Origin of the sequence: Enterobacter cloacae complex sp. 397G4 (genome assembly GCF_050031515.1) — a bacterium.
GTDB lineage: Bacteria > Pseudomonadota > Gammaproteobacteria > Enterobacterales > Enterobacteriaceae > Enterobacter > Enterobacter hormaechei_C.
The window spans coordinates 3,595,809-3,650,544 of the sequence record NZ_JBLGWE010000001.1 but is presented as its reverse complement, the minus strand read 5'-3'; the positions used below and the strand labels follow the sequence as shown (position 1 = coordinate 3,650,544).

The following is a 54,736-nucleotide window of genomic DNA, read 5'->3' as shown; positions in this document are numbered from 1 at the left end:
TTGAATGTTGGTAGCCCGGCGAGCGGGTTAGGCGCTGACCAGTGGCCCAGCTTTTTCAGGGTGCCAAAAACGGATGATAAGTTACGCTGTTCCAGGTTTACCGTGCGGGGCTTTACTGGCGACATCAGCGCGCCGTCTTCGTTACGTACTTCACCTTTTAATCGTGCTTCGCGATACTTTGTAAAGTCACCGGCGGTTAACTCAGAGGCGACGGGATCGCCCAGGCCATTGCAGATAATATTCAGTTTCGCCATTAGGCGCTTGGGGTCTGCGAGCGTCTGGCCGTAAAGAGAGTGCCACTGCTCAATCAATTCTGACAAACGCCGCCGATCTTCCTTTTCACCCAGCCACGGCTTTTTATTCACTTCATCCATGGTGAAGTTTTCGAATGCTACAGCCTCGCCCTTTGTCGCAAATTGCTTGCGCACACGCTTGCCGTCACGCCCGTTCGGGTAACACTCACACAACCATTTTCCGTTCGGCTGCTTTCTGATTGTCATAGTTAGATGCTCTTAATGACTTTTACGGCGCGGCCAACTACCTCTACATCATCTACGGCGCACTCAAAGGATGCTTCATCCTGATGAACCACAATTTTATTGCCAGGGATGCGGGCAATCTTTACGAAGCTTTTAACGCCGTCGATGTCTACCAGCCAATAACCATTGCTGATTTGTTTCACAGACGTATCCACAACAAAGCTATCACTAGCTGTTTTTACAAAAAGAGAGTTGGACGATTCACCATCTAGCAGTCTGCTATCGAGAAGGATTTCATCACTCTGATGCAGTTCGCCGTTCTTCAGCTCAGCATGTTTGATACTGGGAGCTACGATTTTAGAAAGTGGTCTTACCGTGACGGAGGTTTCGTTTTTGAGATTCTTTTCTTCGTTCTCACTCGCATACATATCTCCCTGACCGGTAGCCAGCCATAGAAGGGAAATTCCTGTTTCAAGGGCGCATTGAATTACCCATTCAGCGGGAAAGCTATCTCTTAAGTATCTGTTAGCCATCGTGCTTTTCGATACGTCCAGATGTTCGCAGAGTTGCTGACGTGAACTGAAATTGTAGGCCTTAATAAGCCTGTTGATTGCATCACGCCCACCACTATCATTCCCTGCCTTGATTAAACTCATAATCAAACCCCTTGACGCATATAAAAAGTGATCCTAATATCCGCTCATGGTTTGAAAAGCAAAACCAAACCACATAAAACGAGATGAAACGAAAACAAACTAAGAGATACTGCACTATGAGCACAGATATTTCAATTCGTGTACCAAAAGAGATGGCTACGCCTGCAGAGTTCGCGGAATGGGAAGGCATTTCACGCGGCTCTGTTTATCAAAAAATCCACCATGGTCAGCTTGCTAAATACATGGTTAAGAAAGAAAAAAATAAGGGTCGTGTAAGCCTGCGTTACTTGATGTACAAAACCGATCAGGTTCGTGAGTCTCTTGGTCATTCCAACTTCCGTGTCGTTGTTGGTCAGTAAGTTCAATTATGAGAACTTTCTAAGGGGCTCGCATGTTTGATTATAAGATTTCCAAACATCCACACTTTGAAGAGGCCTGCCGGGCTTTCGCACTGCGTCACAACATGGCGAAGCTGGCAGAACGCGCGGGAATGAATGTCCAGACGCTGCGCAACAAGCTGAACCCGGACCAGCCGCATCAGCTCACACCGCCTGAAATCTGGCTGCTTACCGATCTCACTGAGGACTCCACCCTGGTTGACGGCTTCCTGGCACAGATTCACTGCCTGCCATGTGTGCCGATGAACGAAGTGGCAAAAGAGAAGTTGCCGCACTACGTCATGAGCGCTACTGCTGAAATCGGGCGCGTTGCTGCCGGTGCCGTTACTGGCGATGTGAAAACCACTGCCGGGCGCCGTGATGTGATCAGCAGCATTAACTCAGTAACTCGCCTGATGGCACTGGCTGCCGTTTCCATGCAGGCCCGCCTGCAGGCCAATCCCGCTATGGCAAGTGCGGTGGACACCGTAACGGGCCTTGGCGCTTCGTTCGGCATCATCTGAGGTGATTATGCTGACTAATGAACCGTCATTCGCATCGCTTTTAGTTAAACAAAGCCAGGGCATGCACTGCGGCCATGGCTGGATTATCGGGAAAGATGGCAAGCGCTGGCACCCGTCCCGCTCTCAGGATGAACTGCTGGCAGGGCTGACCACTACCAAACGGGGGAAACCATGGCTATTGAAGGCGCTGCGGCGACTGTTCCATTAAGCCCGGGTCAACGTATGGAAGGGCTGAACCGAATAGCGGAATTAAGGGCGAATGTGTTTGGTCTGAATATTGAGCCAGAGCTTGAAAGGTTTATTAAAGATATGCGCGACCGCCGCGATATAAACCATAAACAAAATGAGCGGGCACTGGCAGCCATATTCTTTATGGCAAAAATTCCGGCAGAACGTCACGGCGTCAATATTAGTGATCTGACTACTGACGAAAAGCGGGAACTGGTTAAAGCAATGAATCATTTTCGTGCAGTGGTGAGCTTATTTCCCAAACGGCTAACCATGCCGAATTAACCCAAAACAGAAATTAATGGCGTAAACCCGCCGGGCATTCTTTTGCCCAAATTCAGAAGAAAGAACAATGCAGAACGAATTACCAAAAATGTTTGTACCAGAAACCGACCAGCTTATGGCGGTTATTGATATTGCCAAACGTGAGGAGCGAAAAGGACGCGCGCTCGCCGTTTCAATCCGTCTTGAGGCGCTGGCAACACATATCACCAACAAAGGGTTAAACGGTATTGAAGCGGCTGAACTGCTGCGCCGCGAAGCCACCCGCTACGAAAACGAATCTCAGGAGCTGCACTAATGGCTGACTCTATGGACCTCGTACAGCAGCGTGTTGAAGAACAGCTGCAGCGCCACATCTACAATGCCCGCAGCCGAAAGGTTGGGGCTTCTTCACTGGAGTGTGAAAGCTGCGGAATTGTCATTCCAGAAGAACGCCGGGCCGCCGTACCGGGCTGTGATCTCTGCGTTACCTGTCAGGAAATCGCAGAGCTTAAAGGCAAACACTACAACGGAGGTGCTGTATGAGCACCATCCTGAAATGGGCGGGCAATAAAACTGATGTCATGCCCGAATTGATTAAGCACCTTCCTGCTGGCCCGCGACTGGTTGAACCTTTCGCGGGTTCCTGCGCTGTGATGATGGCAACAGACTATCCCAATTATCTTGTCGCGGATATTAACGCTGACCTTATTAATTTGTATAAGAAAGCGGCCCATCATTCTGAGGAATTAATACAGGTTGCGTGGGTGTTTTTTAGCGAAGGTAACAGTGCTGAAAAATATTATGAAAATCGTCTGCGTTTTAACGAAGATACATCCCTGACCGCGCTGGAGCGCGCCGCATTATTCCTGTATCTAAATCGCCATTGTTATCGTGGGTTGTGTCGTTATAACCAAAGCGGGAAATTTAATGTTCCCTACGGTAATTATAAAAACCCATATTTTCCTCATGCAGAAATCCTCACCTTTGCAGAAAAGGCAGTGCGTGCCACGTTCATCTGCGCCAGTTATGACGAAACGCTGGCAATGCTGCAGGCGGGTGATGTTGTCTACTGCGATCCGCCTTATGACGGTACTTTTAGCGGTTATCACACTGCCGGGTTCTCTGATGATGACCAGTATGATTTGGCATCTATTCTGGTGCACCGGTCATCAGAAGGCCATCCGATCATTGTGTCCAACAGCGACACCCGCCTGATTCGTTCATTTTATCGAAAATTCACCCTTCACCGCATCAGTGCAAAACGCAGCATTGGCGTTGCTGCGGGCGAAGGGAAAAGGGCAGACGAACTGATTGCTGTACTGAAACCGAAAGTATGGGCTGGCTTTGATCCAGCTTCCAGCACTGATGTTACGGCGATTCATGAGGTCCGGGCATGAGCGCGTGGGCTTATTACAACGAAATTGATCCATTCGCAGCTCAGTGGCTGCGCAACCTGATCGCCGGCGGTCACATTGCACCCGGTGAAGTTGATGAAAGGAGTATTGAAGATGTCACACCTGATGACCTGCGAGGATTTACCCAGTGCCACTTTTTCGCCGGGATCGGTGTCTGGTCCCATTCCCTGCGCCTCGCAGGATGGCCTGACGATAAGCCAGTGTGGACAGGATCCTGCCCGTGCCAGCCTTTCAGCGCGGCAGGCAAAGGCGATGGGTTTGCTGACGAGCGGCACCTTTGGCCCGCATTCTTCCACCTCATCAGTGAGCGCAGACCTCAGCATATCTTTGGCGAACAGGTTGCAGCAGGTAACGCAAACGCATGGTTCGACCTTGTTCAATCAGACCTGGAAGGAATGGACTACGCCTTCGGGCTTACGCCGTTTACGTCAGCGAGCATCGGTGCGCCGCATATCCGAGAACGCGCGTACTGGGTGGCCGAGTCCACTGGCGAGCAACATCAAAAATTGTTACCAGGATTGGGTAAAAGTAATGGCCAGGAAAGAGGCCGGGAGGCAGCCGAATCTACAGGATTTTGCAGTATTGGCGCACTGGCCCACGCCAACATGCAACACCAATCCCCAGCCGGAGACACCCCGGGGACTTCAAAATCTGGCCGGTGCGGTGAGACTGGCCGGTTGGACGACTCCCTGTCATTCGGATGGCGTGCGAGGCGGCACGGGAATAACTACGAACATGACAGGCAGCAGCTTAACCCAACAGGTGAAATTCAGCGGCCCCTTGAGGTTAACGGTTTTTGGCGAGATGCAGACTGGATCTTTTGTAGAGATGGCAAATGGCGTCCAGTTGAACCCGGCACATTCCCGCTGGTTGCAAGGTTTGCCAAAAGCCTGGGACACGGTAAGTCCTCATTACGAGCAATGGCAGGACGCAACCGCACAGGGAGACTTAAGGGTTACGGCAATGCCATAAACGCGGAGGCGGCTACCGCCTTTATCCAGGCTTATATGATGGGGGCGGGCCTGTGAAATTCACCGCCCCTGAAATTCAGGCCGTCGCTGATCCGAATGACAAAGCGATGGCCTATAAGTGGAACGCACCTAAAAAAGCGGTTAATCCCTATCTGTACCCAGCTGAAGTTGCGCCGGGTTCTGCGCTTTCAAACCTGATTTCTCTCTATGCTGCGGATAACGAGCAGGAGCAGCTGCGCCGCGAGGCCCTGAGTAATGAGGTCTGGGAACGCTATTTCTACAATGAATCCCGGGATCCTGTTCAGCGAGAAATGGAGCAGGACCAGCTGATAAGCCGCGCCAAAATGGCCCGCGAGCAGCAGCAATTCAATCCCGATCTGGTCATCGTTGCTGACGTGAGCGCCCAACCGGCGCATATCAGTAAGCCGCTGCTTGAACGGATTAAATATTTCGAGGGCCTGGGCAAGCCGAAGGCATATTCCCGCTATCTGCGTGAAACCATCAGGCCGTGCCTTGAACGCCTGGAGCGCGTGCGTACCAGCCAGGTTTCTGCGTCATTCCGTTTTATGGCGAGCCACGACGGGCTGGAGGGCCTGCTGGTTCTGCCGGAAATGAACCAGGAACAGGTTAAGCGGTTATCTACCCTGGTGGCGGCTCACATGAGCATGTGTCTGGATGCTGCCTGCGGTGAGCTGTTTACGGATGAAGACGTTACGCCGGAAGAGATCCGCCGGTCATGGGAAAGGGTGGCCGCTGAGGCAATGCGCCTTGATGTTATCCCGCCTGCTTTCGAGCAGCTGCGCCGCAAAAAGCACCGCCGCAACCCGGTCCCATACGAACTTATTCCGAGCTCGCTTGCCCGTTTGCTTTGCGCGGACTGGTGGTATCGCAAGCTGTGGCAGATGCGGTGTGAATGGCGGGAAGAACAGCTGCGCGCTGTCTGCCTGGTTAACAAAAAGGCGTCCCCGTATGTCAGTTATGAGGCAGTGATCCACAAACGCGAACAGCGCCGCAAATCACTGGAGTTTTTCCGCTCGCATGAGCTGGTTAACGCCGAAGGTGACACGCTGGATTTGGAAGAAGTGGTAAACGCCAGCAGCAGCAATCCGGCGCACCGGCGCAACGAAATGATGGCCTGCGTTAAGGGGCTGGAGCTGATCGCAGAAATGCGTGGCGAATGCGCCGTGTTCTATACCATCACCTGCCCGTCACGCTTTCACGCGACGCTTAATAACGGCAGGCCAAACCCGAAATGGACCAGTGCTACGGTCCGCCAGAGCAGCGATTACCTGGTGAATATGTTCGCCGCCTTCCGTAAGGCGATGCACAAAGCCGGGCTGCGCTGGTATGGCGTCCGCGTTGCTGAACCGCACCATGACGGCACCGTGCACTGGCACCTGCTTTGCTTCATGCGCAAAAAAGACCGCAAATCCATCACCGCGCTGCTGCGTAAATTCGCCATTCGTGAGGACCGGGAGGAGTTGGGCACCAATACCGGGCCGCGCTTCAAGTCTGAGCTTATCAACCCGCGCAAGGGTACACCGACCAGCTATATCGCCAAATACATCAGCAAGAATATCGACGGGCGCGGGCTGGCGCAGGAAATCAGTAAAGAAACGGGCAGATCACTGCGAGATAACGCTGAGAACGTAAACGCCTGGGCTTCGCTGCACCGTGTCCAGCAATTCCGCTTCTTTGGTATCCCTGGCCGCCAGGCTTACCGTGAGCTGCGTCTGCTGGCCGGTCAGGCTGCCAGATTGCAGGGGGACAAGAAGGCAGGCGCGCCGGTACTGGAAAACCCGCGCCTGGATGCTGTTCTGGCCGCAGCTGATGCTGGCTGTTTTGCCACCTACATCATGAAGCAGGGCGGCGTCCTGGTTCCCCGTAAACATCACCTTGTCAGAACTGCCTATGAACTGAACGACGAGCCGAGCGCCTACGGCGATCACGGTGTCCGTATTTATGGCATCTGGTCCCCGATTATTGAGGGCCGGATCTGCACTCACGCAGTGAAGTGGAAAATGGTTCGTAAAGCCGTTGACCTTCAGGAGGCGACAGCCGACCAGGGCGCTTGCGCCCCTTGGACTCGTGGCAATAACTGTCCCCCTGTTGAAAATTTGAACCAGACAGGGGGCGAAGTACCGGCTATTACGTCCATGGATGAAAAGGCGCTGCAGGACTATCTGCACGGCATGGGCAAAAAGGAACGGCGGGAGCTGGTCGCCCGGCTCAGGCTGGTAAAACCGAAACGGAAAAAGGCGTACAGGCAGGATATTTCTGAGCAGCAGCGCCTACAGCTGGAGTATGAGCTGCGGTCCAGAGGGTTCGATAGCAGTGAGTACGAGGTGAATTTACTTTTACGCGGCGGCAGCCTTCCGTCAGGGGGAGGGCTGCGGATATTTTACCAGAACGGGCGGCTGCGTGAGGATGACAAATGGCGCCGGTATTACTGACACATCGGATATTTTTTCTGTTTTTGACTCATATCAGGTCTTTCTTATTGAAGGACAAAAAAGCATTTTACATTTAGAAATTGGTACTATACTGTATATATAAACAGTGGATATACATACAGTTATATTGCGTAAGTGGCCGTAAAAGGAGGGAAAATGCAGGATTATCTTTTGGAGTCATTGAAACTTCAGCGCATTGATTTTTTCTTAAAGCTGGTAGCGGCAAGCGATTGCAGCGACGAAGAAAAGCGGCTGGCAATCCAGTGGGTTTCTGAGCTGACTGACGAGCTGATGGCAAAAATACGTAACCATGAGTACAGCCGCACAATGGACGCTACCAGTTAGGGGGAATCTATGCGCATAGAAATAATGATCGATAAAGAGCAGAAGATAAGCCGGGCAACACTGGAACCCCTTAAATCAGAGCTTTACCGAAATTTGCGTCCTCTCTATCCAAAAACGGCAATCCGCATACGCAAGGGAAGCGCTAACGGCCTGGAGCTGATCGGCTTAAAACTGGACGAAGATAAAAAGCGGGTGATGGAAATCATGCAGCATGTTTGGGAAGATGAAAGCTGATTTAAATATTCGTTTGGGAGAAGCGGCAAAAATGGAGGCGGCCACTGCACAGATCGGTGCTAATGGCTGGCTATATATTCCCGTTTCTGGAGGCAAAAAAATGCTGTTGCAGTGGGGGCTTTTAACCGGTGCGAGTAATTATTCTTTTAAATTCCCAATCGCATTTCCCGTAGGTGGTTTATGCCTGGTCACTATGGCCCACACAACTGATTCCGCTGATGTGAGCATGGTAACTATGACTAATGGATTTATCAGGGATAAAACCAGTGCGTTTGCCTTGTGCGCCAGAACAGTGAACGGCGTCCAGCAACCTTTTGAGCGTAGCGTTTACTGGTTCGCTGTCGGCTACTGACCTCAAAGTATTGTGTTATTACTCACACAAAGTAGCTAGATAATTATTTTACGAAACCGCACTTACGATCTGAGACTCAAACTAAGGAGTGCGTTATGAACTATTGGTTTAGCCCTGCAAATAATGCTTTTTACCCCGTAGCTTTAAAGGAGTCTTATGTAAATGCAGGTAGTCTTCCTAATGATTTAATCGAAGTGGAGGATAGTGTTTTTAGCGAATTTTCCGCGACGCCACCAGAAGGGAAATTGCGTGGCATTGGATCTGATGGTTTTCCGATCTGGATTGATATTCCCATTGTGGAAGAAAGCCCGGAACAAATCCAGGCACGCGCCCGTGCTTTGCGCGATGAATTCATCGTCAGTACAGATCGAATGCTTGTTTCTGATTACACTATCAACAATGTTTTATTAACCTCTGAGCAGCAAGCGGAACTTTTGGATGTAAGGCAAAAGTTTAAAGTTTGGCCTGAGAGTGAGGGATGGCCTGACATAGCGTTGCCTGCAATACCTCAATGGATTCTCATTGAGGCAGTAAACAACGGTTACGTAGTAAAAAATTGGCCTGAGTGAAATAAAGCCCGTAAGGGCTTTATTTTTATACAGTCGGGTTAGATACAGGATTAAATTAAAACCCTATTGCAAACCACGTAAACATACGGGAATTACCAGGCAGAGTATCGTCAAGGAAGAACTGAGCGTGAACACCCGTTTTCGTTGGGTAGCCGATTGAAACAGCTTGCCTTAAAGTTCTATAAATTGGCACATAATCATAATCGGATGCCCTCACGCCTGCGCTTGAATATACGCCGAAGCAGGCCGTAGGAAACGCCACGGGAAAAGTTATATCACACTTATACGTAGTGCTTGTTACACCTCCCTCCCATCGTCCCCACTGCACCATTAACGTAATGCCGCCGATTAATGGGAATTTCGCCCAGCCGCTATTAGACAAAACGCCGCTCGCAGCGGCGAGTTTTGCCGCTTCTCCCAAACGAACGTTATTTACCGATGGCTATAATCATAGTCCCGTACTTTCCTGCCTTTGATGTTTTAATTTTTGCGAGCGTTCGATCACCACCGATGATTTTGTACGTCGGTGCTTCTGTCTGCGTTGGGTCTACCCATATGGCGGATATAGCCAGTAACGAATAAGGGAATGCTATCGGATAAACCGCTGGCGTTCCCTCTACGTCCGTGCTGTAAACATCAACCGAAAACACCTGCACAATATGGCCGCCAGGTAATTTGAACCATCGCAGATCAGATGTGAATGCAGTCATATCCGGTATCTGATTTGCACCGATTCCAACAGCCCTTTTCGCCGCTTCCCCCAAACGAACGTTTAAAAGCCTATGGCAATATAGCTTGATGATTGAAGCCTAACCGGAATATGTGGGTATGGCGCATTAGAAACATCACGGAACACTGCGGCAAACTCCGTTAAAGACCTTGTAGCAAACGATACTGAGAAGCCGCCATTGCTGGTATCGAATGGGCCGAAAGCTCCTCCTAAAAAGTATTTTGGAAAAGCTATAGGTAATTGCGCATTTCCGGCTGTACCACTTCCACCATTTGTCACAATCCCCCATTGAATTATTAAATCCCGTCCTCCGCTTAACGGCAGTGTGATCCATCCAGGGGTGGCAAGCGTACCTGTTGCGGCGGGCAGTTTTGCACCCTCTCCCAAACGAAGGTTTTTTATCCACCACGGTCATGATTGTCCGTGTTGGCCATTCTCTGCAGTACAGTCAGAAATGACCATGCTCGATAAAATGGTGGCATCATTCACCACTTTTTTATGGGCGAAAAATCATGCAAATCGGTTACGTGAGGGTGTCAACAAATGACCAAAACACAGTTTTACAACGAAATGCGCTTGAGTGCGCAGGATGTGAGCTGATATTTGAGGACAAAATGAGCGGAAAAACCTCAGATCGGCCAGGGCTAAAAAAGGTCCTGCGCACACTCTCAGAAGGAGACACGCTGGTAGTCTGGAAGCTGGATAGATTAGGCAGGAGCATGCGACATCTTGTTACGCTAATCGAAGACCTGCGCGGGAGAGGGATAAATTTCCGCAGCCTGACCGATAGCATTGACACATCAACTCCTATGGGGCGTTTCTTTTTCCATGTTATGGGAGCCCTTGCTGAAATGGAACGTGAGCTAATCGTTGAGCGCACCCGAGCCGGATTAGCAGCAGCCAGGCAGCAAGGGCGTATCGGCGGCAGGCGACCAAAACTCACAGCGGAACAATGGGCGCAGGCGGGGAGACTGCTGGAAGCAGGAGAGTCGCGGCAACGTGTCGCATTAATTTTTGATGTGGGTATGTCTACACTCTACCGGAAATTCCCTGCGGCATTGTATGGATAACAGAACAATGCAGTGAAGCTGTCTACAAAGTTGATTCACTTCACCATAGGGCGAAACCTAAACACCGGAGGGTTCGCCGTATGGCTCAGGATTATCACCACGGTGTGCGTGTCGTTGAGGTCAACGATGGCACCCGCCCTATTTCAACAGTAAGCACGGCAATTGTCGGTATGGTCTGTACCGGCGATGATGCAGATGCGTCCGTGTTCCCCCTCAATAAACCGGTCCTGCTCACCGACGTGCTGACCGCCAGCGGTAAAGCAGGCGAGTCCGGCACGCTGGCCCGCTCGCTGGATGCAATTGCCGACCAGGCTAAACCCGTGACCGTCGTTGTGCGCGTTGCACAGGGTGAAACCGAAGCGGAGACAACCTCCAACATTATCGGCGGCGTGACAGCCGACGGTAAAAAAACGGGGATGAAAGCGCTGTTATCTGCGCAGTCCCAGCTCGGCGTTAAGCCGCGCATTCTTGGCGTGCCGGGGCACGATACGCAGGCAGTTGCCACTGAGCTGCTGAGCGTGGCGCAGAGTCTGCGCGGGTTCGCCTATCTGTCAGCCTACGGCTGTAAAACGGTAGAGGAGGCCATTGCTTACCGCGCTAATTTCAGCCAGCGCGAGGGGATGCTGATCTGGCCTGATTTCATCAGTTTTGACACCGTGCTGAATGCTGACGCAACGGCTTATGCCTCAGCCCGTGCGCTTGGCCTGCGTGCCAAAATTGACGAACAGACCGGCTGGCACAAATCCCTGTCCAACGTGGGCGTGAATGGCGTCACCGGCATTTCTGCTGATGTGTTCTGGGATTTGCAGGACCCGGCAACCGATGCGGGGCTGCTGAACCAGAACGATGTCACCACGCTGATCCGCAAAGACGGCTTCCGCTTCTGGGGTTCCCGTTGCCTCAGTGACGATCCACTGTTTGCCTTTGAAAACTACACCCGCACCGCGCAGGTACTGGCTGACACCATCGCCGAAGCGCACATGTGGGCGGTGGATGGCGTGCTTAACCCGTCACTGGCCCGCGACATTATCGAAGGTATTCGCGCCAAACTGCGTAACCTGAAAACGCAGGGCTACATCATCGGTGCCGACTGCTGGCTGGATGAGTCCGTAAACGATAAAGATTCCCTGAAAGCCGGGAAGCTCACTATCGATTACGACTATACGCCGGTACCGCCTCTGGAAAACCTGATGCTGCGCCAGCGCATCACCGATCAGTATCTGCTGGATTTCTCCAGCCAGGTCAGCGCGTAAGGGGACAATATGGCTTTACCACGCAAGTTAAAACACCTGAACCTGTTTAACGACGGGAATAACTATCAGGGGATTGTTGAGTCTCTGACCCTGCCTAAATTCGGCCGCAAGTTTGAAAAGTATCGCGGCGGCGGTATGCCCGGTTCGGCTGATGTTGATCTGGGGCTGGATGATGGCGCGCTGGACACGGAATTTTCAATCGGTGGCACCGAACTGCTGTTATTCAAACAGATGGGTAAAGCCACCGTTGACGGTATCCAGCTGCGTTTCACCGGCTCCATTCAGCGTGACGATACCGGCGAAGTGCAGGCCGTTGAGCTGGTTGTGCGCGGGCGACATAAAGAAGTCGATTCCGGCGAATGGAAAACCGGGGAGAGCAACACCACAAAAGTCAGCAGCACCAACAGCTACGCGAAGCTGACCATTAACGGCGAGGTGCTCTATGAGGTTGATGTGATCAACATGATTGAAATCGTTGATGGCGTGGACCTGATGGAAGAACACCGCAACGCCCTGGGCCTCTGATCTACTTTAAAGGCGCGGGCAGCCGCGCCAGTACCTTATTAACAGGAAATGACAATGAGCGAACAACTGACTGAAAAAACCGTACAGCTGGACACCCCAATCAAACGCGGTAAAACCGAAATTGCCGAAATTGTGCTGCGCAAGCCGCAGTCCGGCGCGCTGCGTGGCACCCGTCTGCAGGCGATCATGGATATGGACGTCGGCGCGATGATGACGATTATTCCCCGCATCTCCACGCCCGCGCTGACCGCCCAGGAAATGGCTGAAATGGACCCCGCCGATCTCACCGCGCTGTCGGTTGAGGTGGTCACTTTTTTGTTGAAGAAATCGGTGCTTGCCGGTTTGCCGACAGCCTGACGGTAGAAGACCTGGTGGCTGATATCGCCACCATTTTTCACTGGCCGCCGTCCGTCACTGACGTTATGCCGCTGACCGAAGTGCTGGAGTGGCGGCATAAAGCGATTCAGAGAAGCGGGGCCAGCGATGAGTGACACTAACCTGCGTTTGCAGGTAATTCTAAAGGCGGTTGATAAGCTCACCCGCCCATTCCGATCAGCGCAGGTCAGCTCTAAAGAGCTGGCTACCGCCATTCAGCAAAGCCGCGCAAGATTAAAAGAACTGGACGCCCAGGCGGGCCGTATTGACGGTTTCCGCAAGGCAAGCGCGCAGCTCGCCGTCACCGGCAACAGTCTTAAAGCCGCACGCGAAGAAGCGGCGAAGCTTGCCACGCAGTTCTCGGCAACTAACCGCCCGACGGCGGCGCAGGCTCGTCTGCTTGAGCAGGCAAAAAACCGCGTTAACGAGCTGCAGAGCAAATATAACGGCCTGCGTCAGTCGGTGCAGCGTCAGCGTCTTGCGCTCAATGAGGCCGGGCTGGACACCAAAAAGCTGAGCAGTGCCCAGCGTGAGCTGCGGCAGAATGCCGACGAAACCCGGCAGGCGCTGGACCGACAGCAGAAATCCCTTAAACGCCTGGGCGAGCAGCAGGCCCGTATGAACGCCGTCCGCGATCAGTATTCGCGGCGTCTTGAGGTGCGGGATCGTATCGCGGGCGCGGGAGCAACGACTACTGCCGCCGGGCTGGCGATGGGCGCGCCGGTGATGGCAGCCGTTAAAAGCTATGCCAGCATGGAAGATGCGATGAAAGGCGTGGCAAAGCAGGTTAACGGGCTGCGGGACGACAACGGCAAACGCACAAAACAGTTTTACGACATGCAGGATGCCATTAAGGCCGCCAGTGAACAGCTGCCGATGGAGAATGGCGCCATTGACTATGCCGCGCTGGTTGAAGGTGGCGCCCGCATGGGCGTGACAAACCAGAACGATTCTTACGAAGACCAGAAGCGTGACCTGCTGGCCTTTGCATCCACTGCAGCAAAGGCCGCAACGGCATTCGAGCTGCCCGCTGATGAGCTGGCGGAGGGGCTGGGGAAAATCGCGCAGCTGTATAAAGTGCCGACCCGAAATATTGAACAGCTTGGCGATGCCCTGAACTACCTGGACGATAACGCCATGTCTAAGGGCGGCGATATCATCAATGTGCTGCAGCGCATGGGTGGCGTGGCTGACCGGCTTGATTTCCGAAAGGCGGCCGCGCTGGGTTCCACCTTCCTTTCTCTGGGGGCCGCGCCTGAAATTGCCGCCAGCGCATCAAATGCGATGGTGCGCGAACTGTCGATTGCAACCATGCAGAGCAAGCGGTTCATGGAAGGTATGGATCTGCTGAAACTCCATCCTGAAGAGATTGAAAAGCAGATGACAAAGGACGCAATGGGAACCATTCAGCGCGTGCTGGAGAAGGTCAACAAGCTGCCGCAGGATAAGCGCCTGTCCGCCATGACGATGATATTTGGCAAGGAGTTTGGCGACGATGCGGCGAAGCTTGCAAACAACCTGCCGGAGCTGCAGCGACAGCTGAAACTCACCTCAGGCACTGAGGCTAACGGCTCCATGCAGAAAGAATCCGATATCAATAAGGATTCACTTTCCGCGCAGTGGTTGCTTGTTAAAACGGGCGCGAAGAACGCTTTCAGTAGCCTGGGTGAAACCCTGCGCCAGCCGCTGATGGATATCATGGGGTACGTCAAAAACGTTACCGGGGCACTGCGTCGATGGGTTGAGGCTAACCCGCAGCTGGCGGGCACGCTGATGAAAGTGGCTGCAGCCACAGCTGCGATCACCGTTGTGCTCGGCACGCTGGCGGTGGCCGTGGCTGCCGTTCTGGGGCCGCTGGCGGTGATCCGTTTTGGCCTGTCCGTGTTGGGTGTAAAAACACTCCCCTCCGTTATGTCTGCAGTGACCCGCACCGGGGGCGCGCTGTCCTGGCTGGCAAATGCGCCGCTTTCCCTGTTGCGCCGTGGCCTGGCGGCATCCGGCAGCAGCACCGGATTGCTGGCGTCTCCCCTTAACTCCCTGCGCCGTTCTGCCGGGCTGGCTGGCAATGCGCTGAAAGCGCTGGCCGGTGCGCCGCTTGCTGTCCTTCGCGGCGGAATGTCTGGTATTCGCAACATTATCGGCATGGTAATGAATCCGCTGGCCGCGTTGCGCGGGGGATTATCCGCAGCCGGTGGCGTGCTGCGTTTTCTGGCGTCCGGCCCGCTGGCCCTCCTTCGCGTTGCGCTGTACGGGATTTCTGGATTGCTGGGCGCCCTGCTTAGTCCGATAGGGCTCGTTGTGGCGGCGCTGGCTGGCGTGGCGCTGGTTGTCTGGAAATACTGGCAGCCGATAAGCGCATTTTTAGGCGGAGTGGTTGAAGGATTCAAAGCTGCAGCTGCGCCTATCAGTGCGGCGTTTGAGCCACTGCAGCCTGTTTTCCAGTGGATAGGTGACAAGGTCCAGGCATTGTGGGGCTGGTTTACTGATCTGCTGACGCCGGTTAAATCCACCTCTGCAGAACTGCAAAGCGCGGCGTCGATGGGGCGGCAGTTTGGGGAGGCGCTGGCGGCAGGGCTGAACATGGTCATGCACCCGCTGGATTCGCTTAAATCGGGCGTGTCCTGGCTGCTTGAAAAACTTGGCATTGTCAGCAAGGAAGCGGCCAAAGCGAAGCTTCCTGAGCAGGTCATGCGGCAGCAGCCAGCCACGGTAAACAGAGACGGTAAAGTGGTGCTGCCGCCTGGCGGATTCCCGCCGATGGGTTTTGCTGGCATGTACGACAGCGGCGGTACCATTCCTCGCGGCCAGTTCGGCATCGTGGGTGAGAATGGCCCAGAGATCGTTAACGGGCCCGCCAATGTCACCGGCAGGAAACGGACTGCTGATCTGGCAAGGGTGGCGGCAACGCTCAATCCATCCCGGACGGAACTGGCCAGCGCTAAACAATATCCTGAACGCGCGATAGTTCTGCCGCCTGATAGTGTGAACGGTCCGGCAAATCTTCCGGTAATCAATCGTACAACTGAGCTGGTGAAACTGGCGGCAACGGTAAGCCCGGTTCGTGATGTAACAGCCAGCCCGGAGCAACGGCCTGAAAGCAGGTTAATACTGCCGCCTGAGATTGTTAACGCCCCGGTAAATCGTCCTGGTCGGGAGCGTGCTGCGGAGCTGGCTGATATCGCTGCGGCTGTCATGCCAGCACCGGCCATTACGGAAATCACGGATAACAGGGCTGACCCGATGGCTATGCGCCAGAAGGTGTTCGCTTCCGTGGTCGCTGGCGTAATGGGCCTGGCGGCTGCCCCGGCAGAAGCCGCACCACTTCATCCGCACAGTGTACCTGTCAGGACGCAACCGGCGCCGTCGGCGAAGGCAGAAAGACAGCCGCAGGTCATTAAGTACGAGATAAGCGCGCCAATTCATATTGTCGCCCAGCCAGGGCAAAGCGCGCAGGATATCGCCCGAGAGGTGGCCCGGCAGCTTGATGAGCGAGAGCGCAGGGCCAGGGCAAAAACACGCAGTAATTTCAGTGATCGAGGGGGTTACGAATAATGATGATGGTGCTGGGGTTATACGTATTCATGCTGCGCACCGTACCCTATCAGGAGCTGCAGTATCAGCGCAGCTGGCGGCACGCTGCTAACAGCCGGGTAAACCGGCGCCCGACAACGCAGTTTCTTGGGCCGGATAACGATTCGCTTACGCTGTCCGGCGTCCTGCTGCCGGAGATTACCGGCGGCAGGTTGTCTTTGCTGGCGCTGGAGCAGATGGCGGAGCTGGGGAAAGCCTGGCCCTTGATTGAGGGGAGCGGGACGATTTACGGCATGTTTGTGATCGAGAGTCTGAGCCAGACAAAAACAGAATTTTTTGAGAGCGGTATGCCCCGGCGCATCGAATTTTCGCTGAGCCTGAAACGGGTGGATGAATCGCTGTCTGATATGTTTGGCAGCCTCAGCAATCAGCTCAGTAATTTGCAGGACTCCGCTACCTCTGCGATAGGCAATCTGAAAAATACGGTTGGGGGGTTACTGCATTGAATTTCAGCTCTGAACTCCTGAACCTGAACAGTAAAACCCCCGGTTTCAGCATCATCATTGAAGGTAAAGATGTGACTACCTTGCTGGATGCGCGCCTGATGAGTCTGACGCTGACGGATAACCGGGGCTTTGAAGCGGACCAGCTTGATCTGGAGCTGGACGACTCGGACGGGAAAATCGTTCTGCCGCGTCGGGGGGCAATTATTCAGTTTGCGCTGGGGTGGAAAGGTCAGCCTCTTTTTCCGAAAGGGACGTTTACTGTCGATGAGATTGAGCACAGCGGCGCGCCTGACCGTCTCACAATCCGCGCGCGTAGTGCAGATTTCCGTGAAACCCTTAATACGCGGCGTGAAAAGTCCTGGCACCAGACAACGGTGGGCGAAGTCGTGAAGGAAATCGCGGGCAGGCATAAATTAAAGATGGCGCTGGGAAAGGACCTGTTGGACAAGCCTGTTGATCATCTTGACCAGACTAATGAAAGCGACGCCAGCTTTTTGATGAAGCTGGCGCGGCAGTATGGGGCGATAGCCTCAGTTAAGGACGGCAATCTGCTGTTTATCCGCCAGGGGCAGGGCAGAACGGCAAGCGGTAAGCCGCTGCCGGTTATCACCATCACCCGCCAGGCCGGTGACGGTCATCGTTTTACCCTGGCTGATCGCGATGCCTATACGGGGGTAATTGCCAGCTGGCTCCATACCCGTGAGCCAAAGAAAAAAGAGACAGCAAAGGTTAAGCGCCGTCGAAAGAAAACCACTGCGGCAAAGGAGCCGGAAGCAAAACAGGGAGATTACCTGGTTGGAACGGATGAAAACGTGCTGGTACTCAACAGAACTTATGCAAACCGCAGCAATGCAGAGCGAGCGGCAAAGATGCAGTGGGAGCGCCTGCAGCGCGGGGTAGCAACATTCTCCCTGCAGCTTGCAGAGGGGAGGGCTGATCTGTATACCGAAATGCCGGTGAAGGTGAGCGGCTTTAAACAGCCCATTGATGATGCCGAATGGACCATTACCACCCTGACGCATAGTGTCAGTGCAGATAATGGTTTCACTACGGCTCTGGAACTTGAAGTGAAGATTGATGATCTCGAAATGGAGTAATGGGTTCTCAAAATTGAATAATAATGTATCATTATTGTGATTTTGGCAAAAGTGGTGGGATAACCGGAATGATGAATTGTCCAGAGTGCGGCCAGGCAGCCCATACAAGAAGCAGTTTTCAGGTATCAGCAACAACCAAAGAACGTTACAACCAGTGCCAAAATATCAACTGCGGTTGTACTTTTGTCACGCATGAAACATTTGTTAGGCATATCATAAAGCCTAATGTGATTTCTTCTGCGCCCCCACATCCGGGAAAGGATGGGCAAGGGCACATGAATTTTTAAAAAGAACCCGCTTTCAAAGCGGGTTTTTTTGTCGCCAGTCCAAAAGCCTGTCGCCATTTTGCCGCCATTAGAATAGAAAAAGGGGCTACGTTTTCACGTAACCCCTTGTTTTATTTGGTGGAGCTGGCGGGAGTTGAACCCGCGTCCGAAATTTCTACATCCTCGGTACTACATGCTTAGTTTGTCTTTACATTCGCACGCCAGCTGCGGACAGACACGCCACTAACGAACTAGCCTGATTAGTTTTAACGCTTCAACCCCAGGCAGGGTTTCCACGCGATCTCTTTTGGGTTTGACCTCTCTTTGATCCCCGTCTTAAGAGCGGAAGCTAGGGAGAGAGGGCTCTTAGCAGGTTATTAAGCTGCTAAAGCGTAGTTTTCGTCGTTTGCGACTATTTTTTTGCGGCTTTTAACGAGGCAAACCGCCCCTCGGCATGCACCTTGGGTTTCGCAAATCCCGTCGAATCCAGAATCAGCCCCAATAGTGTTGAACTCAGTATACCAGATTTTACTTCCTCGACACCAGCCCGAAACGCTAACTTATTGAATAGTACAATAAGTGCGCAGAATCAACGTCCTGCGTTTTTCATGATACGTGCTTTGTCGAGCTGCCACTCGCGTGCTTTCAGGTCAGTACGTTTGTCGTGCTGTTTCTTACCTTTCGCCACGCCGATTTTCACTTTGCACCAGGCATTTTTCCAGTACAAAGAGAGCGCCACCACGGTGAAGCCTTCGCGGTTGATGCGTCCGTAGAGGGATTCCAGTTCGCGCTTGTTCAGCAGCAGCTTACGGGTGCGGGTAGGATCGCAGACGTAATGTGAAGAGGCGACGGTCAGCGGCGTAAAGTTCGCGCCGAACAGGAAGGCCTCACCGTCTTTCAGGATCACGTAGCTGTCGCCGATATTGGCTTTCCCGGCACGCAGCGATTTTACTTCCCAGCCCTGCAACGCAAGGCCTGCCTCGAATTCTTCTTCGATGAAATACTCGTGGCGAGCACGCTTGTTAAGCGCAATGGTCGCCGAACCAGGTTTATGTGCTTTTTTCTTCGTCATAAGTGTCGTAAAGCCGTCGGTAATCTGATTTTAAAAAGTCACCTCATTGCGTCCTGTGAGGTCTAACGCGCTATCTTAGCACGAGATAAGGCTTAGCGTTTTTTTAACAGGTGATAAATGTTATTATTTGTCTGTTGTGTGACCATGGAAAATGCTATGCCTCAGATTAGCCGTACCGCGCTTGTTCCTTACAGCGCGGAACAAATGTATCAGTTAGTGAACGACGTTCAGTCCTATCCGGAATTTATTCCGGGATGCACCGGTAGCCGGGTGCTGGAATCCGGCCCGACGCAGATGACTGCGGCCGTGGATGTCTCCAAAGCGGGGATCAGCAAAACGTTCACCACGCGCAATACCCTGACGAGCAATCAGAGTATTTTGATGCATCTGGTGGATGGTCCGTTTAAAAAACTGATGGGGGGGTGGAAGTTTACGCCGCTGAGCGCTGACGCCTGCCGCATTGAGTTTCATCTGGATTTTGAATTTACCAATAAGCTGATCGAACTGGCGTTTGGCCGTATCTTTAAAGAGCTGGCCTCGAATATGGTTCAGGCGTTCACCACGCGCGCCAAAGAGGTTTACAGTGTCGCATAAGATTGCTGTTGAGGTGGTGTATGCGCTGCCGGAGAAGCAGTATTTGCAGCGCGTGACGCTTGAAGAGGGCGCCACCGTTGAGGCGGCTATCCGGGCCTCCGGCATCCTTGAACTTCGCCGTGATATTGACCTGGCGAAGAATAAAGTCGGCATTTATAGCCGTCCGGTTAAGCTTGCTGATGCGCTGAAGGATGGCGATCGGGTTGAGATTTATCGCCCGCTGATTGCTGATCCGAAAGAGCTGCGCCGTCAGCGAGCGGAGAAATCGGGTAAGTAACGCTTTCTCCCCCGGTGGCGCTTCGCTTACCGGGACTACGATTCTGCGTAAGAATTCAGATACAAAAAAGGTGCTCAATGAGCACCTTTTTGCGTTGCTGACGCCTGATTATTTGGTCAGGGCAGGCTTGTTGTCGATGTTGGTCAGCACGCCGGCACTGCTGAAGGTCAGCGTCAGGGTTTGCTGGGTCACATCTTCATGACCAGGCTGCTGGCGGAATACATAGAACCAGGTGTTTGTGCCGAACGGATCGGACATCATCGGGGTTCCCAGGGCATAAGCGACCTGCTGTTGTGTCATACCCACGCGGATTTTGGACACATCGTTGGGGGTAAGGTAGTTCCCCTGGTTGATGTCAGGACGGTAAACCACTTTCTCCAGAGTGGAACAGCCTGCGGTCAACATCAGAAGAACCGCTGCGGCAGCGGTCAGCGTTTTACAGCGCATAGTGATTTGATTCCTTTTCGGGCCCGAGCAGTACGCGGCTCATATGTAATATGCCGATGATAATAGACCTTGCCCCACTTTGAAACCGGTCTGGCGGCGTTTTTGTTGTTCTGTATGACCCTGAGATCCCGAAAAAGTTTATGCCGCCAGCAGTTCTTTCGCATTCGCAAGCGTATTGCGGGTGACTTCACTGCCGCCGAGCAGGCGTGCCAGCTCCTGCAAGCGTGAGCGTTTATCCAGCGGCTTCATGTGCGTTTCCGTCATTTCGCCATCGGTTTCCTTGCTGACGATAAAGTGGTGATGACCACAACCGGCGACCTGCGGCAGGTGAGTCACACACATGACCTGCGTCGATTCACCTAACTGACGCAGCAGTTTGCCGACAACGGCCGCGGTCGGGCCGCTGATACCCACATCCACTTCATCGAAAATCAACGCCGGGGTTTCCATTTTACGGGCGGTAATCACCTGAATGGCCAGGGCGATACGCGACAGTTCACCGCCGGAAGCCACTTTCGAAATCGCCTGCAAAGGCTGGCCCGGGTTGGTGGTGACGCGGAATTCTACGCGGTCTGCGCCTTCCGCCGTCAGGTGATTCTCTTCAAAGCGAACATCTATGGTGAACACCCCATGCGGCATCGCCAGCGTATGCATGCTGTCGGTAATGTGCTGGCTAAGCTCCAGCGCATAGTGTTGCCGCACGTCATGCAGCCGTTTCGCCGTTTCCAGCGCCTGCTGATGATGCAGATTGACCGCCAGAGACAAGGTTTCAAGGGAATCGGCCTGATCGTCCAGCTGCTGCTGTTCCTCCAGCAGAGACTGATAGTAATTCGGCAGCTCTTCCGGGGTTACGTGATGCTTACGCGCCAGTGAAATCTGACGGGAGATGCGTTGCTCAAGTTCGAACAGACGGTTCGGGTCGAGATCCAGACGTTCACAATAGTGGCGCAGCTCATCCCCGGCTTCTGAAATCTGAATCGCGGCCTCTTCCAGCATTTCCAGTACGCCAGAAAGCTTATTGTCCATGCCGGTCAGTTCGGTCACAAGCTGACGCACGTTATACAGCTGGCTCTGCAAATTCACGTCTTCGCCATCCGCCAGCATGTTAAGGGCAGTCTGGCTGGTGGAAAGCAGCTGACCGCTGTTGGCCAGACGCTTGTACTCTTCGTCGATTTGCTCAAATTCACCCGCCTGCGGGTTAAATTCGTTCAGCTCTTTCAGCTGATATTCCAGCAGCTCGGCGCGCGCGGTACGCTCCTGGCTTTGCTGCTGATGCTGCGCAAGTTCGCGGCAGCTTTGATGCCACTGACGATAGTGCTCCGCCATGAGTTGAGTAAGCGCGTACTCACCTGCGTAGCCATCAAGCAGGGCTTTCTGTTGTTCGGGTTTGATTAACTGCTGGTGCGCATGCTGACCATGGATCTGGATGAGCAGCTGGCCCAGCTCGCGAAGCTGGGAAAGGGGAACCGCTGTACCATTGATAAAACCGCGGGAGCGGCCATCGCTGCTGATGACGCGGCGAAGTAAACACTCACGTCCGTCTTCGAGCTGGTTCGCTTCCAGCCAGCGCAGGGCGGCAGGTGTGTCTTTCAACGAGAAGCGGGCGCAGAGATCGGCACGGGCGGCGCCTGTGCGCACCATATCCCCCTCAGCACGACCGCCGAGGCACAAGCCGAGGGCATCAATGGCAATGGATTTACCTGCACCGGTTTCACCGGTAATCGCCGTCATTCCGCTATGGAAGTCGATCTCAAGCTCACGAACAATGGCAAAGTTGCTGATGGTCAGTTGTGCCAGCATAATTGTTTTCCTGTATGAAAAACCATAACTGTGTTTGTATACAGTATAAACTGGTTTTATATACAGTAAAGTGCTGGATGCAAAATCAGAACAATTTTTTTGACCAGCCGAGCTTGGAGCTTAATGTGTTGAAATAGCTGTAATCTTTCGGGTGAATCAGGTTCAGATGGTAATCGCAGCGGCGAATGAGGACATCTTCACCTTCCTGAATGGGGAGCGCAATCTGACTGTCGCAGCTGATCTCCAGGTCGTTACGGCGATGGGAAAAACGCAGGCGGATGGTGCTGTCGCCGTTGATCACCAGCGGACGCGCCGAGAGCGTATGCGGGAACATCGGCACCAGAGTAATGGCATTCAGCGATGGCGTCAGGATTGGGCCTCCGGCTGAAAGCGAGTAGGCAGTTGACCCCGTCGGGGTTGAAATAATCAGCCCGTCAGAACGCTGCGAGAAAGCGAAGATTTCGTCGATATAGACTTCGAACTCGATCATGTGCGCCACTTTACCGGGATGGAGAACCACCTCGTTAATGGCGGTGCTGATGCGCTTCTGGCAGTCCTGCTGACACACCTGGGCTTCCAGTAAAAACCGTTTTTCACTGATATAGTGGCCTTCCAGCACGTCCGCCAGCTGCTGCTGCGCATTGTCCGGGTCGAGGTCGGTCAGGAAACCGAGATTGCCACGGTTAATACCAATAACCTTAATATCATAGCGAGCCAGCGTTCGCGCCGCGCCCAGCATATTGCCGTCGCCACCGACCACCACGGCGAGATCCGCCTGCTGGCCAATTTCCGCCAGCGTGCCGGTTCTGACGCTTTTAAGCTGCAACTCCTGGGCGATCTGCTGCTCGACCATCACTTCATAGCCTTTACCACACAGCCAGCGATACAACATTTCATGTGTCGTCAATGCGGTAGGGTGACGCGGATGGCCGACGATCCCAATACACCTGAAATGATTATTCATTTTCTGGAGGTCCTTGTGCCTGATGAATGATGACAATCTGCCTTGTTCCCTTGAATCCAGGAAACTGATCCCCATAATAAGCGAAGTTAGCGAGATGAATGCAGAAAAACGCGGAGAAATTCATGAGTAGTAAAGAACAGAAAACGCCTGAGGGGCAAGCCCCTGAAGAAATTATCACGGAACAGCACGATGAAGTTGAGGCAGTAGAGCCAGACACGTCTGCTGAGCAGGTGGACCCGCGCGATGAAAAAATTGCCAACCTGGAAGCTCAGTTGGTAGAAGCGCAGAATCGCGAACGCGATGGCGTACTGCGTATCAAAGCGGAAATGGAAAACCTGCGCCGTCGTACCGAGCTGGACGTTGAAAAGGCGCACAAATTTGCGCTGGAGAAATTCGTCAACGAACTGCTTCCGGTGATCGACAGCCTGGATCGCGCGCTGGAAGTGGCGGATAAAGCTAACCCGGATAACGCGGCGATGATTGAAGGCATTGAGCTGACGCTGAAATCCATGCTGGATGTGGTGCGTAAGTTCGGTGTTGAAGTGATTGCCGATACGGATGTACCGCTGGATCCAAACGTTCACCAGGCCATTGCGATGGTGGAATCCGAAGACGTTGCCGCGGGTAACGTGCTGGGCGTGATGCAGAAAGGGTATACCCTGAACGGTCGTACTATTCGCGCTGCGATGGTGACCGTGGCGAAAGCGAAAGCATAACGTGCTGCCTGTAGTGCCGGGTGGCGGCGTTCGCCTTACCCGGCCTACATTTTATTCGGCGATACTTTCGCGTAAAGGTTTAACGGGCAGGACCTTCACCTGCTTAATCATGTTGTCCTGAACGTCCAGAATATCAATATCATACTGTTCAATGCGCACGCGCGTGCCTGCCGCCGGGATCTCTTCCAGCGCTTCCAGGATCATTCCGTTCATCGTCCGCGCTTCGTCTTCCGGCAAATGCCAGTTGAACGCTTTATTGATTTCACGAATGTTGGCGCTGCCGTCGATAAGCACTGACCCGTCGTTTTGCGGGGTGACTTCTTCCGCAAGGGAAGGCGACATTGACGTGGTAAAGTCCCCGACAATCTCTTCCAGAATATCTTCGACCGTCACCAGCCCCTGTATATCGCCGTATTCATCCACCACCAGGCCGACTTTCTTCTTGTTTCGCTGGAACTTCACCAGCTGCGTGCTGAGTGGGGTGCCTTCCGGCACGTAGTAAATTTCGTCGGCGGCGCGCAGCATTACCTCTTTGGTGAACTCGTTTTTCTCAGTCATCAGACGATAGGCCTCGCGCACGCGCAGCATGCTGATGGCATCGTCGAGGGAATCGCGATAGAGGACGATACGCCCGTGCGGGGAGTGTGTCAGCTGGCGGACAATGGCCTTCCAGTCGTCGTTGATATCAATCCCGACGATTTCATTGCGCGGCACCATGATGTCGTCAACGCTGACCTTTTCCAGATCCAGCACCGACAGGAGCATGTCCTGATTGCGGCGGGAGATCTGCGAGCGGGATTCATTCACGATGGTACGCAGTTCGTCTTTGCTGAGCGCGCTACTAATGGTGACGTCTGCCTTTATACCCACCATGCGCATCAGCACCCGTGTCACCATATTCAGCAGCCAGACCAGCGGCATCATCAGAATAAGCAACGGTGCTAACAGAAAGCTGCTCGGGTAGGCGACTTTTTCCGGGTAAAGCGCGGCGATGGTTTTGGGCAGCACTTCCGCAAACACCAGCACCACAAACGTGAGCACACCTGTGGCAATCGCCACGCCTGCGTTGCCGTACAGACGCATCCCGACGATGGTGCCCAACGCAGAAGCGAGAATATTGACCAGGTTGTTACCGATAAGCACCAGGCTAATCAGCCGGTCCGGCTTACGCAGAAGCTTTTCGACACGACGCGCGGCACGGTTACCCTGCTTGGCGCGATGGCGTAACCGGTAGCGGTTCAGCGTCATCATGCCGGTTTCAGAGCCAGAGAAATAAGCGGAGATGACCACCATGATGACCAGAATGACGATCAGCGTGGTGGTAGAGATGTGTTCCAGGGGGAACTCCTTTTGTTACTTAGCCAGCAAATTGCTGTATGAAGCGGCTACCAAAATAGGCAAGCGTGAGAATGCCCGCACCCGCTACGTTGAACCAGACCACGCGACGACCGCGCCAGCCTTCATGATAATGGCCCCATAACAGGACAATATAGACAAACCACGCGATGATGGAGAGGACCGCTTTATCGATATTCTCCACGCTGAACAGGTTCTTCATATAAAACAAGCCCGTGCACAGCGTCAGCGTCAGCAGAACCACACCGACCTGGGTGATGTGGAACATCTTACGCTCAATCACCATCAGCGGCGGCATTTCGTGGTTAAACGCCAGCTTTTTATTTTTCAGCTGGTAGTCAATCCAGGCGAGTTGCATGGCGTAAAGGGCGGCGATGATCAGCGTCGCGTAGGAGAACAGCGACAGGCCAATATGCACCAGCATCCCCGGCGTGGCTTCCAGGTGAGTAATAAACTCATTGGGCATGAACGTGGCTAACGCCAGGTTGATCAGCGCAAAGGCGTAGACTATCGGCAGCAGCAGCCAGCCACGGTTTTTAGACGCGACAATGGTCATGACCGTACAGATCATCAGGCTGACCAGCGAGCCGACGTTCAGTACGCTCAGATTCTGCACGCTGCCGTCGCCGGGAATGATGCGTGATTCCAGCGCAAACGCGTGGCTAATCAGTGCGATCACTGCCGAAAGAATAGCCATGCGCCGCCAGCCGCTGTTTTTTTGCAGCAGGCCAGGAATGATCAGCGCGAGGCTGACAGAGTAGGCAACAAGGGCGATCAGTGCGAAAACAGGCATATAGGCGTCGACAGTTGTCTTAATAAGAAAGAGAAGCAGTATAACGTTACGTGACGCCTGCTCCAACCGTTGCATAACAACAAAGGCGCCTTCATGTTATACTCCGGCAAAATTCTGTGTATGTGTCGCCCAGGCGACCTAACGTTTCTACCCCAGGCGAGAGACAATGTTTGATAATTTAACCGATCGTTTGTCGCGCACGCTGCGCAACATCAGCGGCCGTGGACGCCTCACCGAAGAGAACATCAAGGAAACGCTGCGCGAAGTGCGCATGGCGCTGCTGGAAGCAGACGTCGCGTTGCCGGTCGTGCGTGATTTTATCAACCGCGTGAAAGAGAAAGCGGTTGGCCATGAAGTGAACAAGAGCCTGACTCCGGGTCAGGAGTTCGTCAAAATCGTCCGTAACGAACTGGTTTCGGCGATGGGTGAAGAGAACCAGGTGCTTAACCTGGCGGCTCAGCCGCCGGCCGTCGTGCTGATGGCGGGTCTGCAAGGTGCGGGTAAAACCACCAGCGTTGGTAAGCTGGGGAAATTCCTGCGCGAAAAGCACAAGAAAAAGGTGCTGGTGGTGTCGGCGGACGTGTATCGCCCGGCGGCGATCAAACAGCTGGAAACGCTGGCCGAGCAGGTTGGCGTAGACTTCTTCCCGTCCGACGTGGCGCAGAAGCCTGTCGATATCGTTAACGCGGCGCTGAAAGAGGCGAAGCTGAAATTCTACGACGTGCTGCTGGTGGATACCGCCGGTCGTCTGCACGTTGACGAAGCGATGATGGACGAAATCAAGCAGGTGCATGCCTCTATCAATCCGGTAGAGACCCTGTTTGTTGTTGACGCCATGACCGGTCAGGATGCGGCAAACACCGCGAAAGCGTTTAACGAAGCCCTGCCGTTAACCGGCGTGGTGCTGACCAAAGTCGACGGCGATGCCCGCGGCGGTGCGGCGCTCTCTATTCGTCATATCACCGGTAAGCCAATCAAGTTCCTCGGCGTGGGCGAGAAAACCGAAGCGCTGGAGCCGTTCCATCCGGATCGTATTGCCTCCCGTATCCTCGGCATGGGCGACGTGCTGTCGCTGATCGAAGATATTGAAAGCAAGGTTGACCGCGCGCAGGCGGAAAAACTCGCCAGCAAGCTGAAAAAGGGCGACGGTTTCGATCTGACCGACTTCCTTGAGCAGCTGCGTCAGATGAAAAACATGGGCGGCATGGCAAGCCTGATGGGCAAACTGCCAGGCATGGGCCAGATCCCGGACAACGTCAAATCCCAGATGGATGACAAAGTGCTGGTGCGTATGGAGGCCATCATCAACTCGATGACGCTGAAAGAGCGCGCGAAGCCAGAAATCATCAAAGGTTCCCGTAAACGCCGTATCGCAGCCGGTTGCGGCATGCAGGTGCAGGACGTTAACCGCCTTCTGAAACAGTTCGACGACATGCAGCGCATGATGAAGAAAATGAAGAAAGGCGGCATGGCGAAGATGATGCGCGGCATGAAAGGCATGATGCCTCCCGGTTTTCCTGGGCGTTAATCGCTTTTGAGATTGCTTTTTGCCCGAAAATGAGTAAAATTTTCGGGCTTTTAATATGACACCCGGGCTCCGTTCCTCGATGGGGCCCGGTTGTTTTATTCACACAAGAGGATGTTATGGTAACTATTCGTTTAGCTCGTCACGGCGCTAAAAAGCGTCCGTTCTACCAGGTTGTTGTGACTGACAGCCGTAATGCACGCAACGGTCGCTTCATCGAGCGCGTTGGTTTCTTCAACCCACTGGCCGCTGGCGCAGAAGAAGAAACCCGTCTGGATCTGGATCGTATCGCTCACTGGGTTGGCCAGGGCGCTACTGTTTCCGATCGCGTTGCTACGCTGATCAAAGCAGCAAACAAAGCAGCTTAATCTGTCACGGTGGTCATGATGAGCAATAAAGCACCTGTTGAACCGATCGTATTGGGAAAAATGGGTTCTTGCTACGGTATCCGTGGTTGGCTCAGAGTGTTTTCCTCCACTGAAGACGCTGATAGCATTTTTAATTACCAGCCCTGGTTTATCCAGAAAGGCGGTAAGTGGGAAGAGGTCGAGCTGGAAAGCTGGCGTCACCACAATCAGGACATCATCATCAAGCTGAAAGGCATTGACGATCGTGATGCCGCGAATGCGCTGACTAATTGTGAAATTGTCGTGGATTCGTCGCAGTTGCCACAGCTGGAAGAGGGTGACTACTACTGGAAAGACCTTATGGGTTGCCAGGTAGTGACCACTGAAGGCTACAGCCTGGGGAAAGTCATCGACATGATGGAAACCGGGTCAAATGACGTTCTCGTCATTAAGGCAAACCTGAAAGATGCATTTGGCATCAAGGAGCGGTTGGTTCCGTTCCTCGATGGACAGGTTATCAAGAAAGTCGATCTCACTACTCAAACCATTGAAGTAGATTGGGATCCTGGTTTTTAAATTCTCCGGATAAACGGTAAAAGACGGCGCTATGTGGATTGGCATAATTAGCCTGTTTCCTGAAATGTTCCGCGCGATTACCGATTACGGGGTAACTGGCCGGGCAGTAAAGAATGGCCTGCTGAGCATCCAGAGCTGGAGTCCTCGTGACTTCACGCACGACCGGCACCGTACCGTGGACGATCGTCCTTACGGCGGCGGACCGGGGATGTTGATGATGGTGCAACCCTTACGGGACGCCATTCACACAGCAAAAGCCGCGGCAGGTGAAGGCGCGAAGGTGATTTATCTGTCACCTCAGGGACGCAAGCTTGATCAAGCGGGCGTGAGCGAACTGGCGACGAATCAAAAGCTGATTCTGGTCTGCGGTCGCTACGAAGGGATAGATGAGCGCGTAATTCAAACCGAGATTGACGAAGAATGGTCTATCGGCGATTACGTTCTCAGCGGTGGTGAGTTACCAGCAATGACGCTGATTGACTCCGTTGCCCGGTTCATTCCGGGTGTACTGGGCCATGAAGCTTCGGCGACAGAAGATTCGTTTGCCGATGGATTGCTGGACTGTCCACACTATACTCGTCCTGAAGTGTTAGAAGGGATGGAAGTCCCGGCAGTATTACTGTCTGGAAACCATGCCGAGATACGTCGCTGGCGTTTGAAGCAGTCGCTGGGCCGAACCTGGCTTAGAAGACCTGAACTTCTGGAAAACCTGGCTCTGACTGAAGAGCAAGCAAAGTTGCTGGCCGAGTTCAAAACTGAACACGCGCACCAGCAGCATGAACATGATGGGAATGCGTAATACGCTCCCGAATATCAGTTTACCCAGGATAAGAGATTAAATTATGAGCAACATTATTAAGCAACTTGAACAAGAGCAGATGAAGCAGGACGTACCTTCCTTCCGTCCAGGTGACACCGTGGAAGTGAAAGTATGGGTTGTTGAAGGTTCCAAAAAACGTCTGCAGGCATTCGAGGGCGTGGTTATCGCTATTCGTAACCGCGGTCTGCACTCTGCATTCACTGTTCGTAAAATTTCCAACGGCGAAGGCGTTGAGCGTGTCTTCCAGACTCACTCTCCGGTAGTTGACAGCATTGCTGTTAAACGTCGTGGTGCTGTACGTAAAGCTAAACTGTACTACCTGCGTGAGCGTACTGGTAAGTCTGCTCGTATTAAAGAGCGTCTGAACTAAGATTCGCTTAAGCGACATCCTGTTAGAAAGGGCTGGCCGAAAGGCTGGCCCTTTTTTTATCCCATCGCACCTCTCGCGTTAACCCTTCCGTCATAAATCATTTACAATGTTCGCCTCTTGGGTGGAGGGTAAGTGGATAACGTACTGCATCAGCATAGCTGGAAACGCGCAGCGGCATTGACCGCGCTGTTTGCGATCCTGCTGATCGTCGTGGCGCCGCTGATCTCCGTCTCGCTGCAAAAAGATCCCATGAGCGCCATGCCGGGCATGCACCACGACATGAGCATGATGTCGATGGACGAGCATCATGGTGATATGCCGCATTCCATGCCAGTTGACCATGCGGAAGCATGCGGCTACTGCGTGCTGTTAGCGCATGTGCCGGGCGTGATGCTGGCGCTTATCGTTCTGCTCAGCGTGGTGTTGCAGCGGCTGCGCGTGAAACCGCCTCGTCAGGCGGTCAGCCACTGGCACTTTTTCCCCTGGCTTTACCCCGATACCCGCGCGCCGCCGCGTCGGTCTGCTTTCTCCCTTTAAAACAAAATCACTCACTTTTTGCCTTAAAAAGGAAAAGTATGACTACCTGCACTCCGCGCGCGGCATGGGGAAACCTGCTGCGTCGCCTCCATTTCTATATCGGGCTGTTTGTCGGTCCGTTTATCTTCTTCGCAGCGCTGACCGGAACGCTGTATGTCGCCACGCCGCAGCTTGAAAAGGCGCTGTACCATCATGCACTCCACACGGATGCCGTGGGTGAGGCGCAGCCTCTTGCTGAACAAATTGCCGTGGCGGAAAAGGCCGTGGGTTCAGCGCTGCGTTTACATGCTGTACGTCCGGGGCTGGAAGGGGGCGAAACGACCCGCGTGATGTTTGCCGACCCGGCGCTGGGTCCCTCCGAGCATCGGGCTATTTTTATTGATCCCACCAGCCTTGAGATTCGAGGGGATATGACCGTGTACGGCACCAGCGGGATTTTACCGCTGCGTCAGACTATCGATTATCTGCATACCTCGCTGATGCTGGGCAACATCGGGCGCCTCTATAGCGAGTTAGCCGCCTCGTGGATGTGGGTTGCTGCCCTGGGCGGGATCGCGCTGTGGTTCTACACCCGACCGAAGCGCCGTATTAACAATCGTTTCCAGAATCGTCGTCGCCTGCATGTGATCTTAGGCTGGACGTTACTGGCGGGAATGCTGCTGTTCTCAGTCACCGGGTTAACCTGGTCACAATGGGCCGGTGGCAACGTCGATAAGCTGCGTGCAGAGATGAACTGGCTGACGCCGCAGGTAAACACCACCCTTTCCGGTGCGCCGGAAATGAGGGATGAACACGCCGAACATCGTGGTCATCACGGGGGAATGACGATGCCTGAAATGCCAGTCAAACTGTCGCTTTTTGACAACGTATTGCAGGTCGCCCGCCAGTCAGGGATTGATGCGAACAACGTTGAGATCCGTCCGGCAAGCAGGGTCGACCAGGCCTGGACGGTGACGGAAATCGATCGCCGCTGGCCAACGCAGGTTGATGCCGTTGCCGTGGATCCCCACTCACTGAAGGTGCTGGACAGCACTCGCTTCGGGGATTTCCCGCTGATGGCTAAACTCACCCGCTGGGGCGTGGATTTCCACATGGGGATCCTGTTTGGTCTGGCAAATCAGCTGCTGCTCATCGCGTTTGGCGTTGCGCTGTGTGTGTTAATTATCTGGGGATACCGGATGTGGTGGATGCGTCGCCCTGCAACGTCAGCCGCGAACCCGGTACAGACGCTCTGTCAAAGCTGGCTGGCATTGCCGCTGTGGGGAAGGGGAGTGACGTTCCTGATAAGCCTCCTGCTGGGGCTGGCGTTGCCGGTAATGGGCGTCAGTCTGGCGGTCTTTATTGTGATTGACTGGCTGCGCTGGCGAGCGGTTTCAGGCGTGTCGCTCGCCGGAACATCCGTTAAATAGCCTTAAGGCGTGCTGATGACTACCGCAACCCGGCGGTTTTCAGCGCGCCCCTGCGCAGTGCGGTTGCTGTTGACAGGGTATTTTTTGCCTAAGCCCCGCGTAGTGAGATTGCTGCGCGGGATATTCGCGCCCTTCGCCCAGGCATCCGCCACAACATTGGCACGTTTTAACGAAAGCGCTTCGTTGTAGCTCTCTTCGCCATAGTTATCCGTATGGCCATCCATCCTGGCGTGGTTCAGACCGGTTGCCGCCAGGCGTGAGGCCATAGTCTGGATCTGCGTTTCACTTTCCGGGCGCAGCCTGGCGTCATTTTTATCAAACAGGATCTTATCCGACAGGCCCAGAGACCAGTCGCCATTCAGTTCGTTAAAGCCGTAGGATTTCATGGCCGCAATTTGCTCTGGCGTGAATTTCCCTTCAGGGGATGACTGGCATCCGGACATTACCAGTGATGCCAGTATTAACGGCGCAAAGTATCGCTTTAACATATCGTCTTCCTTTCAGGATATTGTTTTCGAACGCTGGTTTTTGACCAGATACATATTGCGATCGGCTTGCTCCAGTAATGCTTCAACGGAGGCATTTTCCCACGCCAGAGCAAAGCCAATGCTGAGGGACATTGATGCTGTGTGCCCGTTATGCAGATCAAACGGACGGATAAATTGCTGCGACAGCGCAGCGCAAATAAATTCGACCTCACGTGCGGTGTGGACGCCGTAAAGGATCATGGCAAATTCATCGCCGCCAAGACGGTAAGACTGATGACGTTTTTCGCCAAACTCGACCATCCTTTTGGCGGCTTCGATCAGTACGCAGTCACCCGCGGCATGACCCCAGGTGTCATTGATAACCTTGAAGTTATCACCGTCCAGGAAGAGCAGGGCAGAATTGGTTTTTGCTGAAGCGTCGTTCATTAATGCCGCAATGTTGTTGCGAAACGCGGCGCGGTTTGCAAGCCCCGTGAGCGGATCGTGCATGGCGGTACGCAACAGTTGAGCGTTTTTCGCCTGTAGCTTGAGCTGCCACTCTTCCATTTCATCCAGCAGGCTGTTGAAGTCTTCACCAAACTGGTGGAACTCTTCAATGCGGCCTTCCGTTACCCGGCGAGAGAAGTTGCGGTTAGTGCGAACGTCATGCACAACGTCAGTGATGTTTTGCATTTCAGCAACCATGCCATGATGTAGCGAGCGGGTGATGGTCAATGCGACGGCAGAGGCAAAAAGAATGCAGCCGGTGAGGACCGCAAATGAGAGCCAGATAAAGTGGCTAATCAGGCTGTCTCGCGCGGTCAGACGAATTTCGCCAATCACATTGCCATTATGTATGATGGGCTGTGCGACAGGAACAGGGAACAACCACCGGTTGACCAGCGCGCCCAGCGTGTCGGTATTATCCGCCGGGTTCCATGACCACCAGGCAAACCGTTTATGATGTGCGTTAAGCACTTCCGCCACGGCGAACTGCCCCTGCTTGCCGAGGGTCGCCAGCGTTTCATTTGCCGCCACGGCATCGTTGAACACCAGAGAGGCTTCAAGGCTGTGGCTCATGGTGGCGCCGGTAAGTTCGAGGTTTTTTTGCGCGTATTGCTTTAATGTCACCACGGAAGCGAAACACAGCAGCAACCATATAAACGTCATCGTTATAATGACGCTTATCATGCTGATTCGTCGCAACGTTCTTTTAAACGTCGGACGCGGTGTTGGTGCGACTTCCTTATTCATGCTTCTTATTCCGTGCGAGCATTAATACATCCGGATTGACTCTTACGCCACTGCGCGCCAGCGCATCCAGATTTACGGAAAACCTGACGAGGTTGTGCTCTATTATCAGACAAAATGCGCTGCCAATAACGCATTCAGGATTTTGTTCTGACATTAATAGCAACGCCTGGCCCTGATATTGATTTATTATTTCCTGTTGTTTTGCCGGCGACTCGCTCCCGAAATAGAGGGCATCACACCTTGCTGCGAGTGCTTCCCGATCGCTATGCACAATGACAGGACTATAGGGCAACGGGTTGTGTTCATCTTCACTGCTGAGCGCCTGTCTGTAATGGGAAGAGGCATAAATACAGAGCTTAGGCTGGCCGGACAGTGCTGGCCATCGGGTGTAGCTCACAATGCCAGAAACAATCGAACGTACTGATTTATCCGTTTCCGTGAACGAGCCTGCCGTTGCAGGGGCTACTAAAATGAACAGTATTAGCACCAGGGGGAGTCGGAGCAAAGCGATCAAGATTGCATTTCTCATCAGAATCCGCCAAACCGCCCCGGAAATAGATGTCCTTAAGAATTGTCGGCAGAATACCATTGTTTATCAAAGCCGTCATTATGTCAGAAATATCCCTGTTTTGACCTAAGCTAAATCTTACAGTGAGCTATATTCAGAGGAATTAAGGCAGGCTCAATTAAGCCTGCTGGAACGCATACTTTCATCCAATCCTTGTTGCCAGGATTCATGCAGTTTTACTGCATTTTCAGTTGCATCGCAGCTGGCAGGAAATGATTTGCCCGCTAATCCCCAGGCGTGAATAAAGCCCTCTTCGCATATTTTTTTCTGTCCGTCAGCGTAGCCACGAAGATATTCCGCTCGATCAACCTGAGGGTCATTAAAACTATCGGCCAGAGCCTGGTTATCTTTAACCGGAACACCATTCATAGCGTCTTCTTTACCGGCCGTGAACCAGTCCGGGCTGGTCCAGTCAGGCTGAAAAGTATAAGGATTGATCTGGCAACCCGACAAAATCAGCGACAACAACATAAAAATAATTGAACGCATGGCTATTCTCCTTTTTGTGAGCATAGCCTGACTTACAGGCGTGCGTGTGTAATTTTAACTTTACGAATTTAGGTCATGACTTTTGCAATTAAAGGGTTGATGTAAAGTAATGTGTACGTATTTTGGATTGAAATCTTTACTTAATGTGATATCGTTGTGTCACCTCTTCGAGGAAAACCACTATCGCAAACGAGTTTGACAGGATCGCAATCATGCAAAAAGACGCGCTGAACAACGTACATATCACTGACGAACAGGTGTTAATCACCCCGGATCAACTGAAGGCGGAATTCCCGCTGAGCGTCGCGCAGGAAGCTCAGATTGAGCACTCGCGCCAGACCATTTCTGACATTATCGCTGGCCGCGATCCGCGCCTGCTGGTGGTATGTGGTCCTTGCTCTATTCACGATCCTGAAACCGCCATTGAGTACGCTCGTCGATTTAAAGCATTAGCGGAGGAGGTCAGCGATAGCCTCTATCTGGTGATGCGCGTCTATTTTGAGAAGCCACGTACGACCGTTGGCTGGAAAGGGTTGATCAACGATCCGCACATGGATGGCTCGTTTGATGTGGAAGCAGGACTGAAAATTGCGCGTCGCCTGCTGGTGGAACTGGTGAGCATGGGGCTGCCGCTGGCTACCGAAGCGCTGGATCCGAACAGCCCGCAGTACCTGGGCGATCTCTTCAGCTGGTCTGCGATTGGGGCGCGCACCACCGAGTCACAAACCCACCGCGAGATGGCGTCTGGCCTGTCTATGCCGGTTGGTTTTAAAAACGGTACCGACGGCAGCCTGGCGACGGCGATTAACGCCATGCGCGCCGCCGCCATGCCCCATCGTTTTGTCGGGATCAACCAGGCGGGCCAGGTATGCCTGCTGCAAACGCAGGGCAACCCGGACGGGCATGTGATCCTTCGCGGTGGTAAAGCGCCAAACTACAGCCCGGCGGATGTCGCGCAGTGTGAAAAAGAGATGGAACAGGCGGGACTGCGTCCGGCGCTGATGGTAGATTGCAGTCATGGTAATTCGAATAAAGATTACCGTCGCCAGCCTGCGGTTGCAGAATCTGTGATTGCTCAGATTAAAGATGGCAACCGTTCAATTATCGGCCTGATGATTGAAAGTAATATTCATGAAGGCAATCAGTCATCGGAACAGCCGCGTAGCGCGATGAAGCCCGGCGTCTCGGTCACCGATGCCTGCATTAGCTGGGAAACCACCGATGCGCTGCTGCGTGAGATCCACAAAGATTTGAACGGCCAGCTGGCGACGCGTCTGGCATAAGAGGGTAGTTATGGTTGCTGAATTGACCGCATTACGCGATCAAATTGATGAAGTGGATAAGGCGTTGCTGGATCTTCTGGCGCGCCGCATGGCACTGGTTGCTGAGGTCGGCGAGGTTAAAAGTAAATACGGACTGCCGATTTACGTTCCGGAGCGTGAGGCCTCTATGCTCGCCTCCCGCCGTAAAGAGGCGCAGGCCCTGGGCGTATCACCTGATTTGATTGAGGACGTCCTGCGTCGCGTGATGCGCGAGTCTTATTCCAGCGAAAACGACAAGGGCTTCAAAACCCTCTGTCCGTCGCTGCGCCCGGTGGTTATCGTCGGTGGTGGCGGGCAGATGGGGCGTCTGTTTGAGAAAATGCTGACGCTTTCTGGCTATCAGGTGCGTATTCTGGAGAAAGAGGACTGGTCGCACGCGCCGGAGCTGATGAAAGACGCCGGAATGGTTATCGTCAGCGTGCCGATCCATGTGACGGAGCAAATAATCGCGAAACTTCCTCCGCTGCCGGAAGATTGCATACTGGTGGACCTGGCCTCCGTTAAAAATGGTCCGCTACAGGCAATGCTGGCGGCGCACACTGGCCCCGTGCTTGGGTTACACCCGATGTTTGGCCCGGACAGCGGAAGCCTGGCGAAGCAGGTAGTGGTTTACTGTGACGGACGGCAGCCGGAAGCCTACCAGTGGTTCCTGGAACAGATCCAGGTCTGGGGAGCACGTTTGCACCGCATTAGCGCGGTAGAGCATGACCAGAACATGGCGTTTATTCAGGCGCTGCGCCACTTTGCAACCTTCGCCTATGGGCTGCACCTGGCGGAAGAGAACGTTCAGCTTGAACAATTGCTGGCGCTTTCCTCGCCAATCTATCGTCTGGAGCTGGCGATGGTCGGGCGACTGTTTGCCCAGGATCCGCAGCTTTACGCCGACATCATCATGTCGTCTGAAAATAATCTGGCGCTGATCAAGCGCTATTATCAGCGTTTTGGCGAAGCGATCACCTTGCTGGAACACGGCGATAAACAAGCCTTTATCGACAGTTTCCGTAAAGTGGAGCACTGGTTCGGTGATTACGCCACGCGATTCCAGAGTGAAAGCCGCACGCTGTTGCGCCAGGCAAATGACAGTCGCCAGTAATGCGATGATGTATATACTGAAAGCCAGCATTGCTGGCTTTTTTCATTTTGGGGAACTGTCATGGCTGAACCGCAGCTGCTGTTGAACTATACCGGGCATCTGCCCGAATGCCCGACGTGGAGTGCAGAAGAGAAGGCGCTCTACTGGGCGGATATCCTGGAAGGGGAGATCCATCGGTACCATCTGCCCACCGCGGAACACTCGGTGCTCTCATTCCATGAAGAAGTTGGGTGTTTTGCCCTGCGTGAACGCGGCGGATTTATCGTCGCGATGCGAAACGCCATCTGGCTGACCGATAAGCACGGCCTGCTACAGCGTAAAGTTTGCGATAACCCATCCAACCCGCAGCTTGCACGCTTTAACGATGGCGGTACCGATCATCAGGGACGGTTTTATGCGGGCACCTTCTGGGGGCCGGGAGATTATAACGGCGCCATGCTGATGCGTATTGACAACGACCTGACGCCGAAAGTGATCCAGTGCGATATTCACGGGCATAACGGTTTAGCGTTTAGTCCTGACAAACGATGGATGTTTACTTCTGATACGCCGAACGGTGTGATCTACCGTACGCCGCTTGATGAGCAGGGGGAACCCGGTAAGCGCGAAGAGTTTCGCCGGTTTAGCGAGGGAGAAGGTATGCCCGACGGAGCGGCAATGGACGAGGAAGGCTGCTACTGGAGCGCACTGTTTGACGGCTGGCGTATCGCACGGTTTTCACCGCAAGGCGAACAGCTGGAAGAGTATCGGCTGCCGGTACGCTGCCCGACAATGGTCTGCTTTGGCGGCGACGATATGAAAACGCTGTTTATCACCACCACGCGGGAAAATATGGAGGCGGAGGAGCTGGCGAAATATCCGCTTTCCGGTGCCATCTTCACCCTGCCTGTAAATGTGGCAGGGATGAAGAAAAGCCGCTTTATCGAACGTTAAGCCGGATCGACCGGGACCACGTTTTCGCTCGGATAGCAGCCCAGCACTTTCATGGAGCGTGTGATCTCGCCCAGTTCGCGCAGGGCTTTCTGCATGGACGCAGACTCCAGGTTGGCCTGAACGTCGAGATAAAACATTTCTTCCCACGGGTTGCCATGTATTGGGCGGGATTCCAGCTTCGTCATGATCAGGTTGTGATTACGCAGCACCAGCAGCGCTTCAACCAGCGCACCCGCCTGCTGGCCGGTCGCCATCAGCAGGGTGGTTTTCGCCGGGACCTGGTCCGACACGTTGATGGCCTTGCGGGCCAGAACCACGAAACGGGTGATATTCTGCGTCTGGTTGGCCAGATTGCGTTCCAGCACCTGTAAGCCATACAGCGCGCCGCCCGCTTCGCTACCGAGAGCCGCGACGGCAGAAGAGTTTGCCTGCGCCACTTTTTCCATCGCCGCCGAGGTGCTTTCGGTGTATTCAATTTTCCAGTGCGGATAACGGTTCAGGAACTGGCTGCACTGCTGGAACGGCTGCGGGTGGCTGTACACCGTTTTAATCTGACTCAGATCGGTTGAGCCAGAGACCAGCACACAGTGATCGATAGGGATAGTCAACTCGCCGACTAACGACAGGCTGGTGTGCTGGAGCAGATCGTAAACATCGTTGATGGCGCCGGAACTGGTGTTCTCAATAGGCACCACGGCGTAATCTGCCTGGCCGGTTTCGACCTGGTTGAAAATGTCTGCAAATTTCGCGCAGCCGCTCTCAATAAACTCTTCGAAATGGCGGGCTGCGTACTGGCGAGCTGCCAGGTGAGAATAGGACCCTTTCGGGCCGAGGAAAGCGATACGAGCAGAGTGCGGGTTGGTTTTGTTCAGATGCTGCTGGAGCAGGGCTTGTTGCGTCAGAACGGAGTCTTCGATGATGAGCTGGAACAGGCGGGTGATGTAGTGCGCATCCAGATGATGCGCTTTGCCGAGTTGAATCAACCGTTCCAGTAAATCACGTTCGCGATCGATATCGCGCACCGGCCGATGGGACTCGAGCTTGGCTTTGCCCACTTCAACGGCGAGCGCGCGGCGTTCTGCCAGCAGGGCCAGTAATTTTTCGTCGAGTGCACTGATTTTTACGCGTAAATCCAGGAGCGGGTTTTCCGGTGTCATAGTGTTGTCTGTCTCATTTTATCGTTATCAATAAAAAAGGCCTCCCGGTGTGGGAGGCCTTGTTGTTCGTCTTCGCATTCTTTATCACACGACGAAACGCCTCCCGGTCAGGGGAAGGTAAAAAAGAATGCGAAGAAAAACGGCGTCTGTTTCATAAGGTCATCCTGAAATTGATAGGTTAAAGTACCTGCACTGTTTTGATCCTGTCAATAAAAAACGCGCCCGAAGGCGCGTTGTCGGTACACTCAATTTTAGAGGATTACTCTTCTTCAACTTCTTCCGCGAAGCTGGCGTCTTTCACCGAGGTTGCGGCGCGACGTGCTTCACCTTTGTGTTGCACTTTATTGAGCTGCCGTTCCAGCTTGTTGATCAAATCGTTAATTGCGGTGTACATATCCTCGTGTTTTGCGCTGGCGACCAGATGGCCGTTTGGAGTATTGATAGTTGCATCAGCGATGAAACCCTGCGGCTCCTTGGACAGGATGATATGTGGATTAATCAAATGTGTTTGCCATTTATCCAGTTTGGCGAGACGGTCTGCGACGTGCTGGCGGATTGCCGGAGTAATTTCCATTTGTTTACTGGTAATGTTCATTGTCATAAATTTTACCTCTTGTCTTTCCGTCTTGGTGATTCCAGCATACCCGACCTAATGTCAAAATGTGTGATTTAGATCACGTTATTTTGTCGGTTTTTGTCAGGGAATCTTTTTTGTGAGGCAGGGCAGGAAGAGGTGAGATTTACCTTGTCGAAGCCAACAATTGCGGTCATAGTTGAATGGATGTGTTGAAGCTAAACCGCTTCAGCGTAAGTGTGAAAGAATAAAAAAACGGCAGCCCGCGGGCTGCCGTTATGCGTTGTAGCGGTATCAGGTGTTGCTGCTGTTCGCGGCGATGATTTTCGCCACTTTGTCAGCCTGAGCCGTCATCTGCATCTGGCGATACGCATTTTCCATCAGCTTCAGGCCATCACGCGTGGCCTGGGTATCCGGATAATCACGCAGCATGCCTTCTACACGGTTAACCACGGCAACCCATGCGCCACGGCGGGTGTAGTATTCCGCAACGGAGTACTCATATTTCGCCAGACGATCTTTCAGGAATACCAGACGCTTAGTGGCATCGGTAATGTACTGGCTGTTCGGGTAGCTACGCACCAGTTTGGAGAAGTCATTGAAAGCATCACGCGCATGTTGCGGGTCACGGTCGGAACGATCCACCCCGAAGAAGCCCTGCAATGCACTATCATCCAGCGCCATGTTAGTCAGGCCGCGCATGTACATCACGTAATCGATGTTAGGATGGGTAGGGTTCAGACGCATGAAACGATCGATGGTTGCCTGAGCCAGCGGCAGATCGGCATTTTTGTAGTAGGCGTAGATAAGATCTAACTGTACCTGCTGCGAATACGGGCCAAACGGATAGCGATTATCCAACGCTTCCAGTTGCGTTATCGCCTGTTTCCAGTTACCGTCCTGCAACTTTTGTTGTGCAGTCGCATAGATTTCATTCGGCGGATTGTCAGGGACCTGTTCATTCGAACCGGAGCAGCCCACCAAAGCCAGGCTCAACGTGGCCGCTGCCACCAGATATTTCATGCGCGTCATGACGTTTTGACTTTCCTCAAATGTTTGTCCGGGAGAAACTCAGTTCCTGCTCCCGATTAAGACCAGCTACAATAGCACACTATATTAAACGGCAAAGCCGTAAAACCCAACGTTAAACGAAGAAGCAGTTTATGGCACAACGAGTAGAACTCACCGCAACAGTCTCCGAAAATCAGCTCGGTCAACGCTTAGATCAGGCTTTGGCCGAATTGTTCCCTGATTATTCGCGTTCACGCATAAAAGAATGGATCCTTGACCAGCGCGTGCTGGTAAACGGCAAGATCTGGGACAAACCAAAAGAGAAAGTGTTTGGTGGGGAAGCTGTCGCCATCAATGCTGAAATCGAAGAGGAAGTCCGCTTCGAGCCGCAGGATATCCCGCTGGATATCGTCTACGAAGATGACGACATTCTGGTCATCAACAAGCCGCGCGACTTTGTTGTTCACCCGGGCGCGGGCAATCCTGACGGTACGGTACTTAACGCTCTCCTTCATTATTATCCGCCGATTGCCGATGTACCGCGTGCCGGTATCGTTCACCGTCTGGATAAAGACACCACGGGTCTGATGGTGGTGGCGAAGACGGTTCCCGCCCAGACTCGCCTGGTGGAATCGTTGCAACTGCGCGAAATCACCCGTGAGTATGAAGCGGTGGCGATTGGTCATATGACCTCTGGCGGCACGGTGGAAGAGCCTATCAGCCGTCACCCAACCAAGCGTACGCATATGTCTGTACACCCGATGGGCAAACCGGCGGTAACCCACTACCGCATCATGGAACATTTCCGTATTCATACGCGCCTGCGCCTGCGTCTGGAAACCGGGCGTACTCACCAGATCCGCGTGCACATGGCGCATATTACCCATCCGCTGGTGGGGGACCCTGTTTACGGCGGTCGTCCGCGTCCACCAAAGGGCGCATCGGATGAATTCATCTCCGTGCTGCGTAAATTCGATCGCCAGGCGCTGCATGCGACGATGCTACGTCTTTACCACCCAATCACCGGAATTCAGATGGAATGGCATGCGCCGATCCCACAGGATATGGTGGAACTTATCGACGCGATGCGCGCAGATTTCGAAGAACATAAGGATCACGTGGACTGGTTATGACCAAACTGATTGTCCCGGAATGGCCACTGCCTGAAGGCGTGGCCGCCTGTAGTTCAACCCGTATCGGTGGCGTGAGCCAGGGCGCGTGGGAGTCACTGAACCTCGGTGCGCACTGTGGTGATAACCTGGAGCACGTTGAAGAGAACCGTAAACGCCTCTTTGCTGCGGGAAACCTTCCTTCAAAACCGGTCTGGCTTGAGCAGGTGCATGGTAAAGCGGTGCTGAAGCTGACGGGGGAGCCCTATGCGTCTAAGCGCGCCGATGCTTCGTACAGCAATACGCCGGGAACGGTTTGCGCGGTGATGACTGCTGATTGCCTGCCGGTGTTGTTCTGCAATCAGGCAGGGACTGAAGTGGCTGCTGCCCACGCCGGATGGCGAGGCCTGTGCGAAGGCGTGCTGGAAGAGACCGTTGCCTGCTTCCATGACGATTCTGCAAATCTCATCGCCTGGCTTGGCCCGGCGATTGGCCCGCAGGCGTTTGAGGTCGGGCCCGAAGTGCGCGATGCCTTTATGGAAAAAGATCCGCAAGCGGTCGAAGCGTTTGTGGCTTCCGGAGATAAATATCTGGCCGATATTTATCAGCTTGCCCGCCAGCGCCTGAATAACGTCGGCGTGACCCAAATCTTCGGCGGAGATCGCTGTACCTTCAGCGAAAAGGGTGATTTTTTCTCCTATCGCCGCGACAAGACGACAGGTCGTATGGCAAGTTTCATTTGGCTGATATAACCTAAAGAATCAAGACGATCCGGTACGCGCCGTTTTCTTTTCACATAATTCAGGTTATTAACCTTGAATAATTGAGGGATGACCTCATTTAATCTCCAGTAGCAAATTTGACCTGTTATGGGAGGAGTTATGCGTCTGGATCGTCTTACTAATAAATTCCAGCTTGCTCTCGCCGATGCCCAGTCCCTTGCACTGGGGCACGACAACCAATTTATCGAACCTCTTCATTTAATGAGCGCCTTGCTGAATCAGGAAGGGGGATCGGTACGTCCTTTATTAACGTCCGCTGGCATTAATGCCGGCCAGTTACGCACCGCCATCGATCAGGCGCTGAGCCGTTTACCGCAGGTAGAAGGTACCGGCGGCGACGTGCAGCCGTCGCAGGATCTGGTGCGCGTGCTGAACCTTTGCGACAAGCTGGCACAAAAACGTGGGGACAACTTTATTTCGTCAGAGCTGTTTGTTCTGGCGGCGCTTGAATCACGCGGTACCTTAACCGACCTGCTGAAATCCGCCGGTGCAACCACCGCTAATGTGACCCAGGCGATTGAGAAAATGCGCGGAGGTGAAAGCGTGAACGACCAGGGAGCCGAAGACCAACGTCAGGCTTTGAAGAAATTTACGGTCGACCTGACCGAACGTGCCGAGCAGGGCAAACTTGACCCGGTAATCGGCCGTGACGAAGAAATTCGTCGGACTATCCAGGTACTGCAACGTCGTACCAAAAACAACCCGGTGCTGATTGGTGAGCCTGGCGTCGGTAAAACCGCCATCGTTGAAGGGCTGGCGCAGCGTATCGTTAATGGCGAAGTGCCCGAAGGGCTGAAAGGCCGTCGCGTACTGGCGCTGGATATGGGCGCGCTGGTGGCCGGGGCGAAATACCGCGGTGAATTTGAAGAGCGTCTGAAAGGCGTGCTGAACGATCTGGCGAAACAGGAAGGTAACGTCATCCTGTTTATCGACGAACTGCACACCATGGTGGGGGCGGGTAAAGCTGACGGCGCAATGGATGCCGGGAACATGCTGAAACCTGCGCTGGCGCGTGGTGAACTTCACTGCGTCGGCGCCACTACGCTGGACGAGTATCGTCAGTACATTGAAAAAGATGCCGCGCTGGAGCGTCGCTTCCAGAAGGTGTTTGTCGCTGAACCAAGCGTTGAAGATACCATCGCCATTTTGCGAGGACTGAAAGAGCGTTATGAGCTGCACCATCACGTGCAGATCACTGACCCGGCCATCGTTGCGGCGGCGACGCTTTCGCATCGTTACATTGCCGACCGTCAGTTGCCGGATAAAGCCATCGACCTTATCGATGAAGCGGCGTCCAGCATCCGTATGCAGATTGACTCGAAACCGGAAGAGCTGGACCGACTCGATCGCCGCATTATCCAGCTCAAGCTGGAACAGCAGGCGCTGAACAAAGAGTCTGACGAAGCGAGTAAGAAACGCCTCGATATGCTTAACGAAGAACTGGACGAGAAAGAGCGTCAGTATTCTGAGCTGGAAGAAGAGTGGAAAGCTGAGAAAGCCTCCCTCTCTGGCACCCAGACAATCAAGGCGGAGCTGGAGCAGGCGAAAATTGCCATTGAGCAGGCCCGTCGCGTAGGAGATCTGGCGCGGATGTCCGAGCTACAGTACGGCAAGATCCCTGAGCTGGAAAAACAGCTTGAGATCGCCACGCAGTCGGAAGGCAAAACCATGCGTCTGTTGCGTAATAAAGTGACGGATGCCGAGATTGCCGAAGTGCTGGCGCGCTGGACGGGTATTCCTGTGGCTCGCATGATGGAAAGCGAACGTGAGAAACTGCTGCGTATGGAGCAGGATCTGCATCAGCGCGTCATTGGACAGAACGAAGCGGTCGAAGCGGTATCTAACGCCATTCGTCGTAGCCGTGCGGGGCTGTCCGATCCGAATCGTCCAATCGGCTCGTTCCTTTTCCTGGGGCCAACCGGTGTCGGTAAAACCGAGCTGTGTAAAGCGCTGGCTAACTTTATGTTCGACAGCGATGACGCAATGGTGCGTATCGATATGTCCGAGTTTATGGAGAAACACTCCGTCTCGCGTCTGGTCGGTGCGCCTCCGGGATATGTCGGTTATGAAGAGGGCGGTTACCTGACGGAAGCGGTTCGTCGTCGTCCTTATTCCGTCATCCTGCTGGATGAAGTGGAAAAGGCTCATCCTGACGTGTTTAACATTCTGTTGCAGGTGCTGGATGATGGGCGTCTGACGGACGGGCAGGGAAGAACGGTCGACTTCCGTAACACGGTGGTGATCATGACCTCGAACCTGGGTTCCGATTTGATTCAGGAACGTTTCGGTGAGCTGGATTACAGCCATATGAAAGATCTTGTGCTGGGTGTGGTCAGCCAAAACTTCCGTCCGGAGTTCATCAACCGTATTGATGAAGTGGTCGTGTTCCATCCGCTGGGCGAGAAACACATCGCGTCGATTGCGCAGATCCAGTTGCAGCGTCTGTACAAACGTCTGGAAGAGCGTGGGTATGAAATCCACATTTCCGACGATGCGCTGAAACTGCTGAGCGAGAATGGTTACGATCCTGTTTATGGTGCGCGTCCGTTAAAACGTGCTATCCAGCAGCAGATCGAAAACCCGCTGGCACAGCAAATCCTCTCTGGGGAGCTGGTTCCGGGCAAAGTTATTCGTCTGGAAGCCAACGACGATCGCATTGTGGCAGTGCAGTAAGTCACAAAACGCAAAAACGGGCCGCTTGCGGCTCGTTTTTGTTTAAAAACCAGGCGAAAATTGAGGTCTGGGATGTGATTTTGCCTGGAAAATGAGCGTTCAGTAAATAATTTTCACTTTATCCTTGCAGGTTCGGAATTACTCCCTATAATGCGCCTCCACTGACACGGAACAACGGCACGCAAGCCGCCGGGTCAGCAGAGAAAAGCAAAACAAACGCTTGACTCTGAAGCGGGAAAGCGTAATATGCACACCCCGCGCCGCAGCGAAAACGAAGCGGCACTGCTCTTTAACAATTTATCAGACAATCTGTGTGGGCACTCAAAGTGACATGGATTCTTAATGTCCTCGGACACTAAATGAATACCAAGTCTCAACGAGTGAACACGTAATTCATTACGAAGTTTAATTCATTGAGCATCAAACTTTTAAATTGAAGAGTTTGATCATGGCTCAGATTGAACGCTGGCGGCAGGCCTAACACATGCAAGTCGAACGGTAACAGGAAGCAGCTTGCTGCTTTGCTGACGAGTGGCGGACGGGTGAGTAATGTCTGGGAAACTGCCTGATGGAGGGGGATAACTACTGGAAACGGTAGCTAATACCGCATAACGTCGCAAGACCAAAGAGGGGGACCTTCGGGCCTCTTGCCATCGGATGTGCCCAGATGGGATTAGCTAGTAGGTGGGGTAACGGCTCACCTAGGCGACGATCCCTAGCTGGTCTGAGAGGATGACCAGCCACACTGGAACTGAGACACGGTCCAGACTCCTACGGGAGGCAGCAGTGGGGAATATTGCACAATGGGCGCAAGCCTGATGCAGCCATGCCGCGTGTATGAAGAAGGCCTTCGGGTTGTAAAGTACTTTCAGCGGGGAGGAAGGTGTTGAGGTTAATAACCTCAGCAATTGACGTTACCCGCAGAAGAAGCACCGGCTAACTCCGTGCCAGCAGCCGCGGTAATACGGAGGGTGCAAGCGTTAATCGGAATTACTGGGCGTAAAGCGCACGCAGGCGGTCTGTCAAGTCGGATGTGAAATCCCCGGGCTCAACCTGGGAACTGCATTCGAAACTGGCAGGCTAGAGTCTTGTAGAGGGGGGTAGAATTCCAGGTGTAGCGGTGAAATGCGTAGAGATCTGGAGGAATACCGGTGGCGAAGGCGGCCCCCTGGACAAAGACTGACGCTCAGGTGCGAAAGCGTGGGGAGCAAACAGGATTAGATACCCTGGTAGTCCACGCCGTAAACGATGTCGACTTGGAGGTTGTGCCCTTGAGGCGTGGCTTCCGGAGCTAACGCGTTAAGTCGACCGCCTGGGGAGTACGGCCGCAAGGTTAAAACTCAAATGAATTGACGGGGGCCCGCACAAGCGGTGGAGCATGTGGTTTAATTCGATGCAACGCGAAGAACCTTACCTACTCTTGACATCCAGAGAACTTTCCAGAGATGGATTGGTGCCTTCGGGAACTCTGAGACAGGTGCTGCATGGCTGTCGTCAGCTCGTGTTGTGAAATGTTGGGTTAAGTCCCGCAACGAGCGCAACCCTTATCCTTTGTTGCCAGCGGTTAGGCCGGGAACTCAAAGGAGACTGCCAGTGATAAACTGGAGGAAGGTGGGGATGACGTCAAGTCATCATGGCCCTTACGAGTAGGGCTACACACGTGCTACAATGGCGCATACAAAGAGAAGCGACCTCGCGAGAGCAAGCGGACCTCATAAAGTGCGTCGTAGTCCGGATTGGAGTCTGCAACTCGACTCCATGAAGTCGGAATCGCTAGTAATCGTGGATCAGAATGCCACGGTGAATACGTTCCCGGGCCTTGTACACACCGCCCGTCACACCATGGGAGTGGGTTGCAAAAGAAGTAGGTAGCTTAACCTTCGGGAGGGCGCTTACCACTTTGTGATTCATGACTGGGGTGAAGTCGTAACAAGGTAACCGTAGGGGAACCTGCGGTTGGATCACCTCCTTACCTTAAAGAACCTGCCTTTGTAGTGCTCACACAGATTGTCTGATGAAAAGTAAATAGCAAGGCGTCTTGCGATTGAGACTGTACGTCCCCTTCGTCTAGAGGCCCAGGACACCGCCCTTTCACGGCGGTAACAGGGGTTCGAATCCCCTAGGGGACGCCACTTGCTGGTTCGTGAGTGAAAGTCACCTGCCGTCATATCTCAAAACTGACTTGCGAGTCATGTTTGAGATATTTGCTCTTTAAAAATCTGGATCAAGCTGAAAATTGAAACGACACACAGCTCATGTGTGTTCGAGTCTCTCAAATTTTCGCAATCAGAAGTGAAACATCTTCGGGTTGTGAGGTTAAGCGACTAAGCGTACACGGTGGATGCCCTGGCAGTCAGAGGCGATGAAGGACGTGCTAATCTGCGAAAAGCGCCGGCGAGGTGATATGAACCCTTGACCCGGCGATGTCCGAATGGGGAAACCCAGTGCAATCCGTTGCACTATCGTTAACTGAATACATAGGTTAACGAGGCGAACCGGGGGAACTGAAACATCTAAGTACCCCGAGGAAAAGAAATCAACCGAGATTCCCCCAGTAGCGGCGAGCGAACGGGGAGCAGCCCGGAGTCTGAATCAGCTTGTGTGTTAGTGGAACGGTCTGGAAAGTCCGACGGTACAGGGTGATAGTCCCGTACACGAAAGCACACTTGCTGTGAACTCGAAGAGTAGGGCGGGACACGTGGTATCCTGTCTGAATATGGGGGGACCATCCTCCAAGGCTAAATACTCCTGACTGACCGATAGTGAACCAGTACCGTGAGGGAAAGGCGAAAAGAACCCCGGCGAGGGGAGTGAAAAAGAACCTGAAACCGTGTACGTACAAGCAGTGGGAGCCTCTTTATGGGGTGACTGCGTACCTTTTGTATAATGGGTCAGCGACTTATATTCTGTAGCAAGGTTAACCGTATAGGGGAGCCGAAGGGAAACCGAGTCTTAACTGGGCGTTAAGTTGCAGGGTATAGACCCGAAACCCGGTGATCTAGCCATGGGCAGGTTGAAGGTTGGGTAACACTAACTGGAGGACCGAACCGACTAATGTTGAAAAATTAGCGGATGACCTGTGGCTGGGGGTGAAAGGCCAATCAAACCGGGAGATAGCTGGTTCTCCCCGAAAGCTATTTAGGTAGCGCCTCGTGAACTCATCTTCGGGGGTAGAGCACTGTTTCGGCTAGGGGGCCATCCCGGCTTACCAACCCGATGCAAACTACGAATACCGAAGAATGTTATCACGGGAGACACACGGCGGGTGCTAACGTCCGTCGTGAAGAGGGAAACAACCCAGACCGCCAGCTAAGGTCCCAAAGTCATGGTTAAGTGGGAAACGATGTGGGAAGGCACAGACAGCCAGGATGTTGGCTTAGAAGCAGCCATCATTTAAAGAAAGCGTAATAGCTCACTGGTCGAGTCGGCCTGCGCGGAAGATGTAACGGGGCTAAACCATGCACCGAAGCTGCGGCAGCGACACTATGTGTTGTTGGGTAGGGGAGCGTTCTGTAAGCCGTTGAAGGTGTGCTGTGAGGCATGCTGGAGGTATCAGAAGTGCGAATGCTGACATAAGTAACGATAAAGCGGGTGAAAAGCCCGCTCGCCGGAAGACCAAGGGTTCCTGTCCAACGTTAATCGGGGCAGGGTGAGTCGACCCCTAAGGCGAGGCCGAAAGGCGTAGTCGATGGGAAACAGGTTAATATTCCTGTACTTGGTGTTACTGCGAAGGGGGGACGGAGAAGGCTATGTCAGCCGGGCGACGGTTGTCCCGGTTTAAGCATGTAGGCGGAGGTTCCAGGTAAATCCGGTACCTTATTAACGCTGAGGTGTGATGACGAGGCACTACGGTGCTGAAGTGATAAATGCCCTGCTTCCAGGAAAAGCCTCTAAGCATCAGGTAACACGAAATCGTACCCCAAACCGACACAGGTGGTCAGGTAGAGAATACCAAGGCGCTTGAGAGAACTCGGGTGAAGGAACTAGGCAAAATGGTGCCGTAACTTCGGGAGAAGGCACGCTGATATGTAGGTGAAGCCCCTGCGGGTGGAGCTGAAATCAGTCGAAGATACCAGCTGGCTGCAACTGTTTATTAAAAACACAGCACTGTGCAAACACGAAAGTGGACGTATACGGTGTGACGCCTGCCCGGTGCCGGAAGGTTAATTGATGGGGTTAGCGGCAACGCGAAGCTCTTGATCGAAGCCCCGGTAAACGGCGGCCGTAACTATAACGGTCCTAAGGTAGCGAAATTCCTTGTCGGGTAAGTTCCGACCTGCACGAATGGCGTAATGATGGCCAGGCTGTCTCCACCCGAGACTCAGTGAAATTGAACTCGCTGTGAAGATGCAGTGTACCCGCGGCAAGACGGAAAGACCCCGTGAACCTTTACTATAGCTTGACACTGAACACTGGTCCTTGATGTGTAGGATAGGTGGGAGGCTTTGAAGCGTGGACGCCAGTCTGCGTGGAGCCAACCTTGAAATACCACCCTTTAATGGCTGGTGTTCTAACGTAGACCCGTAATCCGGGTTGCGGACAGTGTCTGGTGGGTAGTTTGACTGGGGCGGTCTCCTCCCAAAGAGTAACGGAGGAGCACGAAGGTTGGCTAATCCTGGTCGGACATCAGGAGGTTAGTGCAATGGCATAAGCCAGCTTGACTGCGAGCGTGACGGCGCGAGCAGGTGCGAAAGCAGGTCATAGTGATCCGGTGGTTCTGAATGGAAGGGCCATCGCTCAACGGATAAAAGGTACTCCGGGGATAACAGGCTGATACCGCCCAAGAGTTCATATCGACGGCGGTGTTTGGCACCTCGATGTCGGCTCATCACATCCTGGGGCTGAAGTAGGTCCCAAGGGTATGGCTGTTCGCCATTTAAAGTGGTACGCGAGCTGGGTTTAGAACGTCGTGAGACAGTTCGGTCCCTATCTGCCGTGGGCGCTGGAGAATTGAGGGGGGCTGCTCCTAGTACGAGAGGACCGGAGTGGACGCATCACTGGTGTTCGGGTTGTCATGCCAATGGCACTGCCCGGTAGCTAAATGCGGAAGAGATAAGTGCTGAAAGCATCTAAGCACGAAACTTGCCCCGAGATGAGTTCTCCCTGAGACCTTGAGTCTCCTGAAGGAACGTTGAAGACGACGACGTTGATAGGTCGGGTGTGTAAGCGCAGCGATGCGTTGAGCTAACCGATACTAATGAACCGTGAGGCTTAACCTTACAACGCCGAAGGTGTTTTGGCGAAGAGACGAAATTTTCAGCTTAGATTCAGAGTCCGAAGGATTTTGCGCTGAGACAAGGCGGCAAACGAAGGAAAGGAAGGAGCATACTGAGGTATGTGACTGACTTTACGAGAGCAGCCAACGCAGTATCAGTGCGAAAGACACAGGACAGAGCACAGGAATTTGCCTGGCGGCTGTAGCGCGGTGGTCCCACCTGACCCCATGCCGAACTCAGAAGTGAAACGCCGTAGCGCCGATGGTAGTGTGGGGTCTCCCCATGTGAGAGTAGGGAACTGCCAGGCATCAATTAAGAAGAACCCCGTACCGTAAGGTGCGGGGTTTTTTGCTTTGTACGTGGAAAACATGCCGGATGGCGGCTTCCCCTTATCCGGCCTACAATTGTTAAAACAATTTTAACAATGGTGCCGCTTTGACTCGTCCCTTTGATTATCAACAAGATTTTGCCAATATTAATTTTCGCGAACATCCCGAACGGTATCAGGTGGGCCGGGGTGAGCAGGGCGTATTGATGGTCGAGCCTTATAAAAGCGAAATCCTGCCACACTGGCGTTATAAAAATGCTGAAGTCGCAGCGCGTTCGGCAGAAGAGATCTACGCCCTCTTTGAAGAGTACCGCAGGAATAACGATTTTGTAGGTATGGATATGGCGCGTAAATTCATACAGATGGGCTACACCCGTGCCCGGCGATACGCCAATCATAAAGGCGGTAAAAAGTATGATGAGAAGCGCCAGGTCAAACCCCTCGATCTCGATCCCGTAAAAGCAGAGGCCGCTGCGGTATTCAGAACGTGGTGGGATAAAATTCGTGCCGATGAAGATTATTTGCAGCGAAAAAAGGCGCACCAGCAAGCGTGGGGATAATTACTACGTCCGCTAATAATTCGATACCTGATCGAGTTCACAAAATCCAATGAAACATATTGGAAACATTTTATTTACCTAACGATTCGTTTTAAATCCGGTTTTACTGTTTGTGGGCAATGGCCCGCAATGTGAGACAGGGGATTTTAAAATGACAGAAACCGTAGCCAGTGCAGATACGGATAACACAAGTTTAGCAGGCAAGGATACTCGCCGTCGGGTTTGGGCAATCGTTGGAGCTTCATCGGGGAACCTTGTAGAGTGGTTTGATTTTTACGTCTATTCATTCTGTTCACTCTACTTTGCGCATATCTTTTTCCCGTCAGGGAACACCACTACGCAGCTTCTGCAAACCGCAGGCGTTTTTGCCGCCGGGTTCCTGATGCGTCCCATTGGCGGATGGCTGTTCGGCAGGATCGCCGACAGGAAAGGGCGCAAGACATCCATGCTTATCTCCGTATGCATGATGTGCGTCGGCTCGCTGGTGATTGCCTGCCTGCCCGGATATGACACTATCGGAACATGGGCACCGGCGTTGTTGCTGCTGGCACGCCTGTTCCAGGGGCTGTCAGTAGGTGGCGAATACGGCACCAGCGCGACATACATGAGCGAAGTAGCTGTTGAAGGGCGCAAAGGTTTCTATGCATCATTCCAGTATGTAACCCTCATTGGCGGTCAGCTGCTGGCGTTACTGGTTGTGGTGATCCTTCAACAAATCCTTAGCGATGAAGATTTACGCGCCTGGGGCTGGCGCATCCCGTTTGCCCTGGGGGCTGCCCTGGCGGTTGTGGCGCTGTGGTTACGCCGTCAGCTTGATGAAACCTCCCAGCAGGAGGTCAGGGCGCTGAAAGAAGCCGGTTCGATGAAAGGGCTGTGGCGAAACCGCAAAGCGTTTTTGATGGTATTAGGCTTTACCGCCGCAGGCTCGCTAAGCTTCTATACCTTCACCACCTATATGCAAAAATATCTGGTCAACACCACGGGCATGCATGCTAACGTTGCGAGTGTCGTCATGACGGTGGCGTTACTGGTCTTTATGCTCATCCAGCCGATTGTTGGCGCGCTGTCGGACAAAATAGGTCGCCGCACCTCCATGCTGATCTTTGGTGGCATGCTCACCCTGGGGACTGTTCCGCTTTTGACGGCGCTACAGCATACAACCTCTCCGTATGCCGCTTTCGCTTTGATTATGGTGGCACTTATTATTATTAGTTTTTACACGGCAATCAGTGGCATTTTGAAAGCAGAAATGTTTCCCGCACAGGTGAGGGCGCTGGGCGTAGGCCTCTCTTATGCGGTCGCTAACGCCCTGTTCGGCGGTTCGGCAGAGTATGTCGCGCTATCCCTTAAGTCATGGGGCAGTGAATCGACCTTTTTCTGGTATGTCACCATCATGGGGGCGCTGGCGTTTATTGTCTCCCTGATGCTGCATCGTAAAGGAAAAGGGATCCGCCTTTAGTAATGCGCCATCTGCCAGACGGCGTAGCCGGTTGTTGCCCCGGCTACGTCCCAGGCAAAATCTTTCCAGCTCCAGCCGCTTCCCGAGGGGCGGCTATCCCAAAGTTCTTTTGATGCCCCCAGGCTGATGGAGAACATCAGCCCCATTGTGGCACTTCGATCCCGGCTATAACCCTGGTGCAGCGCATATTCATTACCCGCAGCGGACAACATTGCAGACGCCAGAAAGTGTTGAGCTTTATCCTGACCCGACCAGTTATCATTAGCCATATGGCTGCAACCGGTCAGGAAAAGAGGGATTATCAAGAAAGGCGTACGCATTAACAGACTCCATAAAAAAGCCCCGTCGATGACAGGGCTCGTGTATTACAGAATGCGGCTGATGAGGCGGTCGATACGGATCCGACGTAGACGGCGAATCAGCTTGCGAACTTTCACCGGATAATCAGCGATGCTTTGCAGATCGCGATAATGACGAACCACTGTAGTATGCGTGCGTATAAGCTCCAGCTCACGATCGCGTTTCGCGGCTAACGCATGCTGAGGATCGTGGATAAGGATGGCGTTTTCCAGATCCAGACGCCAGGCGCGTGGGTTGAGATTATTACCGGTCAGCAGCATCCACTCATCATCCACCCACATTCCTTTGAGGTGATAGCTGTTGTCTTCATCTTTCCAGAGACGCACAACCAGCTGGTCCGTGTTCACATAATACTGTAAACGGCTCAGGAAGCGGCGCAGGTTAATCTCATAGAGATAAGGCAGTGCGCCGATGATCTTGAAAGGCTGATCTTCCGGAATGAAAAAGTCATTTGCCGTTTTATCCCCGACAATAATTTCCACCTTTTTACCATCACGCAGCAGCTGAATGATATTGCGCACCAGAACGGCGGGAAGGTTGAAGTACGGGGTACAGATGGTGAGCTTATGCTCCGCGCACGGCATCAAATGGAAGATGGTCTTGTTCAGCAGGCTGGATTTTCCCAGGCCTACCAGAGGCGTAACGGACAGTTCTTCATTACTGGCATCACCCTGAAAACGATAAACCGCATCGCGCAGTTCCTGGCGGAAGGAGCGAACGTCGTTTTTGATTTCCGGGCTTTTCGGACGATGAGGATCGTCAAGACGGTGCACACCCCGGCCATGAACCAGGTTTTTATCAACCCAGTTGAACATGATGTCGGCCATCTGCGGATTGCGGATCAGATGGTAGCGATCGTAACGGTATTTATCGAGCTGATGGAGATACACATCATTCAGGCTGGCACCGCTATAAAGGACGCTGTCATCAATGATAAATCCTTTAAAATGAAGAACGCCAAGCGCTTCACGGGTATTCACCGGTACGCCATACACCGGGATATCAATACCCGGATTTTCCTGGGCCGTGCGGCAATACCAGTCAGCATTGGTATTCGAGGCAGCGGCACCAATACGGCCGCGCTGAGCACGGTGCCAGTCAACCAGCACGCGAACATCCAGTTCCGGACGCTGACGTTTCGCTTCATAGAGCGCGTTCAGGATCGCACGCCCACCTTCATCTTGTTCAAGATAGAGCGCCACAATGCAAATACGTCGCGTAGCGCTGGCAATCTTTTCAAGAAGCGTCTCCCGGAAATGAGCGGGAGCATAAAAGAACTCTACATCATCAACTGACTGAGAAATCTTCGGTAGTTGAGCAAGGTGTTGTTGATGTTTATTACGCTTAAATTTTGACAACATCACAGTGCGTTTCTTCTCTGTTCATTGAAGGGTTGTCTGTACCAGGCAAACAACATAAGCGGACAATGATACCCCAGTGCCGCGAAAAGTGGGTAACATTTCCAGCAGCTTACTCTTGTTTATCCGTCGAAATCAGGCTGAGGGACAGAGAGACAATGCCTTCATCCAGCTGGATATCAACGTCAAAACCGAGCTTC

Annotated in this window: 62 protein-coding genes, 1 tRNA gene, 3 rRNA genes, 1 other RNA gene and 1 other annotated feature (2 of these 68 only partly in view); of the genes, 44 read left to right on the top strand and 23 right to left on the bottom strand. The window is 53.3% G+C overall.

What is annotated here, in order from left to right; all coding sequences use genetic code 11:
- Both ACQG1Y_RS17595 and ACQG1Y_RS17590 read right to left on the bottom strand, forming a co-directional pair.
- Window positions 1–500, bottom strand: the 5' end (the start) of a protein-coding gene (locus tag ACQG1Y_RS17595; RefSeq protein WP_063923528.1) for a site-specific integrase. Its footprint begins 529 nt before the window's first position; 500 of the gene's 1,029 nt are visible here — the first part of the coding sequence; its start codon is at window positions 498–500; its stop codon lies off the left edge, out of view.
- A gap of 2 nt (window positions 501–502) precedes the next feature.
- A complete protein-coding gene (locus ACQG1Y_RS17590) occupies window positions 503–1,135 on the bottom strand; it encodes a phage repressor protein CI (protein ID WP_025711928.1) in 633 nt (210 codons plus the stop codon).
- Between the two features lie 116 nt (window positions 1,136–1,251).
- Here ACQG1Y_RS17590 and ACQG1Y_RS17585 point away from each other — a divergent pair, with 116 nt between their 5' ends.
- The 13 genes from ACQG1Y_RS17585 to ACQG1Y_RS17525 all read left to right on the top strand — a co-directional run bounded on the left by ACQG1Y_RS17585 (window position 1,252) and on the right by ACQG1Y_RS17525 (window position 8,867).
- A complete protein-coding gene (locus ACQG1Y_RS17585; protein WP_032636666.1) occupies window positions 1,252–1,494 on the top strand; it encodes a Rha family transcriptional regulator in 243 nt (80 codons plus the stop codon).
- A 32-nt stretch (window positions 1,495–1,526) separates the two neighbouring features.
- Window positions 1,527–2,036 (top strand): phage regulatory CII family protein, encoded by a 510-nt coding sequence (locus ACQG1Y_RS17580; RefSeq protein ID WP_000460863.1) that lies wholly within the window; start codon window positions 1,527–1,529, stop codon window positions 2,034–2,036.
- A 7-nt stretch (window positions 2,037–2,043) separates the two neighbouring features.
- Entirely contained in the window at window positions 2,044–2,244 is a 201-nt protein-coding gene (locus tag ACQG1Y_RS17575) for a phage filamentation protein Fil family protein (RefSeq protein ID WP_071789359.1), read from the top strand.
- Window positions 2,208–2,549 carry a DUF5347 family protein gene (locus ACQG1Y_RS17570; RefSeq protein ID WP_000963476.1) on the top strand — a complete coding sequence of 114 codons (342 nt, stop codon included), beginning with the start codon at window positions 2,208–2,210 and terminating at the stop codon, window positions 2,547–2,549. Before ACQG1Y_RS17575 ends, ACQG1Y_RS17570 begins: the two co-directional genes overlap by 37 nt.
- Window positions 2,550–2,616: 67 nt before the next feature.
- The gene (locus ACQG1Y_RS17565) at window positions 2,617–2,844 is read left to right on the top strand and encodes a DUF2732 family protein (protein ID WP_029740052.1); all 228 of its coding nucleotides are present in this window, start codon (window positions 2,617–2,619) and stop codon (window positions 2,842–2,844) included.
- On the top strand, window positions 2,844–3,071 hold the full coding sequence (locus ACQG1Y_RS17560; RefSeq protein WP_232936618.1) for a TraR/DksA family transcriptional regulator: 228 nt from the start codon (window positions 2,844–2,846) through the stop codon (window positions 3,069–3,071). Before ACQG1Y_RS17565 ends, ACQG1Y_RS17560 begins: the two co-directional genes overlap by 1 nt.
- Window positions 3,068–3,925 carry a DNA adenine methylase gene (locus ACQG1Y_RS17555; RefSeq protein ID WP_414234741.1) on the top strand — a complete coding sequence of 286 codons (858 nt, stop codon included), beginning with the start codon at window positions 3,068–3,070 and terminating at the stop codon, window positions 3,923–3,925. Before ACQG1Y_RS17560 ends, ACQG1Y_RS17555 begins: the two co-directional genes overlap by 4 nt.
- The gene (locus ACQG1Y_RS17550; RefSeq protein ID WP_222567550.1) at window positions 3,922–4,971 is read left to right on the top strand and encodes a DNA cytosine methyltransferase; all 1,050 of its coding nucleotides are present in this window, start codon (window positions 3,922–3,924) and stop codon (window positions 4,969–4,971) included. The genes ACQG1Y_RS17555 and ACQG1Y_RS17550 overlap by 4 nt, the downstream gene beginning before the upstream one ends.
- A 50-nt stretch (window positions 4,972–5,021) precedes the next feature.
- Complete coding sequence (locus ACQG1Y_RS17545) at window positions 5,022–7,367, top strand: replication endonuclease (RefSeq protein ID WP_426737187.1); 2,346 nt, start codon at window positions 5,022–5,024, stop codon at window positions 7,365–7,367.
- Between the two features lie 156 nt (window positions 7,368–7,523).
- Window positions 7,524–7,712, top strand: coding sequence for a hypothetical protein (locus ACQG1Y_RS17540; RefSeq protein ID WP_063849403.1), 189 nt, complete (start codon window positions 7,524–7,526; stop codon window positions 7,710–7,712).
- A 9-nt stretch (window positions 7,713–7,721) separates the two neighbouring features.
- Window positions 7,722–7,946 (top strand): DinI-like family protein, encoded by a 225-nt coding sequence (locus ACQG1Y_RS17535; protein ID WP_426736891.1) that lies wholly within the window; start codon window positions 7,722–7,724, stop codon window positions 7,944–7,946.
- Complete coding sequence (locus ACQG1Y_RS17530) at window positions 7,924–8,298, top strand: gp53-like domain-containing protein (protein ID WP_426736889.1); 375 nt, start codon at window positions 7,924–7,926, stop codon at window positions 8,296–8,298. Before ACQG1Y_RS17535 ends, ACQG1Y_RS17530 begins: the two co-directional genes overlap by 23 nt.
- Window positions 8,299–8,393: 95 nt before the next feature.
- Window positions 8,394–8,867 (top strand): tail fiber assembly protein, encoded by a 474-nt coding sequence (locus ACQG1Y_RS17525; protein ID WP_032665794.1) that lies wholly within the window; start codon window positions 8,394–8,396, stop codon window positions 8,865–8,867.
- A gap of 55 nt (window positions 8,868–8,922) precedes the next feature.
- Here ACQG1Y_RS17525 and ACQG1Y_RS17520 read toward each other — a convergent pair whose 3' ends face one another.
- The 3 genes from ACQG1Y_RS17520 to ACQG1Y_RS17510 all read right to left on the bottom strand — a co-directional run bounded on the left by ACQG1Y_RS17520 (window position 8,923) and on the right by ACQG1Y_RS17510 (window position 9,984).
- Entirely contained in the window at window positions 8,923–9,198 is a 276-nt protein-coding gene (locus ACQG1Y_RS17520) for a gp53-like domain-containing protein (RefSeq protein WP_375336651.1), read from the bottom strand.
- 97 nt (window positions 9,199–9,295) lie between these two features.
- Window positions 9,296–9,577 carry a hypothetical protein gene (locus tag ACQG1Y_RS17515; protein WP_414234829.1) on the bottom strand — a complete coding sequence of 94 codons (282 nt, stop codon included), beginning with the start codon at window positions 9,575–9,577 and terminating at the stop codon, window positions 9,296–9,298.
- Between the two features lie 62 nt (window positions 9,578–9,639).
- Window positions 9,640–9,984: a gp53-like domain-containing protein gene (locus ACQG1Y_RS17510; protein WP_426736887.1), complete on the bottom strand. Its 345-nt coding sequence runs from the start codon at window positions 9,982–9,984 to the stop codon at window positions 9,640–9,642.
- Between the two features lie 125 nt (window positions 9,985–10,109).
- Here ACQG1Y_RS17510 and ACQG1Y_RS17505 point away from each other — a divergent pair, with 125 nt between their 5' ends.
- The 9 genes from ACQG1Y_RS17505 to ACQG1Y_RS17465 all read left to right on the top strand — a co-directional run bounded on the left by ACQG1Y_RS17505 (window position 10,110) and on the right by ACQG1Y_RS17465 (window position 18,241).
- The gene (locus ACQG1Y_RS17505; protein WP_414234821.1) at window positions 10,110–10,667 is read left to right on the top strand and encodes a recombinase family protein; all 558 of its coding nucleotides are present in this window, start codon (window positions 10,110–10,112) and stop codon (window positions 10,665–10,667) included.
- Window positions 10,668–10,747: 80 nt separating this feature from the next.
- The gene (locus tag ACQG1Y_RS17500; RefSeq protein WP_007848866.1) at window positions 10,748–11,920 is read left to right on the top strand and encodes a phage tail sheath protein; all 1,173 of its coding nucleotides are present in this window, start codon (window positions 10,748–10,750) and stop codon (window positions 11,918–11,920) included.
- Between the two features lie 9 nt (window positions 11,921–11,929).
- A complete protein-coding gene (locus tag ACQG1Y_RS17495) occupies window positions 11,930–12,445 on the top strand; it encodes a phage major tail tube protein (RefSeq protein WP_007848874.1) in 516 nt (171 codons plus the stop codon).
- A gap of 54 nt (window positions 12,446–12,499) precedes the next feature.
- The gene (locus ACQG1Y_RS17490; RefSeq protein ID WP_007848877.1) at window positions 12,500–12,802 is read left to right on the top strand and encodes a phage tail assembly protein; all 303 of its coding nucleotides are present in this window, start codon (window positions 12,500–12,502) and stop codon (window positions 12,800–12,802) included.
- Window positions 12,803–12,816: 14 nt separating this feature from the next.
- Entirely contained in the window at window positions 12,817–12,936 is a 120-nt protein-coding gene (locus tag ACQG1Y_RS17485; protein ID WP_007848878.1) for a GpE family phage tail protein, read from the top strand.
- Entirely contained in the window at window positions 12,929–16,372 is a 3,444-nt protein-coding gene (locus tag ACQG1Y_RS17480; RefSeq protein WP_426736883.1) for a phage tail tape measure protein, read from the top strand. Before ACQG1Y_RS17485 ends, ACQG1Y_RS17480 begins: the two co-directional genes overlap by 8 nt.
- Complete coding sequence (locus ACQG1Y_RS17475) at window positions 16,372–16,857, top strand: phage tail protein (protein ID WP_414234819.1); 486 nt, start codon at window positions 16,372–16,374, stop codon at window positions 16,855–16,857. The genes ACQG1Y_RS17480 and ACQG1Y_RS17475 overlap by 1 nt, the downstream gene beginning before the upstream one ends.
- A complete protein-coding gene (locus tag ACQG1Y_RS17470) occupies window positions 16,854–17,954 on the top strand; it encodes a phage late control D family protein (protein WP_414234818.1) in 1,101 nt (366 codons plus the stop codon). The genes ACQG1Y_RS17475 and ACQG1Y_RS17470 overlap by 4 nt, the downstream gene beginning before the upstream one ends.
- A gap of 68 nt (window positions 17,955–18,022) precedes the next feature.
- Entirely contained in the window at window positions 18,023–18,241 is a 219-nt protein-coding gene (locus tag ACQG1Y_RS17465; RefSeq protein WP_045334934.1) for an ogr/Delta-like zinc finger family protein, read from the top strand.
- A gap of 115 nt (window positions 18,242–18,356) precedes the next feature.
- Here ACQG1Y_RS17465 and ssrA read toward each other — a convergent pair.
- Both ssrA and smpB read right to left on the bottom strand, forming a co-directional pair.
- Window positions 18,357–18,720: a transfer-messenger RNA gene (gene ssrA / locus ACQG1Y_RS17460) on the bottom strand.
- A gap of 89 nt (window positions 18,721–18,809) precedes the next feature.
- Window positions 18,810–19,292: an SsrA-binding protein SmpB gene (smpB, locus tag ACQG1Y_RS17455; RefSeq protein ID WP_003863115.1), complete on the bottom strand. Its 483-nt coding sequence runs from the start codon at window positions 19,290–19,292 to the stop codon at window positions 18,810–18,812.
- A gap of 156 nt (window positions 19,293–19,448) precedes the next feature.
- On the opposite strand from smpB, the gene ACQG1Y_RS17450 reads away from it, so the two are divergent.
- Window positions 19,449–19,886 (top strand): type II toxin-antitoxin system RatA family toxin, encoded by a 438-nt coding sequence (locus ACQG1Y_RS17450; RefSeq protein WP_003863117.1) that lies wholly within the window; start codon window positions 19,449–19,451, stop codon window positions 19,884–19,886.
- Window positions 19,876–20,163 carry an RnfH family protein gene (locus ACQG1Y_RS17445; protein ID WP_045340478.1) on the top strand — a complete coding sequence of 96 codons (288 nt, stop codon included), beginning with the start codon at window positions 19,876–19,878 and terminating at the stop codon, window positions 20,161–20,163. The genes ACQG1Y_RS17450 and ACQG1Y_RS17445 overlap by 11 nt, the downstream gene beginning before the upstream one ends.
- Before the next feature lie 108 nt (window positions 20,164–20,271).
- On the opposite strand, the gene bamE is transcribed toward ACQG1Y_RS17445, so the two are convergent.
- The 3 genes from bamE to nadK all read right to left on the bottom strand — a co-directional run bounded on the left by bamE (window position 20,272) and on the right by nadK (window position 23,374).
- Window positions 20,272–20,610, bottom strand: a complete 339-nt coding sequence (bamE, locus tag ACQG1Y_RS17440) for an outer membrane protein assembly factor BamE (RefSeq protein WP_003863121.1) — start codon at window positions 20,608–20,610, stop codon at window positions 20,272–20,274.
- Between the two features lie 138 nt (window positions 20,611–20,748).
- A complete protein-coding gene (recN, locus tag ACQG1Y_RS17435; protein ID WP_015571579.1) occupies window positions 20,749–22,410 on the bottom strand; it encodes a DNA repair protein RecN in 1,662 nt (553 codons plus the stop codon).
- Window positions 22,411–22,495: 85 nt separating this feature from the next.
- Entirely contained in the window at window positions 22,496–23,374 is an 879-nt protein-coding gene (nadK, locus tag ACQG1Y_RS17430; protein WP_368740903.1) for an NAD(+) kinase, read from the bottom strand.
- A 122-nt stretch (window positions 23,375–23,496) separates the two neighbouring features.
- Here nadK and grpE point away from each other — a divergent pair, with 122 nt between their 5' ends.
- Entirely contained in the window at window positions 23,497–24,090 is a 594-nt protein-coding gene (grpE, locus tag ACQG1Y_RS17425) for a nucleotide exchange factor GrpE (protein WP_003863126.1), read from the top strand.
- 51 nt (window positions 24,091–24,141) lie between these two features.
- On the opposite strand, the gene ACQG1Y_RS17420 is transcribed toward grpE, so the two are convergent.
- On the bottom strand, window positions 24,142–25,428 hold the full coding sequence (locus ACQG1Y_RS17420; protein ID WP_026094274.1) for an HlyC/CorC family transporter: 1,287 nt from the start codon (window positions 25,426–25,428) through the stop codon (window positions 24,142–24,144).
- Between the two features lie 19 nt (window positions 25,429–25,447).
- Entirely contained in the window at window positions 25,448–26,239 is a 792-nt protein-coding gene (locus ACQG1Y_RS17415) for a cytochrome C assembly family protein (protein ID WP_014832951.1), read from the bottom strand.
- Window positions 26,240–26,405: 166 nt separating this feature from the next.
- On the opposite strand from ACQG1Y_RS17415, the gene ffh reads away from it, so the two are divergent.
- The 7 genes from ffh to ACQG1Y_RS17380 all read left to right on the top strand — a co-directional run bounded on the left by ffh (window position 26,406) and on the right by ACQG1Y_RS17380 (window position 31,823).
- Window positions 26,406–27,767 carry a signal recognition particle protein gene (gene ffh / locus ACQG1Y_RS17410; RefSeq protein ID WP_003863132.1) on the top strand — a complete coding sequence of 454 codons (1,362 nt, stop codon included), beginning with the start codon at window positions 26,406–26,408 and terminating at the stop codon, window positions 27,765–27,767.
- A 116-nt stretch (window positions 27,768–27,883) separates the two neighbouring features.
- A complete protein-coding gene (gene rpsP, locus ACQG1Y_RS17405) occupies window positions 27,884–28,132 on the top strand; it encodes a 30S ribosomal protein S16 (RefSeq protein WP_003863133.1) in 249 nt (82 codons plus the stop codon).
- Window positions 28,133–28,147: 15 nt separating this feature from the next.
- Window positions 28,148–28,687, top strand: coding sequence for a ribosome maturation factor RimM (rimM, locus tag ACQG1Y_RS17400; RefSeq protein WP_032609925.1), 540 nt, complete (start codon window positions 28,148–28,150; stop codon window positions 28,685–28,687).
- A gap of 31 nt (window positions 28,688–28,718) precedes the next feature.
- A complete protein-coding gene (trmD, locus tag ACQG1Y_RS17395; RefSeq protein ID WP_014832949.1) occupies window positions 28,719–29,486 on the top strand; it encodes a tRNA (guanosine(37)-N1)-methyltransferase TrmD in 768 nt (255 codons plus the stop codon).
- Between the two features lie 43 nt (window positions 29,487–29,529).
- The gene (gene rplS / locus ACQG1Y_RS17390; RefSeq protein ID WP_002914145.1) at window positions 29,530–29,877 is read left to right on the top strand and encodes a 50S ribosomal protein L19; all 348 of its coding nucleotides are present in this window, start codon (window positions 29,530–29,532) and stop codon (window positions 29,875–29,877) included.
- Window positions 29,878–30,009: 132 nt separating this feature from the next.
- Complete coding sequence (locus ACQG1Y_RS17385) at window positions 30,010–30,414, top strand: DUF2946 domain-containing protein (RefSeq protein WP_017382958.1); 405 nt, start codon at window positions 30,010–30,012, stop codon at window positions 30,412–30,414.
- 38 nt (window positions 30,415–30,452) lie between these two features.
- A complete protein-coding gene (locus tag ACQG1Y_RS17380; RefSeq protein ID WP_039270043.1) occupies window positions 30,453–31,823 on the top strand; it encodes a PepSY-associated TM helix domain-containing protein in 1,371 nt (456 codons plus the stop codon).
- Between the two features lie 2 nt (window positions 31,824–31,825).
- On the opposite strand, the gene ACQG1Y_RS17375 is transcribed toward ACQG1Y_RS17380, so the two are convergent.
- The 4 genes from ACQG1Y_RS17375 to ACQG1Y_RS17360 form a co-directional block, all read right to left on the bottom strand.
- A complete protein-coding gene (locus tag ACQG1Y_RS17375; RefSeq protein WP_426736879.1) occupies window positions 31,826–32,311 on the bottom strand; it encodes an OmpA family protein in 486 nt (161 codons plus the stop codon).
- Between the two features lie 12 nt (window positions 32,312–32,323).
- Window positions 32,324–33,544 carry a diguanylate cyclase DgcN gene (gene dgcN, locus ACQG1Y_RS17370; protein WP_047734687.1) on the bottom strand — a complete coding sequence of 407 codons (1,221 nt, stop codon included), beginning with the start codon at window positions 33,542–33,544 and terminating at the stop codon, window positions 32,324–32,326.
- Window positions 33,537–34,073, bottom strand: coding sequence for a YfiR family protein (locus ACQG1Y_RS17365; RefSeq protein WP_015571570.1), 537 nt, complete (start codon window positions 34,071–34,073; stop codon window positions 33,537–33,539). The genes dgcN and ACQG1Y_RS17365 overlap by 8 nt, the downstream gene beginning before the upstream one ends.
- A gap of 153 nt (window positions 34,074–34,226) precedes the next feature.
- A complete protein-coding gene (locus ACQG1Y_RS17360) occupies window positions 34,227–34,601 on the bottom strand; it encodes a DUF2799 domain-containing protein (RefSeq protein WP_032669369.1) in 375 nt (124 codons plus the stop codon).
- A 212-nt stretch (window positions 34,602–34,813) separates the two neighbouring features.
- Here ACQG1Y_RS17360 and aroF point away from each other — a divergent pair, with 212 nt between their 5' ends.
- From aroF to ACQG1Y_RS17345, 3 genes are read left to right on the top strand one after another with little or no spacing between them, the layout of a single operon-like run.
- Entirely contained in the window at window positions 34,814–35,884 is a 1,071-nt protein-coding gene (aroF, locus tag ACQG1Y_RS17355; protein WP_006811632.1) for a 3-deoxy-7-phosphoheptulonate synthase AroF, read from the top strand.
- A 10-nt stretch (window positions 35,885–35,894) separates the two neighbouring features.
- Window positions 35,895–37,016, top strand: a complete 1,122-nt coding sequence (gene tyrA / locus ACQG1Y_RS17350; RefSeq protein ID WP_006811631.1) for a bifunctional chorismate mutase/prephenate dehydrogenase — start codon at window positions 35,895–35,897, stop codon at window positions 37,014–37,016.
- Between the two features lie 60 nt (window positions 37,017–37,076).
- Window positions 37,077–37,949, top strand: coding sequence for an SMP-30/gluconolactonase/LRE family protein (locus ACQG1Y_RS17345; protein WP_047062397.1), 873 nt, complete (start codon window positions 37,077–37,079; stop codon window positions 37,947–37,949).
- Here the strand turns inward: ACQG1Y_RS17345 and pheA are convergent.
- From pheA to bamD, 4 genes are all read right to left on the bottom strand, one after another.
- Window positions 37,946–39,106: a bifunctional chorismate mutase/prephenate dehydratase gene (gene pheA / locus ACQG1Y_RS17340; protein WP_047734688.1), complete on the bottom strand. Its 1,161-nt coding sequence runs from the start codon at window positions 39,104–39,106 to the stop codon at window positions 37,946–37,948. The two genes, ACQG1Y_RS17345 and pheA, sit on opposite strands and share 4 nt — an antisense overlap.
- Before the next feature lie 30 nt (window positions 39,107–39,136).
- Window positions 39,137–39,262, bottom strand: a sequence feature (Phe leader region).
- A complete protein-coding gene (pheL, locus tag ACQG1Y_RS17335) occupies window positions 39,214–39,261 on the bottom strand; it encodes a pheA operon leader peptide PheL (protein WP_100229775.1) in 48 nt (15 codons plus the stop codon). (Overlaps the previous feature by 48 nt.)
- A 103-nt stretch (window positions 39,263–39,365) precedes the next feature.
- The gene (gene raiA, locus ACQG1Y_RS17330) at window positions 39,366–39,707 is read right to left on the bottom strand and encodes a ribosome-associated translation inhibitor RaiA (RefSeq protein ID WP_003863162.1); all 342 of its coding nucleotides are present in this window, start codon (window positions 39,705–39,707) and stop codon (window positions 39,366–39,368) included.
- Window positions 39,708–39,974: 267 nt separating this feature from the next.
- Window positions 39,975–40,712, bottom strand: coding sequence for an outer membrane protein assembly factor BamD (gene bamD / locus ACQG1Y_RS17325; protein ID WP_003863164.1), 738 nt, complete (start codon window positions 40,710–40,712; stop codon window positions 39,975–39,977).
- Window positions 40,713–40,843: 131 nt separating this feature from the next.
- Here bamD and rluD point away from each other — a divergent pair, with 131 nt between their 5' ends.
- The 9 genes from rluD (at window position 40,844) to ACQG1Y_RS17280 (ending at window position 52,818) form a co-directional block, all read left to right on the top strand.
- On the top strand, window positions 40,844–41,824 hold the full coding sequence (gene rluD / locus ACQG1Y_RS17320) for a 23S rRNA pseudouridine(1911/1915/1917) synthase RluD (protein WP_017383977.1): 981 nt from the start codon (window positions 40,844–40,846) through the stop codon (window positions 41,822–41,824).
- A complete protein-coding gene (gene yfiH / locus ACQG1Y_RS17315) occupies window positions 41,821–42,552 on the top strand; it encodes a purine nucleoside phosphorylase YfiH (RefSeq protein WP_045141910.1) in 732 nt (243 codons plus the stop codon). The genes rluD and yfiH overlap by 4 nt, the downstream gene beginning before the upstream one ends.
- A gap of 129 nt (window positions 42,553–42,681) precedes the next feature.
- Entirely contained in the window at window positions 42,682–45,255 is a 2,574-nt protein-coding gene (gene clpB / locus ACQG1Y_RS17310) for an ATP-dependent chaperone ClpB (RefSeq protein WP_017692862.1), read from the top strand.
- A 430-nt stretch (window positions 45,256–45,685) separates the two neighbouring features.
- Window positions 45,686–47,227 (top strand): 16S ribosomal RNA (locus ACQG1Y_RS17305).
- A gap of 84 nt (window positions 47,228–47,311) precedes the next feature.
- Window positions 47,312–47,387, top strand: a tRNA-Glu gene (locus ACQG1Y_RS17300).
- 182 nt (window positions 47,388–47,569) lie between these two features.
- Window positions 47,570–50,474, top strand: a 23S ribosomal RNA gene (locus tag ACQG1Y_RS17295).
- A gap of 188 nt (window positions 50,475–50,662) precedes the next feature.
- Window positions 50,663–50,778, top strand: a 5S ribosomal RNA gene (gene rrf, locus ACQG1Y_RS17290).
- Together the 16S, 23S and 5S rRNA genes with 1 tRNA gene alongside form the textbook arrangement of a ribosomal RNA operon.
- Window positions 50,779–50,906: 128 nt before the next feature.
- A complete protein-coding gene (locus tag ACQG1Y_RS17285; RefSeq protein WP_193042373.1) occupies window positions 50,907–51,359 on the top strand; it encodes a DUF4385 domain-containing protein in 453 nt (150 codons plus the stop codon).
- A 151-nt stretch (window positions 51,360–51,510) separates the two neighbouring features.
- Window positions 51,511–52,818, top strand: a complete 1,308-nt coding sequence (locus ACQG1Y_RS17280; protein WP_017383558.1) for an MFS family transporter — start codon at window positions 51,511–51,513, stop codon at window positions 52,816–52,818.
- On the opposite strand, the gene ACQG1Y_RS17275 is transcribed toward ACQG1Y_RS17280, so the two are convergent.
- The 3 genes from ACQG1Y_RS17275 to ACQG1Y_RS17265 form a co-directional block, all read right to left on the bottom strand.
- Window positions 52,815–53,138: a YfiM family lipoprotein gene (locus ACQG1Y_RS17275; RefSeq protein ID WP_003860739.1), complete on the bottom strand. Its 324-nt coding sequence runs from the start codon at window positions 53,136–53,138 to the stop codon at window positions 52,815–52,817. The two genes, ACQG1Y_RS17280 and ACQG1Y_RS17275, sit on opposite strands and share 4 nt — an antisense overlap.
- A 45-nt stretch (window positions 53,139–53,183) precedes the next feature.
- The gene (gene pssA / locus ACQG1Y_RS17270) at window positions 53,184–54,539 is read right to left on the bottom strand and encodes a CDP-diacylglycerol--serine O-phosphatidyltransferase (protein WP_026094276.1); all 1,356 of its coding nucleotides are present in this window, start codon (window positions 54,537–54,539) and stop codon (window positions 53,184–53,186) included.
- Window positions 54,540–54,648: 109 nt separating this feature from the next.
- Window positions 54,649–54,736: the final stretch of a bifunctional acetate--CoA ligase family protein/GNAT family N-acetyltransferase gene (locus ACQG1Y_RS17265; protein ID WP_368740538.1), read on the bottom strand. Its footprint extends 2,576 nt past the window's final position; the window shows 88 of its 2,664 coding nt (coding positions 2,577–2,664); its start codon lies beyond the right edge, outside the window; its stop codon occupies window positions 54,649–54,651.

Bases quoted from the DNA above. Each gene is read 5' to 3' on its own strand.
- ACQG1Y_RS17590 (WP_025711928.1), bottom strand. From the start codon at position 1,135: ATGAGTTTAATCAAGGCAGGGAATGATAGTGGTGGGCGTGATGCAATC.
- ACQG1Y_RS17585 (WP_032636666.1), top strand. From the start codon at position 1,252: ATGAGCACAGATATTTCAATTCGTGTACCAAAAGAGATGGCTACGCCT.
- ACQG1Y_RS17580 (WP_000460863.1), top strand. From the start codon at position 1,527: ATGTTTGATTATAAGATTTCCAAACATCCACACTTTGAAGAGGCCTGC.
- ACQG1Y_RS17575 (WP_071789359.1), top strand. From the start codon at position 2,044: ATGCTGACTAATGAACCGTCATTCGCATCGCTTTTAGTTAAACAAAGC.
- ACQG1Y_RS17570 (WP_000963476.1), top strand. From the start codon at position 2,208: ATGGCTATTGAAGGCGCTGCGGCGACTGTTCCATTAAGCCCGGGTCAA.
- ACQG1Y_RS17565 (WP_029740052.1), top strand. From the start codon at position 2,617: ATGCAGAACGAATTACCAAAAATGTTTGTACCAGAAACCGACCAGCTT.
- ACQG1Y_RS17560 (WP_232936618.1), top strand. From the start codon at position 2,844: ATGGCTGACTCTATGGACCTCGTACAGCAGCGTGTTGAAGAACAGCTG.
- ACQG1Y_RS17555 (WP_414234741.1), top strand. From the start codon at position 3,068: ATGAGCACCATCCTGAAATGGGCGGGCAATAAAACTGATGTCATGCCC.
- ACQG1Y_RS17550 (WP_222567550.1), top strand. From the start codon at position 3,922: ATGAGCGCGTGGGCTTATTACAACGAAATTGATCCATTCGCAGCTCAG.
- ACQG1Y_RS17545 (WP_426737187.1), top strand. From the start codon at position 5,022: ATGGCCTATAAGTGGAACGCACCTAAAAAAGCGGTTAATCCCTATCTG.
- ACQG1Y_RS17540 (WP_063849403.1), top strand. From the start codon at position 7,524: ATGCAGGATTATCTTTTGGAGTCATTGAAACTTCAGCGCATTGATTTT.
- ACQG1Y_RS17535 (WP_426736891.1), top strand. From the start codon at position 7,722: ATGCGCATAGAAATAATGATCGATAAAGAGCAGAAGATAAGCCGGGCA.
- ACQG1Y_RS17530 (WP_426736889.1), top strand. From the start codon at position 7,924: ATGTTTGGGAAGATGAAAGCTGATTTAAATATTCGTTTGGGAGAAGCG.
- ACQG1Y_RS17525 (WP_032665794.1), top strand. From the start codon at position 8,394: ATGAACTATTGGTTTAGCCCTGCAAATAATGCTTTTTACCCCGTAGCT.
- ACQG1Y_RS17520 (WP_375336651.1), bottom strand. From the start codon at position 9,198: ATGGTGCAGTGGGGACGATGGGAGGGAGGTGTAACAAGCACTACGTAT.
- ACQG1Y_RS17515 (WP_414234829.1), bottom strand. From the start codon at position 9,577: ATGACTGCATTCACATCTGATCTGCGATGGTTCAAATTACCTGGCGGC.
- ACQG1Y_RS17505 (WP_414234821.1), top strand. From the start codon at position 10,110: ATGCAAATCGGTTACGTGAGGGTGTCAACAAATGACCAAAACACAGTT.
- ACQG1Y_RS17500 (WP_007848866.1), top strand. From the start codon at position 10,748: ATGGCTCAGGATTATCACCACGGTGTGCGTGTCGTTGAGGTCAACGAT.
- ACQG1Y_RS17495 (WP_007848874.1), top strand. From the start codon at position 11,930: ATGGCTTTACCACGCAAGTTAAAACACCTGAACCTGTTTAACGACGGG.
- ACQG1Y_RS17490 (WP_007848877.1), top strand. From the start codon at position 12,500: ATGAGCGAACAACTGACTGAAAAAACCGTACAGCTGGACACCCCAATC.
- ACQG1Y_RS17480 (WP_426736883.1), top strand. From the start codon at position 12,929: ATGAGTGACACTAACCTGCGTTTGCAGGTAATTCTAAAGGCGGTTGAT.
- ACQG1Y_RS17475 (WP_414234819.1), top strand. From the start codon at position 16,372: ATGATGATGGTGCTGGGGTTATACGTATTCATGCTGCGCACCGTACCC.
- ACQG1Y_RS17465 (WP_045334934.1), top strand. From the start codon at position 18,023: ATGATGAATTGTCCAGAGTGCGGCCAGGCAGCCCATACAAGAAGCAGT.
- smpB (WP_003863115.1), bottom strand. From the start codon at position 19,292: ATGACGAAGAAAAAAGCACATAAACCTGGTTCGGCGACCATTGCGCTT.
- ACQG1Y_RS17450 (WP_003863117.1), top strand. From the start codon at position 19,449: ATGCCTCAGATTAGCCGTACCGCGCTTGTTCCTTACAGCGCGGAACAA.
- bamE (WP_003863121.1), bottom strand. From the start codon at position 20,610: ATGCGCTGTAAAACGCTGACCGCTGCCGCAGCGGTTCTTCTGATGTTG.
- recN (WP_015571579.1), bottom strand. From the start codon at position 22,410: ATGCTGGCACAACTGACCATCAGCAACTTTGCCATTGTTCGTGAGCTT.
- nadK (WP_368740903.1), bottom strand. From the start codon at position 23,374: ATGAATAATCATTTCAGGTGTATTGGGATCGTCGGCCATCCGCGTCAC.
- grpE (WP_003863126.1), top strand. From the start codon at position 23,497: ATGAGTAGTAAAGAACAGAAAACGCCTGAGGGGCAAGCCCCTGAAGAA.
- ACQG1Y_RS17415 (WP_014832951.1), bottom strand. From the start codon at position 26,239: ATGCCTGTTTTCGCACTGATCGCCCTTGTTGCCTACTCTGTCAGCCTC.
- ffh (WP_003863132.1), top strand. From the start codon at position 26,406: ATGTTTGATAATTTAACCGATCGTTTGTCGCGCACGCTGCGCAACATC.
- rpsP (WP_003863133.1), top strand. From the start codon at position 27,884: ATGGTAACTATTCGTTTAGCTCGTCACGGCGCTAAAAAGCGTCCGTTC.
- rimM (WP_032609925.1), top strand. From the start codon at position 28,148: ATGATGAGCAATAAAGCACCTGTTGAACCGATCGTATTGGGAAAAATG.
- trmD (WP_014832949.1), top strand. From the start codon at position 28,719: ATGTGGATTGGCATAATTAGCCTGTTTCCTGAAATGTTCCGCGCGATT.
- rplS (WP_002914145.1), top strand. From the start codon at position 29,530: ATGAGCAACATTATTAAGCAACTTGAACAAGAGCAGATGAAGCAGGAC.
- ACQG1Y_RS17380 (WP_039270043.1), top strand. From the start codon at position 30,453: ATGACTACCTGCACTCCGCGCGCGGCATGGGGAAACCTGCTGCGTCGC.
- ACQG1Y_RS17375 (WP_426736879.1), bottom strand. From the start codon at position 32,311: ATGTTAAAGCGATACTTTGCGCCGTTAATACTGGCATCACTGGTAATG.
- dgcN (WP_047734687.1), bottom strand. From the start codon at position 33,544: ATGAATAAGGAAGTCGCACCAACACCGCGTCCGACGTTTAAAAGAACG.
- ACQG1Y_RS17365 (WP_015571570.1), bottom strand. From the start codon at position 34,073: ATGAGAAATGCAATCTTGATCGCTTTGCTCCGACTCCCCCTGGTGCTA.
- ACQG1Y_RS17360 (WP_032669369.1), bottom strand. From the start codon at position 34,601: ATGCGTTCAATTATTTTTATGTTGTTGTCGCTGATTTTGTCGGGTTGC.
- aroF (WP_006811632.1), top strand. From the start codon at position 34,814: ATGCAAAAAGACGCGCTGAACAACGTACATATCACTGACGAACAGGTG.
- tyrA (WP_006811631.1), top strand. From the start codon at position 35,895: ATGGTTGCTGAATTGACCGCATTACGCGATCAAATTGATGAAGTGGAT.
- ACQG1Y_RS17345 (WP_047062397.1), top strand. From the start codon at position 37,077: ATGGCTGAACCGCAGCTGCTGTTGAACTATACCGGGCATCTGCCCGAA.
- pheA (WP_047734688.1), bottom strand. From the start codon at position 39,106: ATGACACCGGAAAACCCGCTCCTGGATTTACGCGTAAAAATCAGTGCA.
- raiA (WP_003863162.1), bottom strand. From the start codon at position 39,707: ATGACAATGAACATTACCAGTAAACAAATGGAAATTACTCCGGCAATC.
- bamD (WP_003863164.1), bottom strand. From the start codon at position 40,712: ATGACGCGCATGAAATATCTGGTGGCAGCGGCCACGTTGAGCCTGGCT.
- rluD (WP_017383977.1), top strand. From the start codon at position 40,844: ATGGCACAACGAGTAGAACTCACCGCAACAGTCTCCGAAAATCAGCTC.
- yfiH (WP_045141910.1), top strand. From the start codon at position 41,821: ATGACCAAACTGATTGTCCCGGAATGGCCACTGCCTGAAGGCGTGGCC.
- clpB (WP_017692862.1), top strand. From the start codon at position 42,682: ATGCGTCTGGATCGTCTTACTAATAAATTCCAGCTTGCTCTCGCCGAT.
- ACQG1Y_RS17280 (WP_017383558.1), top strand. From the start codon at position 51,511: ATGACAGAAACCGTAGCCAGTGCAGATACGGATAACACAAGTTTAGCA.
- ACQG1Y_RS17275 (WP_003860739.1), bottom strand. From the start codon at position 53,138: ATGCGTACGCCTTTCTTGATAATCCCTCTTTTCCTGACCGGTTGCAGC.
- pssA (WP_026094276.1), bottom strand. From the start codon at position 54,539: ATGTTGTCAAAATTTAAGCGTAATAAACATCAACAACACCTTGCTCAA.